Genomic DNA, 57,089 nt, shown 5'->3' with positions numbered 1-57,089 from the left:
CTTGAAAAAAAAGAATCATCCCGTCAAATTCGTTGATGCGACAGGAACAGCCATCTCGTTCAAACATCTTTCCGAGCCACTCGACATCGCACCGAACTGTTACATCAAACAAGGAAAACATACGTATTTCATCTTCATCGACCAAGAGGATGAGCTCAGTCTAATCTATAACAAAAAACCGTCCATCATGCATTTCTTCGATCACGATATCCGGTTTGAGGGCTTGACTCGACACAACGAGTCGCTTCTCTTAAAGTTCTCGTTTCACTCGAAGTACTTCGAAGTCAAGCAGCCGAGTTGCTTCATTAAAATCAGACATCAAGAAGAAAAAGTTGCACTTCCAATCGAACGCTTCAACGTCACGCCGGTCGATGCTCGTCGCTTCAAGACAGAGGTCGAGGCAGTGATCGAAAAAGAGCTCGTCGATCAGTTGCTCGGTACCCGGTACGATTACGATGCGTTCAATGCGAACATTTATGACCTCATGTTCGGGTTTACGATTCGTGAGATGCCGATATCTGGTTTCACACCACGGATACGCCACTTCAAGAATCATCCGGAACTCTTAAACGATGAACACTGGTTACCGTTTGATGATCGTTACGATGTATTGGTCCGTCCCTACTCGACCGTATCGGAACGGCTCGCAATGCGTTTGATTCCCGTGCCTGTCGAAACGGTCGATTATTACGCAAATCCCCGACCGTTACTCGGAATGGATCCGACGAAAAAGACGATCGTTTGTTATGAATATCCGGATAAAGCACAAGATAACGGAATGATTTTCTTTAAATATCTCGTCGATACCTACCGGAAACAGTTCAACATCTATTACATCATCAGTCGGACGAGTCCGGACCTGAAAAAACTTGCCGGATATGAGAATCACATCGTTTTCTACAAATCTCCGGAAAACATCGAAGTCGTCGAAGCAGCAGATATTTTGTGCCACACGCACGCCTCTAGTTATGCGTTACCATTTGCTACATATAAAACGGAAGCGTTGATCCGAACGAAACAAAAACTCTTCTTACAACATGGCGTCATCGGCTCAAAAGATGTCAGTCATATATACGGTAAGAAGATGCCGCACCCTTTTACCGATCTATTCGTCGTCTCCTCGGAACGAGAGAAGCAGCTCATTGCGCGTGATTACGGGTTTCATCCCGACGAAATCATCGTGACAGGACTTGCCCGATTTGATCAATTGATCAACGAGCGCTCGCGCTGGCTCAAGCGGTACAAGAATCGAAAGAACATTTTAATCATGCCGACTTGGCGACCTACACTCGATACGCATCCAGACGAACAATTCATGGAAAGTGAGTATTATCAGGAGTTTCAAGCCTTGATTACGGATGAACGGTTGAGAGAACTCGTTACGGAACAGCAATATGAAGTATCCTTCTATCTCCACCGTAACTTTCAAAAATTCAGTCATCTGTTCCACTCAGACTTCGTCAATGTCATCGCTCAGGATGCCTATACGGTCAAAGAATTACTCGAGAATCATCACGTTTTGATTACGGACTACTCGAGTGTCGGCCTTGATTTCTCCTTGATGCACAAAAAAGTCGTCTACTATCGCCCATCCACTTTGATTGGAGAAGATAATGCTGGTGAAGCAACCGATCTGTTACCCGGAGACATTATCGAATCACGGGAAGCCTTAATCGAATCGTTGCGCGAATCGAAGATGCCAAAACGCTTTAAACGTCAACTCAGTCATATTTATGCGTTTGATGATAAGAATGCGAGTAAGCGGATTTTCGAAGCGATGCAGCACCATTTTCAGTTGTAATGCACAAAGGAGCAACGAGACGGCAGACCGTTTCATTGCTCCTTTTTCATCGTCGAAATTCCAACGAAACCCCGTCCGCGATTTGTGAGGACTGCTTTAACAGTTCACGTTTCACTGGATCAATCCAGTAGTACTGAACTCGTTCACCAAACGTGACTTGAACATGAAGTGTCTGTACGTGTTCCCCTGATTCGGTCGTCAATAGATCGTGCTGCAAAGGCTGAACCTGAATCGACACTTCAAGTCCTGAAACGGCACTAAAGCCGTTGAACGAGTGCGTCGAACCGATCGTCCAAGGTAATGTCCGTAGCAACAATTCGATTGAAAACAGATCAACAGACTCGGTCGGAATCGGCAGGATAGACGGCTCACCGTCTCGTGTGATTACGACTTCATCTCTCCCATACGATGCATGTACGGTTTGAACACCCGCTTGGTACTCGACGAATTCGAGTGGCGCATAGTCTTCTGCATCGATCGTCAGGCGAATCGTTCGATTGCCGATTTTATCCGATATCAACTCTTGTTCCCGTACGAGGATTGTTCGATTTGTCGCTTCCTCCAATTGAATCGTTTCGTAAGTTCGTCCGATACGGACTGCTTCTCCGTTTTCAATCCAATAGACCTGTTTTTCGTCTTTCCCATCGATCCGTGGATGAGTTATACCCTTTAATGTCATGTCTTGCTCTCCTTTCATAACACTCCGGTAGAAGACAGCTGATGAAGCGCTGCTTCTCGGACTTGCTCAATCGTTTTTTCCCTCGTATCAATCATATGTACCGGAAACTGTTCATACCATTTTTCTTCGAGCACCCAAAGTGGTTGATGTTGTGCAAAGGAATGGCGAGACCTTGTCTGATCGGCGTCACGTCGTTCTTGTAAAAGATTAGTCGGCGCTTGTAAATAAAGAATCTGGTCGGACCGGCACGATCTTAATGCCTCGAGTTCCACCTGCAAGCGTGACGCGATGTCCCAGTCGTGACCGTATACTTGTGGATAATGCAACGTATAGAATTCAAGATCTTCCGGACCACGATCGAGTAAAATGACGCCTTCAGGAAAATGTCGAAAACGATCGAGTTCTGCTTGAATGAACAAGCGTTGATTTTCGACAAATCCATCCTCGGTTTGGATGTCTAACTCGAGTTCCCGTCGTTTTTGAACAATCGGATACGGATTTTCATAATAGACATGAAGGTCAGGATAAGTAGCCTCCAACGCTCGTACGAGCGTCGTTTTTCCGGATGCCATGGCACCTTGAATCGAGATGATCGTTCTCATGAAATGACGTTCCTCCTAGCTATTCTTACGTTACGTATAAAAAAAATAGGCACTGATATTTGGATGATGCACAAGTTCATGTAACTGATTCCGCTCTGCATCCGTCACTTGCTCAAGCGTCCGCAGGATAGCCATCAGTCGTAACCAGTCTGCAAGGTTCGATAGCTGAATTGACGAAACTGCTTGATAGCGGTCGAGGTATTCGCGACAGACATACCGCCGCACCTCATCCGGCACTACTGTTCCACCTGCCGTCCGCAATAAGAGCAATGTACGTGCAACATCGGCAACGGGCGGCCCCATCGTCGCATCATGCCAATCAATGACGACGAACGTTTCATCCGCTGTCACGAGGATGTTCTGAAAATGAAAGTCACCGTGGAGCAATCCTCTATTTTGTGAAACGTCAAGCGTCTCTAATAATTCTTCTGCTTTCGGTTGCAACAGAGGTGATAGGTACCGTATTTTTTGACGGATGACGTCATGCCAATCAGGCGCTAGACGCGACTGTTGCTGATGGATCCGTTGATGTAGCGTCGCAAAAGCATCTAAAAAATCTGTCATTCGTGACGGTTCAAACAGGTCTAATAATTCACTGCCATCGATCCGTTGCATCTCGATGAACGGGGAGTCTTCGAATTCAACGGCGAAGACGTTTGGCGTCGGGATGACCATCTGCTCTAGTTCTTCGAGCATGCGAAATTCCTGAACGATTTGTTGCTTTTTAATCGATGCTTGAAAGTACTTGCGGACTCGAGCGTCAGAGATTGTTATCACGGTAGCGGTAGCACCTGCTTTTGCGTTAGTCATCAATATATACCTCCCATCGCTTGTTTCGTTATGTCGTTTGTCGAATCATCAAAAATGGTTCCAGTAAAGAAAAAGTACCTTCACTATGCTTCAGCGCTTCATTCAATAACTGTTCTGCTGCCAGTCTGCCAAGCATGACAACCGGTTGTCGAATCGTCGTTATTTCAAGCGCTCTGGCAATCGGTACATCATCAAATCCCGTAATGGCGATGTCCTCAGGTATTCGAATCCCATGTTGCCGAAATTGATGGATGAGACCTGCTGCGACTTCATCATTCCCGACAATCATTGCGTCTGGTAAGTCTGCCGTTAGAAGTTGACCCGCTAATTCTTGTCCGTCCTCGAAAGAATAGCAGCGATCAGCGTACCACTCATTTTTATGACTAAGAGTAGACGTCTTGAGATATTGATCGAACGTTCCCTGTCTGATTCGTCCGACTCCGCTATCTGGATTTCCAATGCAAAGTCCAACTGTTCTAGCGCCTCGTTCTTCGACATGTTGTAACAACATCGTCATCGCTTTCTCGTGATCCAAATAGATCGACGGCACGATATCCTGATGATCTTCGCAGGCAACGACCGGCCCGAACGAACGCATCGTCTCAAGTAACTGCGGCTGACTGATTGCTCCGATGATCAGCCCGTCAATCCGCTTATCGCGCAGTTGTTGAATACTCGCTTCTTCTCTTACTGGATTGTTTTGCGTTTGGATGACAAGCAGTGTATGATTTTGTTCCGTACAAACCTGACCGATTCCATCAACTAATTGATGAAAAAACGGATGACCCACCCGCGGAACAAGAACTCCGATCGTATGTGTCTTACCTCGTGACAGGTTGATCGCATTTCCGTTCGGACTATAGTGGAGTCGTTCCATCACCTCTAAGATTGTACGCCGTTTCTCTTTTGATACGTGCGGATGACCGTTTAAGACACGAGATACCGTCGACTTCGAGACGCCCGCTTGTTTAGCGATATCCGAGATGTTCGCCATGCTGCTCCTCCTTGTTCCGTTCCCATTGTTCCAAGTTGTTCAATGCCTCAGCCACACCATCCTCATCATGGTAACACGTGACGTATGTCGCTCCTTTTTTGACAGACGCTTCAGCGTTCCCCATCGCGATCGATGTTCCCGCCACTTCGAACATCGGTAAATCATTTTGATTGTCACCGATTGCAACGACGTCCTCGAGTGCAATCCCACATGTTCTCGTGATGTCTTGAACAGCACTCCCTTTCGTTACTCCACTCGCCATGACTTCTAGATTGAATGCACCTGAACGTGTCACAGAACACGACTGCACCTGAAGGAGCTGCTGTTCGAGCTGCGCTAATTGCAATTGATCAGCTGAGACGAACATGAATTTGATGATATCAAGTTGATCGACGGTGATAACGTCGACTGTCTCAACTCCCTGTTGTGTCACTTGTGCTTGAATCGCTTCTTGAAATGCGCTTCCTCCCCCTTGAAGTCCAGCAAGCGAATATCGAGGTAACAAGATTCGATCCTGTAGATAAATATGTATGAATACGTTTGTAGATCGTACGATCTCCCAAATCGTTCGACTACTGGAACGATTCAAAAAGTGCCGCTTGGGATTTACAATCTTGATCTCTGCCCCATTCGCACCAATGACCGGACAATCGAGTCCATGTTGGTCGAGTATTCGTTGCGCATCAAAGGCGGCTCGTCCAGTGACGATGACGACGACATCTCCTTGGTCTTGACGTCTTTTGATCGCTGTCCGATTTGCCTCTGAAATCTGATGTTTCTTGTTCAATAACGTTCCATCTAAATCAATCGCAAACCATCGCATCGCGTTTCCTCCTTTTCGTGTCTCCTTGATGCTACCGTCTGGAACGCGTACCAGCGCAACAAAAAATCTTGAATGAAAGGCTCATTCAAGATTTTCGATTCGTACCAATTGCTTCAGATGGAAACGTGATGCGCTATTGCTTGCTGTTTTTCGACATACTCCATCAAAATTGGCTGTTCCGGTGGATTAAGGTTTTCTGGTAACTGATCCATGGCGAAGAAGCGTAACTCTGCGACTTCTAGTGGATCCCGAACGACTTCTCCTGTATAGGCGGTACAGAGGAAAGCTGAGATGACGTTATAGACCTCGTCTCCGTGCGGATACTTGTAGTAAAAAGCGTCACCGGAATAGACGTTCAACAATTCGAGGTGCTCCGCTTCAAGTCCCGTCTCTTCTTTTAACTCTCGTTTTGCTGTTTCAGCAAGCGTCTCCCCAATCTCAAGCGCGCCACCAGCGAGTCCCCAGCATCCGTTATCTTGCCTCAGTTGCAACAAGACCTCTTGTTTGTCGTTTACGACGATGACGCATGCTCCTGCCATGACGAGTGGTCGTGTCCCGACCAGTTTACGTAATTCTGTGATATATCCCAAAGTATTCAGTCCTTTTCCATTAAATTACCCTTGTTCTCATGCGCATCCGTTTGATCCCTGTCAATAGGAGACACAACAAGATGATGCCTGAAACAAAGAGGACATACGTATGAATCGTAAAGAGCGAACGGAGACCGATCACTGCCGGATTCTGCTGCATCTCAATCCAAGTACTTAACATAATCCCGCTAATCGCAAGTACGATCAGTACTACGACTTGTCGACGTGTCAGCGAGACATACATCAAGACACGCATGCCTTCCCGGACGACGAACGGTAGGAGAACGAGGAGTGCTGCGACTGGTAACACGACCGGGTCACCGCCTTGTTGAATCGGCATCGACCGGGTCAAATAACCAAATAGAAAAAAGAAGCCACACACGAACAACAATAATCCGAACGCGATACTCGCATTTGAGGCTTTGTTCATCCTACTTCCCTCACTTTTCAAAATAGTTGATTACGAAGATACTGCACTTTGGTGCCATACACCATTTGAGTCAAGCCGAACACGGTGTCGCCCATCGAGTTCCATCTCGATTGGACTGACTTTCGCTGTCTTCGGTGAGAACAACCACGTCCGTCCTTCTGGAACGAGCAAGATATGCGTGCCATCCGCGACCGGTCCGAGGAAGTTGAGTGATGCGCCGTTAAGTGGACGTTCGCGACGCTCGAGAACACCGATGTCAGCCAATTGTTCACCAACAGCAAGCACATCTTTCACCGTCAGACTCATCTCACCAATCCCGAGGATATCCGATACATCAAACGTTTGATCTTCTTTCGTCGGATTGATTTGATGCCGCGCAATCAGTTCGAGTACGTTCTCATCTGGATCATAAAAGTAGCAGGAATGCGAGTCCGTGAAGTCAAAATAAATCTCATCCTGTCCGTCTTCAATCAAGAGCGGTGCCCGCGCTTCAAGCCACGCTTTTCCTTCTTGGAAGACATTCTCCGGAATGTTGAACGCCATATGGTATTGCGTATCGACATCATCCGTCTGCCGATACGTCAGTTGATCCGTGCCGATTTGCATCGTAAAGGATTCGTTTGTTTTCGAGACGAGCGGGAACCCGATCTGATCTATGTAAAAGTTTTTCATCGCCTGTAGATGATGTGTTACAAGAGTGGTTTTTGAAATGTTCATGCTATTGACCTTCCTTCACTTACAGTAAAATTTATCAAAAAGCGATATGCTTTATTTTACCACTAATGGTAAAATCATGACGAATGGAAAGTCTGATTTTTCAGATATATTTATGCATGAGAGGATGTTTTGATGAAATTATTAATTGCTCAACCGAAACGCGAGACCGGGCTCGCACAATTTGAACGCGAAATTGCCGCTTATCCTGAAGTCGATCTGATTGTCTATCCGGAAGGATACTGCACGATCGCAGAACTCGATCGTGTGCAACACCTTGCCAAACTGTTCAAGACAGCCGTCGTCCTGGGTTATAAAGATGCGACGAATCTCGATCGAGCCGTCATCATCGATGCGACCGGGACGAGTCTCCTTGATCGCGCGAAGACACCGGAAGCCGGACCTCTTTATACACCATCAACAGTACACGATGGTGCGTTACGTTACGGGTACGTCCTCTGTCGCGAAATCTTCTTAGGAAACGACGGACTACGCGAAGAGTCCGGACTTGATCTCATCTTCAATCCGATCGGTGTCGGTATGTTTAGTGAAGAACAGTATGCCGAGTGGTCTGGTGAAGCGCGTATCATCAGTCAGGCCCAACAAGCACTCATGATCGGGACGAGTCATGCCGATGGTTCGTACCGTAACTGTGGTTTTTCGATTCCGATTGCCTTCATCTATGACGAGACCGGTGAGCCGGTACTGCTGTCTCATAACGATACGCGGACACGCTTGTTTGATACGCTCACGCGACACGTCGAAATCGTCGGAACACCGTCGTTATCGTAAACAAACACACGCTTCTTCCGGTCAGAAGAAGCGTGTCATTCCATTCAGGAGGTGCTCAAATGTCCCAAACAGGTCGTGCGTCATTCTTTTGGAAACGATACTTCTATGTCTTCTTTCCTTTGTTCATCTTCGGAGTCAGTCACGAATCGTACCTGGTCGATAATCCGTTAGCTAACCTTGAGGACATCGGTGAGTTCGTCTTCTTCTTTTGCCTTTATCTGTTTAACTTTGCCGTCCTTGCCGCTCTTTTAACGAATCTATGGTGGTTCTTCCTTCCGACAAAACGAGCTCACTGAGACACAGTTTTTTGATAAGAAACAAGTGTCGCTCGTTCATTGAGCGGTTGACTGACACCGGTCAATCGGTAACCCATCTTCTCATAGAAATAACAATTGCGCGTCTCTTCGCGAATCGTCCGCAGCTCCCATGTCGTTGCAGTCGGATACGCTGCTTCAACGAGCTGTAATGCGCGTTGTGCGATCCCTTCACCTTGACGGGCTGGATCTAAGAACATCGGACTGATCGCGTAGCGACTCGGGGCTTTCGTAACGACACAAATCCCGCCGACGACGACATCGTCGACAATGATTTGATGGAACGTACTGCTTGGATGCGTGATCCGGTGAATGACACGATCAATCGATTCGTTCGCCGGATTCGTCGCATGATCTTGGTATCGTTCGAGCGTCTCTGAAAATGCCTTGAGTTGAATCGTATGAAGGTTTGTAGCGTCTTCACGTGACGCTGTCTTTAATTGAATGTCCAATAACGCTCTCCCTCTCTTAACGGAACCAATCCCAAAATTGTGTACCTTGCGCGACGATTAAGTAATCAAGCCATCGCTCAAATCCGAACGGCATCGCGTCTTCTTCCCACTCCTCGAAAATAAGAAATTCCCCACTCCAGATTCGATTTCCTGCCGGACGATTCATCTCGTAGACGATCCACTCCCCGTCCGGTCCTACGCCGATCGCTAAGAAGTTTTCGGGACATTCCCAAATTTCGCTATACGTCAGGCAATCTTCGATCGAAAAGAGTTCGAATCCATCGTTATACGATAACGTTTCGTGCTGAAAGAGCTTCGCGCCGTTGTGTTGACGTAAGAACGTCTTGTAATCGTCTGTCGTCCAGTCAGGTAACAGCGCGAGCTGTTCGTCCGTTGCTCCGGAATGGAAGATAAAGCGCTCCCGGGCAACATATCCTTCTTCTTTTTGAACCTCTAATAATCCGTCGACGAGTCGACCTTTTAATGCTTCTAATGCAATCATGATCTTCTCCTTAACAATATTCTTTCATCGGTGAGAACGAGACACCGACATCGTGTCCACCTAACTGGATATCCCCTGCTCCCTGTAGCGGTTCTGTTCGCACGGAGGATAAGGCGAGATGTTTGAATAACAAAGGCTCAAACGTCTCGACGATCGGTTGGAACGTCGCATCGACCGACAAGACGAGATCGATTCGTGCGTCACGCGATAAATCATGTGCCTTCCGTTCAGACTTGATATAGCGGACGAGCTCCCGCATCCAGCGTTCCTGCTCCAGAGCTTCCGTGATTCGGGTATCGAGCGTCACGGTAAGTCCACTTTCCGTTGCGGCAGCAAATCCTGTCTTAACGATCGGTTCGACGATGACATCGGTCAGACTTACTTCTACTTCATGTCCAAGTGCTGTCTGATACGATACGCTGCCCGTTTCTAGCAAGTGCATCGTCTCCTGCTCTGGCAGTTGTTGTAACCATTGATGGATCGCATTCGCCTGTTGCGCAAATTTTGCTCCGGCTTCGCGGAAATTCAGTTTAAGGCGGAACTGCGTCGTCTCACCAGTCGTTGATAAGAACTGTACGTCTTTTACATTCAGCTCTTCTTTGATGAGTGCCACATAGTCCGACCACGATAAGGTATCGCTCGATTGGACACTTAGGCTAGCAAGCGGTTGTTTGACCTTTAAGGCATGTGTATTTCGCACTTGTCGTCCTAGCTCAACAACAGTGACGACCTGTGTCATCTCGTATTCCAGAGTAGGTTGGATCAACGTCGAGTCTGCCACCGGATAATCCGCTAAGTGCACGCTCATTCCCGTCAATCGCTTGTAGACATCATCTGCAAGATATGGCGTGAATGGGGCGAGCAATCGTGCTGTCGTCGAAAGTGCGAAATGAAGCGTCGTGTACGCAGCTTGTTTCTCTTCCGACCAGTCAGCTTGCCAGAACCGCTCCCGGGAACGACGGATGTACCAATTGCTGATCTCATCGACGAGTTGCGCGAGACTGCGGGTTGCTTGAGTCAATTGATAATCGTCCATCGCAACCGTCACGTCGTGTGTCGTCTGATGAACACGTGAGAGGAGCCATTCGTCGAGTCGCGTCCGTTTTTGCGGACGTGAGCCATCAAATCCATCTAGCTCAGCATACGTCAGATAAAACTGGACGGCGTGATCCAGTGTATCGACTAGTTTTGATTTCGCTTCCTGGACGATCCGTTCGGTAAACCGTTTCGCACTCCATGGACTACTATCGACGAGTAGTGCCCAGCGCAGACTGTCGGCACCATAAGCATCGATCAAGGCCACCGGATCAAGCGCATTGCCTCGACTCTTCGACATCTTCTGTCCGTTTTCATCGAGGACATGACCGAGTGCGAGGACCCGTTTATAAGCGGATTGTCCGGTAAAGAGCGTTGAGATTGCCTGCAAACTATAGAACCAGCCGCGTGTCTGATCAATCCCTTCGATGACGACATCCGCCGGATACCGGTTAAGCGTCTGCGTCCGCGACGGATAGTGCTGCTGTGCAAACGGCATCGCTCCGCTATCAAACCAGACATCGATCACTTCTGGTGTCCGGTGCATCACTCCTTGACACGTTGGACACGAAACCGCTAATGCGTCAACGTACGGTTTATGCAACTCGACCGATTCTGTCGTTGCTGTCGTCCGGCGTAATAAATCCGCTTTACTTTTCGGAACGAACGTCGTATCACACGTGTCACATTCCCAGACGTTCAGTGGTGTCCCCCAATAGCGATTGCGACTGATATTCCAGTCGACGAGTTGCTCGAGGAACTTCCCGAATCGCCCTTCCTTGACGTGATCGGGATACCACGTCACAGACGCGTTGTTCGCAAGGAGCTGTTCCTTAACAGCCGTCGTCTCGATGAACCAGTTATCTTGTGCGTAATAAAGTAATGGTGCATCGCATCGCCAACAATGCGGATAGCTGTGCGTATAGCGTTCCTTCGCAAATAAACGCCCCCGCTCAGCGAGCAGTTGGATGATGGCGACGTCTGATTCTTTGACCAATCGTCCAGCAAGTGGTGGGACATCCGCCGTGTAACAACCAGCAGCATCGACGACGTTGACGAACGACAGTCCGTTTTCACGGACGACTCGGTAATCCTCTTCCCCGTATGCCGGAGCAAGATGGACAAGTCCGGTTCCGCTTGTCGCTTGGACGAAGGATGCACTGACGACCGTGTGACCGTTCTCGGGTGTCACGAAATCAAACGGTGGTTCATACCGCAAGCCGACGAGTTCCGCACCGAGCTGTTCGGATACGACCTCGACGGATTCTGAGAACAGTTCAGCGACCAACGCTTTTGCGACGACGAAACGTTTTCCTTCAAACGCTACGGTGACGTAGGTCAATTCCGGATGGACGGCAACCGCGACGTTAGCTGGTAGTGTCCATGGTGTCGTCGTCCAAGCGAGTAAATACGTCTCCTCTGTGCCGACGACGGGTAGTTGAACCGTCGCTGACAAGTCCGTCACGTCCTGGTAGCCTTGTGCGACTTCATGCGAACTGAGCGACGTCTGACAGCTCGGACAATAAGGTGACACGCGGTGTCCTTTCGTCAACCAGCCTTTATCATGGATCGTTCCGAGGATATGCCAGACACTCTCGATATAATCATCCTCCATCGTCACGTAAGGATCATCCATGTCGACCCAGTAGCCGAGTTTTTCTGTAAAGGAGCGCCACTGTGTTTCGTAGGAAAAGACGCTTTCCTTACAGCGTGCGATGAATGCTTCGACACCGTATTCTTCGATCGCTTGTTTTCCGGAGATCCCGAGTTGCTTTTCGACACCGAGTTCGACCGGTAGTCCATGTGTATCCCAGCCAGCTTTTCGTTCAACCCTGAACCCTTGCATCGTCTTGTAGCGGGCGACCGCATCTTTGACGGTTCGTCCGAGTGCATGCCCGACGTGCGGTAAGCCGTTCGCGGTCGGCGGTCCTTCGTAAAATACGAATTCCGCTTCCGTGCGTTGTTCAATCGATCGTGCGAAGACCTGGTCTTGCTTCCAGTTGTTTCGAACACGCTCCTCGCGTTGTTGTACGGTTTCTGCTTGGCTTTGTGACGTCATCTCTTGTTCGCTCCTTTGTCGATAACTAAGAGAATACAAAAAAGTCCGCCCCCTTTGACAGGGACGGACTTCACCGCGATACCACCCATATTCCGCCGAGAATACGTGTTCTCGACAGCACTTAGTTGCACACTATCATGTGCATTCCATGTAACGGTGGACACCCGGTCACACTTACTGAATGGTTCAGTGTGACTTCTCAGAGAGGATTTTCATGACTGATCTGGCTCCCGGTTCTCAGCAATCCCGGTTTTCTGTAAGACAGAGGGACAATCACTACTTTTTCTCGTCAACGAAATGATATGCTCTTGTTGTGGAGAATCTTACCATATGCCTTAATTACAACACAACAAATTTTTACATTTTATTGAAAAGGAGTTTTTTTGAATGTTACATACCTTCCCAACGCTTAAAACGAATCGTCTCGTCTTACGTGAAGTGTTAGCAAAAGACGCGGCGAGCGTCTTAGCTTACTTATCGGACGAACAGGTCGTCAAACAGATGGGGCTTGCTCCGTTCCAGTCGGAAGCAGACGCCCTCGAAGAGATTGACTGGTACGCCTCGATTCGTCGTGACGGTACGGGAATCCGTTTTGGGATTTCGTTACCGGAAACGGACGTGATCATCGGGAGCTGCGGTTTCTTGAATCAATCCGAACGCCATCAACGGGCAGAACTCGGATTCGAGTTGAACCCTGCCTATCAGGGACAAGGCATCGCGAAGGAAGCAGCACTTGCGGTCATCGAATACGGCTTTAAGGAACTTTCGCTTAACCGAATCGAAGCACTTGTCTTACCGGCAAACATCGCTTCGCAACGATTACTTGAACGGATTGGTTTTAAGCGTGAAGGATTGCTCCGACAATATGAGAAAACGCGTGATCAGTTTGATGATTTGTATATGTATTCGATACTACGGAGTGACTGGTCTGTCTAAGGTCTTACTTTAGATTCCTGGACTCTAAGTCTTTTATCCGTCGGTAGACTTCTTCTACTTCTGATTGCGCAAACCAGACATCGGGATGCTTTTCAAACATCAACAAACTGATATACCAATCGATGTTATCAGGATCTAGTTCGACTGCTTTTTTTGCATGGAATAAAGCGATTGCGCAAGCTCCCTCGAGATGACAAAGTGGATGTAGCATCAATGAAGACGTCAGATCATGTATCTCACTTGATTCATGGTGTTGTATTAAATAATTCATAAAGGCATATATAGTGAGATTAAATGTCTCAAATCCTACACTAAGAATCATGTCGAATCGCTCTTTTTCCGTTAACTCCAAAAATAGTTTTGCTGCTTTCTCAAAGTCCATCTCAGCAATATATTTTCGCAATCGGTACTCTAACTCTTCCACGACGGTTATCCTCCTCGATTGAAAATCCGCTGTTAAACAGCAACATCTTCCACTAACAAAGACATGTTCTTAATACTTAGAATGTGTCTTTTTATAATGTATTACACTATTCTCCTTGCAGACAATCAACTGTCATTCCTGTTCACCGATAGGATCGTGCTTTCATAAATTCAATGATTGGTAAGATGACTAAAGCAATCGCGAACAAGACGATCAATAAGAGATTTGCTGACCCATGTATCCATTGATCAAGACAGATGAATCCAAAAATCAGGACTATCAGGATTTTGTAACTAACGAGGCCGCTCTCCGTCGTAATCTTTTGACCGAGTTCATCATCTGGTACCGGACGCTCGTCCTCCGTTGTCCGTGCCCACGTGAAATACGAGAAGAACATGATCAACAGGATCGCCAACTGAACGATTGAAAAGAACGTCACGTTATTTTCGATGACCATACTGATGACCGTCAGAATTGCTAATGTCACTAACGTCACTAAAAAAAGAAGCGTTTTTTTCTGTTTAGACATCTGATTCCTCCTGTTCTGCGATAAATAGATGATCGACTTGTGTCCGTAAGACTTTGGCGATATTAAATGCTAATTGCAAAGTCGGATCATACTTGTTGTTTTCAATCGCATTGATCGTTTGTCGACTGACCTGACAGCGGTCAGCCAGTTCTTGTTGCGATAGTTTTGCCGCTAGACGTCGTTCCTTGATGTGGTTTCTCACGTTCATTCCTCCACGACGTGTCAAATTCTTTTTACACCTCTACTGTAATAAACTTCGACCATCATGTCAAAAACTTTTGACATGATGGTCATTAAAAAGACACGCTCTGATGATCAGAACGTGTCATATATGATGGCTCAACCTCGTGGTGGAAATGGATCATGTCCGTAGGAATCTTTTTCTCGAATCTGCCCTTCTTTGTTATGAATGACGAGCTCCGTCTTCTGACTTTTCGCAATCCGACGCCCTTCTGCAATCGCTTCTTTCTGTGTAGCGAATCGCTTGGTCGCTCGAGTCGCACCGGCAGCTTTTACTTGATAGCCACCTTTAGGATGTGGCGTAACATGTTGCTCTCGTTTCATTACGTGACCTCCATTTCCTTCATCTATTTCATCTTCATGACACTATTTTGAAGTGCGGTTGTCTCTTCACTTGAATTTTCTATTAGCTTATCGGGGGATGCAGTATACTAAAAGAAACGTTTGCCGCCTTGAAAGGAGTTGATATCGTGAATCATTTCGTCTGGCAAATCCGGTATTTACGGTTTATCGTCTTCGGTATCATCTTCAGTTTATTCGGTTTAGCTGGTCTTGGTATCCCACTTGTCTGGCATGGTATCATGAATAACTTGTTACTTGAACGACCTGGCTACAGTGTTCTATTGACCGCATACCTCATCTTCATCCCGACTCTATTGATTTTGTTCCATGCGCTCCGCATTCTCCGATATATATCGATGGTTCCTCCGGCTTTTCCGCTCATCACCGCTTCCATTCAATCGATGAAACTGTCGTTTTATATCGTTACAATTCTTACGACATGTCTGTTCCCTGTCTTTTTTTATATTGGTCAAGTGGACGACGCACCCGGTCTAATCATCATTGGTATGGGTTTGATTCTTGCTCCGCTGACAATTGGAACACTACTTGCTTGTATCCAGCAGTTGTTATTACGCTATGTGTTGCCGATGAAATCCTAACGTGAATGATCGAAAAACAAATGTTCATGATTCTATTTTTCATTTTAGCCGTTTCTTTTCCTACCTAACACTTTGTTTAATCTCGTTTCTAAGAGCGAGATTTTTTAGTTTGTGTCACATTGATGGCTATCTTGATGTCCCTGTTTCAACAGGATTTTCGATTGACAACGTAGACACGTCATCACTCGGAAGGTTGTTTTTTTTGTGCTGACCGCGTGTCTTCGTAATTCATTCTCGTGTACATGTCTTGCCTTGATTCGATGATCCACTTCACTTTCCATCTCAATCCCTCTTCCCTCAACTTGTATTTTTTTCTATCTAATATGTGCCCTGAATCATTCTTAATAAATCCTTTTTTTAGAAAAAACAGTTTGTTTTCCAGCAGTGACATAAAAAATATCGTCAAAAGGTCCTGTTTAATATGTATTTTAGCGACCGATAAATGAAATATAGATAGAAAATATGAGTTGAGAGGACTAGTTGATTGTGAAGAATACAACCAAGAACCATTCCATCCGGACGCGCCTTTTAGTAATGATTAGTTTGATTTTGATTGCCTTTTTTATTTTTAGTAGTCTGGCCTTATATTTCAATACGAAGCAAACGGCAGTCTCGACGTTAAAAGCAACCGCAGAAAAGGATGCACTGCGCATCAGCAAGACGTTCGATACAGCGGCTTATAGCGAATTTCTCCAATCGCCTGTCATTTCCGAACAATATGAAACGTTACGAACACAACTCGATACGTTACGTAAGCAAAATGGACTCCTGTATACATACACAGCACGTATCGACCAAAACAAGGTTCGCTTGTTGATCGATGGTTTGCCGAAAGAAGATGCTGCGAAGATTAATGCTCCAGCAAGCGGTGCGACCGTCGCCGATATGAAAGACGTATTAAAGGGTGACACACATACGACGAACGTCATCAATGATCCGATTTATGGACAGTATATTAGCGTTTATGTTCCTTTAAAAGATACGACAGGGAACGTCATCGGGATCCTTGGAACTGATATTGCCGCAAAGGAAGTCGATGCCCTCACAACAGCGTTATTAAAACAAAATGCACCAATCTTCATCGGACTGTTATTACTGCTGTTAACGATCACGCTCGTCTTACTTTACGTCGTGCTCGGTCGGAAATTACGTCCACTTGAGACGTTACAGTCGGTTGCCGCCGCGATTGCCGACGGACGACTCGATCACGCGAAACAGACATTGACCGCTTTACAGATTTCATCGAAAGATGAGATCTATGCGCTTGCGATCTCGATTCGCGATATGAATGAGATGTTACGGACGATGATCGTCGACATCAAACAAACTGCAACTCTCGTCTCAGCGACGAGTCAATCGATTGACCAAAGTACGACGGAAGTCCTCGATGGTTCTCAGCAAATCGCCCATACGATGTCGGAAATCGCGACCGGAACCGAAAGTCAAACACAAGTCACCCTCTCCTTGAATGACGAGATGAATCGATTCGCCCAGTTAATCGAGACGACGAATCGCTCCGGTCACGCGATTCACGGAACGACCGATCAGATGGCTAGCTTAACGCGCATCGGACGGGAGCAGATGTCTGCGTCCGTTGAACAGATGGGTCACATTCACCAACATGTCACACAGTCGGCGGAACAAATCGATTTACTGAAACAACAATCATCAGATATCCAGACGCTCGTCGGGATCATCCGCGGTATTTCCGAGCAGACGAATCTACTTGCACTCAATGCTGCAATCGAAGCCGCTCGGGCTGGCGAACAAGGCAAAGGGTTCGCCGTCGTCGCGACCGAGGTCAAGAACCTTTCGAGCCATGTCGCAAGTAGCGTCAGTGAGATTGCTTCAATCGTCTCGTCAATCGAAGCCAGTGCGCAACAGATGCAGCAGAGCTTCAAGACGACGGTCGAAGCAACGGTAGCTGGCAAACAGATCGTCCTTGATACGGACACGACGTTTGAACAGTTGACGGATCAAGTCACGCATGTCGCAACAGCAACAAAGCAAATGACGCAACAGATGGAAGACGTCTTGCAAGCAGAACGGTTCATTCGTAATGCCTTGACGGAAATCGCCGCTGTTGCTGAAGAACATACCGCAAGTAACGAGGAAGTCGCCGCCGCGTCAGAGCAGATGATCGCAACAATCACGACGTTGCATACGCTCGTCGGTGATTTAAACGAGCGGACCGAACACTTAGAACAAGAAGCTCGTCGCTTCGAGATTTAATCCTTCATTTGTTCTTTTCTAGTTCTCACTCTATACTGGTATGAACTTACATATGAAGGAGTCGAACTGGATGTCCCATTATGATGTCATTATCGTCGGTGCCGGTTCCATGGGGATGGCAGCCGGCTACTATCTCTCACGAACCAATCAAAGCATTTTACTGCTAGACGCTCACAATCCGCCGCATGATCAAGCGAGTCATCACGGGGAGACCCGGATTATTCGCCATGCGTACGGTGAAGGAGAAGCTTACGTCCCACTGGCGTTAACCGCACAACGCCTCTGGTATGAGTTAGAACAAATCAGCGGTCGAAGTCTGTTCTTGAACACAGGAGTCTTAAACGCTGGTCAAAGATCGTCTCATTCGATGCAGACAATCATTAAGAGTGCTCAGCAATACGATTTACCGCTCGAGATTCTGACAGCAGAGGAAGTTAAAACTCGCTGGTCCGGCTTAACAATGCCTGACGATTATATCGGTTGTTTCGAACCGACGTCTGGTGTATTGAAGTGCGAAGAGTGCATCGAAGCATACCGAGACCTTGCTGTCGCGAACGGCGTCGATATCCGGACGAATGCAAAAGTAACGATGCTGACAGCCCGTGCTAATGGCGTTGACGTAACCGTTGGACCGGACACCTATTCGGCAAACGCGTTGATCGTCGCTGCCGGTTCCTGGTCCGGACCGTTACTCGAGCAAATCGGACTCTCCTTACCGCTTAGTCCCGTCCGAAAGACATTCGCTTGGTTTAAGGCAGAGGAAGAGGTGTTCAACGACACGGTGTTCCCCGCCTTCGCCTTTGATACACCCGCTGGATACTACTACGGTTTCCCAAGTATCGGACGAGCTGGTCTGAAAATCGGACGCCATGACGGCGGTATCCCGGTTGATCCGAATCAGCCGCGCCGTCTATTCGGTCAGGAGACGGGTGACCTTACTGATCTACAACAGTTCACGAATACGTTCATGCCAGCAATCGATACCTTGTCTCATGGAAAAACCTGTCTCTACACGATGACACCGGACGAAGATTTCATCATCGATTTGCACCCAGACTATCCGCATATCGCGATTGCCGCTGGCTTTTCCGGTCATGGATTCAAGTTCAGCAGCTTAGTCGGAAAAGTCCTTAGTGAATTGATTGTCGAAAAATCAACGACTGAACCGATTGCACCGTTTTCGATCAAGCGATTTAAACAATTGAACACATGAAACGACAAAGACCGACAACGAAAATTCGTTGTCGGTCTTTTCTATCAACAGTATGATTCACACCGATTCGTTCGACTCTTGCTGATTATTGACAGCTAGCTTTTCACGCTGCTTTTTCTCATCTTCAACCCACCAGCCATGACTAAAAAAGACTAAACCAACTATAAGTGCACTAATCGGGAAATACGTTAAGCCATATTCTCCAAGGTTTTCCCCTAGAAATTCTGGTGATAACTCAATATACGCTCGGAACATCTGAACGATGAAGAATAAGAAAAAACTCGTGATCAGGGCATATGTACCGTAGCGATAACTCGGATTTTTCATATGATAACTCCTTTCTTTACTATACTCTAGTACAAACCATTCAAGAGGTACATCACATTTCCTCTTTTTACATTATCATTTTTAAGAATGTTTCCAAAAACATGCTAAGATAGTTTTAGAATCTTACCGATAAAGGAGTTAGACACCCATGAACTTTAATCTATTCAAAAACCATGTCCGTTTTAAGATTGCGCTCGAATTGATTGACCTCGAAGACGGCTTATCGATCATGCAACTGAATCAACGCTTAACGGATGTACCGCAGTCGACCTTATACCGACAAGTCAATGCGATGATGGACGACCAGTTGTTGAAAGTCGTTGCCGTTCAGCGCGTCGGAAAAGTCGAAGAGAAGATCTATGCCTTGAACACAAGCGGTTATCAGATTAGTGAAGCGGACTGGAACAGTGCAACGTACGATGAAAAAGTAAATTTCGTATCGTTCTACTTCATGTACGTCTTACAGCAGTACCAGACCTACTTCGAACAGACCGTTCAAACGAAAGGTCAGGACCACTCGACGTTCTCGATTGCGAAATTGCAACTGACGGATGAAACCTTCAATGATTTTCAACAGGACATGCGGACACTGCTCGAAAAATATCATCACCTAGAGACGGAAGACCAAGCAAGCGAACGGACCGTCTCACTCGTCATCCTACCGTAGACACTATTCGTATTCAGGAGGGTGTTTTTACGACACAACTTTATTAGGGAGCGAACTGGAGAACATGAAACGGATCAAAGAAGATCTTGATGAAACTGTAATCGAAACGTTGAACAGAACATTCACCAAATGGAATCTTGAGAACATAAAGGAAGAGCAGCTACTAAAGATTGGTGAAGGAGCTTGGCACTCTGTTTATAGAGTAACTAGGTTAGAGGATCAAGACCTGGTGATTCGAATTAAAAAGAACGAAGCGTATGGGGAACTACAACCGATTGATGAACAAGAGTTAATAACAGAGTATGAGTCAACGAAAGCCTATTATTTACACGCCAATAATAGTTACCAAGATAGTTGCCCTACCTTTTATCAGTATTTTATCGAGGAAGACCTGGTCTTTACAGTAGAGACGTTCATGGGTCATGGAACGGATTTATTATCACTTCATAAGGATGTGGCCGATTCTTACGGTAAGCAATTAGGGCAAATTTATCATCATATACATAACCGTAAAATATCTATCGAAGGTTTCGGAGAATTATACTGGGACGGGAAGACGCTTCGAGGTAGTGATTTAAAAACTATCGATGCATTATGGCAGGAAGAAAATGAACAACTCTTAACCGCCTTAGATACTCTCATTCATTCTGATCTTCACTTTGATAAAGAAAAAGTCGGTAAACATATTCATGCTTTAATTGAAAATAGACGAACTCAGGTTCAAAACATCGCTCTCGTAAATCAAGACGTAACACCAGAAAATTTAATTTTAACTACTGACCATATCGCAATCATTGATCCGTTTCCGAAGATAGATTTTGATTTGAAATATGCGGCTTACTTTGTTTTTTGTTACAAATTCCTGTTACCCGCCTTTTCGAATGCCCCACGATACATACATCATGCCTATGAAGAAAAAAGTAGTATTTTGAATGAAATCGCTGATGGGTTTATAAATGGACACTTCTTTGACCTGGATGAAGACGAATTCATCACTCAATCTCGACGGTTACTGGATGAGTATACATTATGGCTATTACAAGAAGCGTATGAGCACTACGAAATCTTGCAGCAACCTCACCTCAATCCTAAAACAACGCAACAGATGGGGGATCGAGAAATGATAACTACTCGGTTACATCTATGCCTCGAAGAATTAGAAAAATGGTGTACTGAATAATAGTAGACACTCTCCCTTTTCAGAGAGAGTGTCTTTATGTACCTTTATAGGGCAACGAGTGCTGACGTATCGAGTTCCTCACTTTCGATTACAATCGCCGTTAACCCCGTATCTGTCTTCGTTTCATGCCATTCTTCTTGATTCCAAAATACGGCTTCACCACTCTGGATGCTGATGAATTCATCCGTATCCCCTCTTACAAAGCCTTCCCCCTCTACAATTAACAGAAGTTGTGGCACGACCGCTTGGTGATAACCGACCACTCCATCCTTCTCTAAATGGATACATCCGATGTGCGTCACTTTCTCGGTCTGCATGATCTGTGACATCACAAAATTAGAATCGAACTTCGTAATTTTCTTACCAACTTCTTTTTTGAACTGATAGATCTGCATGTAGCGCTCCCCCGAATCATGATTTGTCTTTCAATCAAATTAGTCAATCTACACATCATTTGGAAAATTTTGATAAGAGAAGTTTAACATAGCTTTCATTTCTTGCGAACTAGGATTGATTCATTTCAAACATTGACTTTTCTATTTCCATTATTGATAATGGTAATAGAAAAGGAGGGTTTTTCATGAATACAGATTTCTCTGCCTTATCACAACTCGACTGGGAACGATTTTTGCCGTTGTTACTGATTTATATCTCCATCAACTTGGTTCTGCTCAGTTGCGCCTGCATCGATTGGTTCAGACGAAAAGACCGAATTGCCACCCCGACTACATGGTTATTGATCATTCTCCTCGTCCAGCCGATCGGCTCGATTCTTTACTTCGTCCTCGGAAGGAGGATGACCGCATGATCCAGATTTCGCATCTCAAGCTTTCACTTCAACGCCGTCTTATCCTAGACGATATTTCCTTTACGATTCACGAATATGAATGCCTCGGTCTGATTGGACCAAATGGTGCCGGAAAAACGACACTCCTGAAATGCCTCAGTGGAATCATCAACAGTGATCCTGGTTCGATCACGATGTATAATCGCCCGATCCGACAACAAAAACAGGTCATCGGCTACTTATCGCAACAGACTGATTTCAAGCCTTGGATGACGTGCGAACAGTCACTGCGCTTTTTTGGAAGTTTGTCTGGTCTTAATCGCGCAACGCTAACCGAGCGGATTCCAATTGTCTTACAAGAAGTCGGATTAGGCGACCAACAAACAGAAGTGATTGAACGCTTATCCGGCGGTATGCGCCAACGCCTCGGAATCGCCCAAGCAATCTTACATGAACCAACGTTATTGATTTTAGACGAACCCGCGTCCGCACTCGATCCAAGCGGTCGACATGATATCAACCAGTTGATCCTTCGTTTAAAAAAACGGATGACGATTATCGTCTCGACCCATCTCTTAGAAGACGCGAAGACGTGTTGCGACCGTTTTTTAGTCATTAAGCACGGTCGATTGCTGGGTCCGCTCGCGCATCAACGCGACGTTAATCCCTACCAGATTCAAATCGAGACGCTCACACCTGCCCCACCCCTTTCGACTACTATTTTTCCAAAGATACAGATGGATCGAATCAACCCGTGCAACTATCAGTTCTCAGCACAGCACCCGCTGGATCTTTCCCAAGTGGCCACGACCTTGATTAACGAAGGATGGTCGATTGCTTCGATTGCCTATCAACCGATTGGACTTGAGAAGCGTTTTCTCGACATGGTGGCGGATGTATGAGGACCTTTTATACGTTGACGATGACCGAGTGGCTGGAAGCGTGGAAAGAATGGAAAATCGTCTGGTTGCCGCTTTTCTTCATCGCTCTCGGCGTGACGCAACCGTTGCTGTTGATGTATATGGATGTTTTGCTCGAACATGTCGGAAACGCGGAAGGGATCATCATTGATCCGAATCGTTCTGCCCCGCAACCGCTTGACGTCTTTAGCGCAACGATCCATGGGCAATTCAATCAACTCGGATTGATCGTCCTCATCATGAGCTTCATGGGATTGCTCGCGTCAGACCGACAAACCGGCATGCAAGATTTCATTTTGACACGACCTGTCTCGCGAAATGTCTATCTCGTGTCGAAATGGTTCAGCCACAGCATGATCAGTTTATTCGGTATTTCGATTGGGGCAGTCACGTCTTATGGTCTGACCGTCTATTGGTTCGGATCCCTCTCACCGATACTTGCGCTACGCATCATCAGCGATTTTAGTCTTTGGACATTATTCGTCGTCAGTCTGACGCTACTAATCAGCACCTATTTACAACGTGCCGTTCCGATTGGCATCTTATCGCTCGTCGTCTCCTTGTTACTCGTCGCACTTCCTTCGTTATTGCCAGACGTTCTATTTTTCACGCCTGGTGCACTTCTATCGGAACCGCCAACTGCGCCGTTTTTTTCTTCGTCCCATCTGATCAGTGTCACTTTTTGTCTTGTTTGGATTCTTCTCACACTTGGTTGTTCGGCACTTCGATTCCGAAAAACAGCGGACTAATCCACCTCTACAGCACAAAAAAGGATAACGGAGCAGTTCACAGTCCGTTATCCTTTGTTTGGTTGTGCTTGACGAATCGTTCGTTGCCTTGGATGTACGGCAAGCTTTGCTTGACGCATCCGTTCGACGGCAGGATCCGTCGCAGCATCAAATGCAACTAGACTCGGATAATGCCCGACGAGGCGTCCTTGCTCTAAGATCGCGAAGCTGTCGCAAAGTTGTTCAGCTGCTTTGATATCATGCGTGATGAAGACATATGTTAAGCCATGTTTTCGCTTTAAATCAGCTAGTAACTCGAGAATCAACCGTTTATTGACCATATCGAGGCTGCTGACCGCTTCGTCTAGGACGATCAGTCGTGGTTCAGCAGCAATCGCCCGTGCGATCGCAATCCGCTGAAGTTGTCCGCCACTGAACTGTGACGGATACTTCGTTAAATCTGCTGCTTTGAGACCGACCTGTTCAATGAGCGTGACGAGACGCTGTTGTCGTGCTTCTCCCTTTAAACGAATAAAGTTATCAAGCGGTTCCGCGATGATGGCAGCAGCTGTCAGCTTCGGATTAACGGCAGCAAACGAGTCCTGGAAGACGACTTGGACATCACCTTGAAAGGGACGTTTTGTCGCTTGGCAATCGACACCATTGAACCAAATCGTTCCGCTTGAAGGACGTTCGAGTCCGAGCAACAATCGTCCGAGCGTACTTTTTCCGGCACCACTCGACCCGAGTAGTCCGAGACATTGACCGGCTTCAAGCGTCAACGAGACATCCTGCAAGACGGTCTGTGCTGGTCGAAACCGGCGTTTGTAGACGTGTGAGACGTGATCAATCTGCAAGAGACTCACCCAAGCGCCTCCCTTCCGATATGCTGTGCGAGAAGTGACTGCGTATACGGATGTTGCGGACGATCAAACAACTCAAAGACATCTGCTTGTTCAACGATCCGACCTTGTTGCATGACGAGGACATCGTCTGCGAGTTCAGCGACCACACCGAGGTCGTGCGAAATCAATAAGATTGCCGTTTCATAAGTCGCCCGCATCCGTTCGAGTAATTCAAGAACTGTCTTTTGATTGAAGACGTCGAGCGCCGTCGTCGGTTCGTCGGCAATCAGGACGCTCGGACGGAGCGCAACAGCTAAGGCAATCATGACCCGTTGCAACATCCCACCACTCAGTTCGAACGGATAGGCTTTGAGCACTCGGGCGGGATCGATCAAGTTGACTTCTTCGAGTGCCGTCATTGCCTGATGTTTCGCTTCACGCTTTGAACAACGCGCGTGCGTCTGAATCGTTTCAATCATCTGGTGCCCGATCGTATAGACCGGCGTAAACGCGCTCATCGGATTTTGCATGATGAAGGCAATCTCACCACCACGAATCGTCCGAACAGCGCGTTCCGATAAAGATTGAATGGATTTTCCATTCAGTGTGATATCACCGGTCATCTGCGTTGTCTGCGGATTAAGCAGACGCATCAAAGCAAGGCTCGTCACCGTCTTCCCACAACCACTTTCACCGACGAGACCAAGAATCTGTCCCGCGTGGATCGAGAAGGATACCTCTTCAATCAACGTCACCTGTTGTTTCGTACGGACAGTCAGACCATCAACTGCTAATATCGGTTCGATACGGGCACCTCCTCTCATTTCATCGTTTTTGAAACACCGAACCGTTCGGCTAACTGTTCTCCTAAAATGTTAAAGCTGATGATGACGAGCATGATCGCAAGTCCCGGATAAATCATCAGTTCCGGGTTCGTCCGGATATAGGATTTTCCTTCGTGAATCATCGCTCCCCACTCGGCTGTCGGTGACTGAACACCAAGACCAAGGAACGACATCGCTGAGATATCCATGATCGCCCAGCCCATTTCAAGCGTCCCGATGACAAGTAGCGGCGGTAAGATATTCGGCAAGATGTGTGTCCGGATGATCTTCCATGAAGACGATCCATTGACGCGAGCAGCCGCGATGAATGCTTCCGTCTTCAGCGTCATGACCATTCCGCGGAACATCCGCGCGTAATAGACCCACTGGACGAGCATCAAGGCGATGATGACCTGCTTGAGTCCTGGACCAAAGATACCGACAAGACCGAGAACGAGAATCAGACTCGGGAATGCCATCACGCCATCACAGAGGCGCATCAAGAGTTGGTCGACCCAGCCACCACGATAACCGGCAAGTGTCCCAACGAACAATCCAATCGCAAGTGAGGCGATGAAAATCAAGACGGCACAGCCGAGTGAGATTCGCGCGCCGTAAATCAACCGGGACAAGAGACACCGACCGAGCTGATCAGTGCCAAGCGGATAAGCAGACGACGGTCCGTGTAGTTTTTGCGTCAAGTCGACGAGATTCGGATCATGCGGCGCAATCCACGGGGCAAACAAGGCAATGCCTGCCATCCCGATCAAGACGACTGCACAGAGATAGAGAAGCGGTGTATACCGCGACCGAATCATCGTTGCTGGAAGTGGTGTATTCATACCGTCCCTCCTTTTTTCGCTAGTCGCGGATCGATTACGGCTTGAATGATGTCGACGAGCAAACTACTACCAATGAAGACGAGGGCAGCGAGAAAGACATACCCTTGAATGACCGGCATATCTCGATCAAAGATCGCTTCAATGAAGTAACGACCGAAGCCCGGCCAAGAGAAGACGGTCTCGACGATGATTGTTCCCGTCAGTAACTTCCCGAGGTTCATCCCGAGACCTGTAATCATCGGTGGGATTGCCATCCGAAGGACGTGTTTACCAAGAATCCGTCCTTCCTTCAGTCCACGTGTCCGGGCGAATAAGACATACGGTTCGTTCAATGCTTCAATCACACTGCCTCGAAGTAATCGTGTATACAGCGCAATCAATGGAAACGCGAGTGTCAATGCCGGTAAGATCAAGTGCATGACGCTTCCTGTCCCACCGACCGGAAACCAATCCAGCTTTACGGCAAAGAAGAAGATGAACAGATAACCGAGCCAAAACGACGGGATGGAAGCACCAATGAAGGCGATTCCCCGACTTAGATGGTCAAAAAAGCCATTCTTCTTAATACCAGCAAGGAATCCGAGCGGGATGCTGATGACAAGCGCCAGTAACAGACTTGTCAACGCCAGTTCGACCGTTGGTGGTAAGCGGAGCAAGACATCTTCAAGGACCGGTTTACCCGATAGATAGGATGTTCCGAAATCAAGCTGTGCCAAGCGGATGACAGCATCGAAATATTGTTTGTAGAATGGTTGATCGAGTCCGAACTCTGCTCGTTTGGCAGCGAGTAATTCATCTGTCGGCTGGATATGAGCAGCAGATAGATAGGCCTCTGCTGGATCAACCGGCGACAGATGAATCAGCCCCGTCAGAATCAAGACAGCAAGTAACAAAATCGGGATAACGGATAATATACGTTTGACGAGGAAGACCCCCATGTCATCCCTCCTTTAGTTGATGCCGATCCGAGCAAATGGACTTTCGTCCCGGTTCGCCGGGAACTGGAAGTTTGTCACGTCCGATTGATAGATCGCCATCTTCTTCAAGTACGAGATGGGAATCAAGGCACCTTGATCTTGGAGCGATGGCAGAATGTCAGCGTACATCTTCTGACGCTTCGTTTCGTCTGTCGTCTTCAAGACATCTTTGATCTCTTGCAAGAGTTGTTCTTTATTCGGATAAGCCGAAATCGCTTCTTTGAAGCCGAAGCCATCCGTATCAATCAGGTTCACGAACGTATGTGGATCATACGGTGCACCGAAGTTACTGTAGAAGTTGATATCAAATCGGTTGTCTTTGAAACGCTGGACTTGATCCGGCAATTCGACAGCTTCTGTTTTCAGCTCGACACCGATTTTTGACCATTCGGACTGCAGTGTCTCCGCCATTGCCTTTTGGACCTGTTCGGCTGCGTCATACATCATTCCGATTTGCAACGGTTGACCGTCTTTAACGCGAACTTTTTCACCTTTCGGCAGTTTCCAGCCTGCTTCATCAAGGAGACGGTTTGCTTCCTTCACGTCATAATCTCGCTGCTGCACTTTCAGATTCGAGGTGTACGGCATGTTCGGTGGTAGAAGGTAATCAGCCGGGGATTCTAGTCCTGACGTGATACCTTCGACGAGTGCGGCTTTATCAAAACCGTGCTGAAGCGCCTGGCGGACGCGTTCGTCAGACAGACGTTTATTTTTCGTGTTCAAGACGAGGAGACGCGTCGCGACTGGTTCAGACATCTGCGTTTTATACGACTTATCCGTCTTCAACTGGTTGAAGGCATCGATGCTGATCGCCCCTTCCCCGTAAATCAGATCAACCTGTCCTTTTTCGAGTGCTAAGACACGTGTCTCCGCATCCGGGATGATGTCGACTTTAATGTGATCGACGTTCGGCTTCGGTCCCCAGTAGTTCTTGTTGACCTTAAACGTTGCGTACTGATCCGGTTTGTACTCGTCAAGCATCCAAGGCCCTGTTCCGACTTCTTTTTTGACACCCTTCGACGTATCACCGTTTTCCGGGAATCCAGCTTCTCCGAGGAAACGCACTGGACGGACGACCGCGAGTTCTTGAATCGTCGGATAGTAGGCTTCTGATAATGTCAGGCGGAATGTCTTCGCATCGACCGCTTCCGTCTTCTCGATTTTTGTGATGAAACCAAGCCAGCTATGTAAGGCTTTTTGTTTAAGGATCGCGTCAAAATTCTTTTTGACGATGGCTGCGTCGAACGTCGAACCGTCCGAGAACTTGACGCCGTCACGGAGCGTGAATGTATACGTTTTTCCGTCCTCAGAAATCTTCCAAGACGATGCCAAGTAAGGCTCGAGCTTTCCACCTTCGCCGTAGTGGACGAGTGGTTCATAAATCATCGATTGCGCGAACAGTTGTGATGGGTTATAGACATGCGGGTTCATCGTTCCGACATCGCGTGGCCACGCGAGCGTCACTGTATCTTTATCTTTTCGCTCTCCTGTCGACTCGCCCGGATTCGAGCAGCCAATCAATATGGATGTCAAAGACAGGATCGAGACGGTAGAAAGTAGTAGTTTTTTACGGTTAACATTCATAGTAGACAGAACTCCCAACTTGTATTGATAATCATTTTCAATTGTAAGAGGGAAAGGTAAGGATTGTCAATGGATAATCCAGATGTTAACTGGACATCAAGCCGCTTTTTGACAGGATTTCCACTCTCAACTGAGAAACATTCTGAACACACTTCTTTTTTGTCAATAATTGTAATCCACTGTATTAAGCGGTATCCTAGTTTGTATGCTGCGTCTCTTGCCTGAACAGGCAAGTCGCACGGAAAGGATGATCTGATGTCACGACTGTTTTCTGCCTTCTCGCTTGTATTTCTCTGTCTCATCTTAGTGCTTCCTTTACTCCTAATCGATGGACTAATCTTATACGTCGGAGACGTCGCTTTCGCCTCGCTTGTCGGTTGCCTCGCATTTCTCCTATGTTTCTATCTCGCGAGTCTACTTATTAGCGTCATCTTCGACGGAGTGATGCGTGCGCTCGGTGGATTGTTTAAGCGCCCTATCTCAAACGTCCTCTTTGCTGTAGCGAACTTTTTAGTAAGCTTAAGCGTCTTGCTTTGGATGGATCTTTATGCGGAGACGATCATGATCTCATTCGCGACGAAAGTCGTCCTCGTTTCTGTACATACCTTGTTGTTTTATTTGATCCATCACTCGAACGACTCGACAGCTAAAACTTTCGAAGTGAACGAACCACATGATCCAGTCGTCAAGGAAGCCCTTCGCTTGTTAGAGAATGAGGATCCTGTAACGTGCGTCGAAAAGTTGTGTCTCAGGTTTCCTGACCGTCCGAAAAAAGACATCATTCAGATCGTCCATCGCCTACATAGCAACTAAAAAGACCTGACTGTTTCTGAATGAGTTCAGAAGCATCAGGTCTTTTTCGATGATTAGAAATGAATCGCTCAGTTTCTTATAACGAGCTAAGTAATCAATACGCCTATTTAACTGAATAGAGAAACAATCCAACTGATCAAAATTCCGACGAATGCAAAGTCAGAATCTCCGAATGTCGTTCCTTCGAAACCGAGATTTCCGAGTAATGGTAGAAGGAAGGCTGGTAAAAAGCTGATTAGAATACCGTTTGCAAACGAACCAAGTATTGCACCTCGTCTTCCGCCAGTTGCATTACCGAATACTCCGGCAGCAGCACCTGTAAAGAAGTGCGGAACTAATCCAGGAACGATGATTGATAATCCGAGTAAAGGTAAGAAGAACATTGAAATCAATCCAGCGACAAAACTGGATAGGAAACCGATGATGACCGCGTTTGGTGCGAATGGGAAGACTGTCGGACAATCTAGTGCTGGTTTTGCATTCGGTACGAGTTTATCTGCAATTCCTTTGAACGCGGGTACGATTTCCGAAATTAGCATCCGAACACCGGCAAGTACGATGTATACTCCTGCCGCGAACGTAATAGCTTGAATGATAGAGAAAACGATATAGTTTGATCCACTTGATAATTCTTTTTCAATGAATCCTGGTCCGGCAAACAATGCAACGACAACAAACAATAGCGTCATCGTCAAAGAAACAGCAACGGATGTATCCCTTAAGAACCCTAGTTGTTTTGGAACCTTAATTTGCTCCGTTGAGTGTTCTTTATTTCCCGCATATTTTCCAATCGTTCCAGAAATAAAGTATCCAAGAGAACCAAAGTGCCCAACTGCAAAGTCGTCAGAACCAGTGATTTGTCGCACGAACGGTTGCAAGAGTGCCGGGAAAAGAACCATACATAATCCAAGTAGAATCGAACCTACAACAACCAATAGAACACCGCTCAATCCTGAAACTGAAAGAATCGCAGCAAGTAAACTTGCCATAAAGAGCGTATGATGACCAGTCAAGAAAATATACTTGAATGGTGTGAAACGTGCCAAGATGATATTCATGACCATCCCGAACACCATGATCATTGCAGTCTCTACACCAAATGCATCTTGTGCAACTGCTACGATTGCCTCGTTATTCGGAATGATTCCCCGAATACTGAATGCTTGGTCGAACATCTTACTAAAGATTTCGAGTGCTGCGATGATGACACCGGCTCCTGCTCCGATAATGATAAAGCCCATGATTGTCTTCAGTGTCCCAGAAACGATTGTCGCAAGATCTTTCTTTTGCAACATTAATCCGACAAGAGCAAATATACCGAGTAGGATAGCTGGTGTCCCTAAAATGTCACGCATAAGTAAATCAAGCAAGGTCAGTCCCCCCTTCTGTTATGTGGTGATATTTTATAGACGTGTACTGAGTTGTGCCTTAATGTCTTCGATATTCATGACATTTTCAAGAGCAACGATATCGCGCGTACCGTTGTCGAGCGAAACAATGATATCTTTTGCTCCTAAATAAATATCGGCAGGTTCTGTTTGAGCCGTCGATAAATCCGTATGAGAAACATCTGCCTCTTTCCCCATTTGTTCAAGTGCCTTTTTAACGTTGAGTTCCATGATAAAACTTGATCCAAGTCCGTTTCCACATACTACTAAAATTTTCTTCATGATTTAGTCCTCCTCTGAATATGGTTCGATGATTGTTTCAATTTCTGCCACAGAGTTTGCTTCTAGCAAACGTGTGACATCTGCTTGATTTCCTAAAAGATTCGTCAGTTGACTTAATGCTTTTAGATGTGTTGTTTGATCAATTGCTGCAAGGACAAAGAACAGACGAACCTCTTTATCTTGCGGAAACAATACAGGCTCTTCTAACTTCAAAATACTCATTCCTAGTTGGAGTACGCCGTCTTCCGGTCGTGCGTGTGGAATCGCCACATCTGGCATCAAAACGATATATGGTCCATGAGCTTCAACGTTTTGAATCATCGTTTCAATGTATGTCGGTTGGATTTTCTTCTCGAGCAGTAAAGGACTGGCTGCTACTCGAATGGCATCCATCCATGAATCCACACGTTGGTGCATCTGTATTTGGTTTGTTGTAATTAAATCATTTAGCACCGGTTGCCCTCCTTGTAGCGGTTTTTGTTGTCTTGGATATAACAATTGATTCAGTTCCTGTCGTAATGCCGATTCACTATGGATCGTTGCATGTTGTTTGATGACAGCAATCAAATCCTCCAGCTGAACTCCATCAGGTTGGTTTCGCTTTAAAAAACGTTGTTCGACCGAACGTCTCAATGTAATTTGCTCAAAACGGGTTGGTAATGTAGGCACTAGCATGACATCTGCCTGCAAATGAATGCCCTCTTCTAACGGAACTGTCGTAAAAATGACATCGACGATTTCTACGAATTGGCCGACTTCTCGTTGTGACACGGGCGGTAAGAATACAATCTCCGGAAATTGATTCTTGAGAATGTAATCGAGCATATGCGATACGCTAATCCCACTTGGACAGACAACGATTGCTTTCAACTTTTTATCCAGTTGCTCCCCTTGCTGATTCAGATGTGTAGCAAAGTGGAGCGTATAATACATGACTTCAACATCTGGTATATCTTGATTCATCAACTTGCGGAATGGCTCTAATGCTTTCGACACTAGAACATGTAATACTTGATGTTCTTCCATGACATAACGCTTTAATTCTGATGACGATTCCAAACCTGAATAGAGACGTTGCATTGTAGCTTTCGAGTGGAGTACTAGTTTTTCACAAAGAGCTTCTTTTTCGATAATGAAAGTACAAGAAATCGTTTCAAAATGAGTAATCACTTCATGCATGATCGTAGAGAGACGAACATGCAAATCCTTCTGAATTTCCTCTTCTACCTTCGGACCACTTTGTATAAGGAGATCTAACGTATCAACGAATAATGTCCGTTCTTCGAAATACGAAATTAGTTTCGAATCAATATCCTTAACGAATAATGGTTCTTCACTCGGAACGATTTCTTTTATTGCTAGCGAACGACCCATCATCAAAAAGTAAGAAAGTTTTTCTCGATGCTCTTCTACGAATTGAAAGGATTGCTCCAGTTCATATGATTCAATTTGTCGCTTTGCTTTAACGAGACGATCAGACCAATCGTTGATGATCATAGACATCAAATCGTTTTTCGTAGAAAGTCGAATCAATCTTTCGATTGCTCGATACATATACAAATAAATAGTTTGAAGATGTCCATAGAAGTGATATCCATCTTTTCGAGAATAATTAAGTGTAATTCCAAATTGAACCGCATCTTTTTTCACAGCGTTTAAGCTTTCTTGCACTGTAAATTTCGATACATTTAACAACTGTTGATAATGTACGGAAGAAACAAAATCTTCCTCCATCATCGTATAGAAAATGATTAGCAGCTCACGCTCTTCTTCTGAAAAGATTATTTCAGCCTTCTCTAATTTTTCTCCGATCCCCTTATCGGATAGAATCGTCAAAATCGATCCATTCACATCAATCAATGGCAATTGATGATAACCTAGCCATTCCTGAATACGTTCGATTTCATATTCCAAAGTTCGTTTAGAATACGGTAAAATCGTTAATAAAAATGGAATTTGTACGACCTCTTCATGAAGAATCACATGAAGGATTCGTTTGCTTTTTTCGTTCAATAACATAAGTGGAGGCCTCCTACGCATTCAGTATAAAACGAAAACGATCTAGTTTTGTAAGCGTTTACGATTGAAGTTTGTTCTAGCTCCTGACAAAAAACTGTCTCTACTTTTACAAAACAAAAAAACACTCATACATTACATGAGTGTTTTACAAGTACTATATTTTTATTTGTATTTTACCATAATAAAAATATACATACTGGAATAAATATTCATATGATTGATAGACACTACTCTCTCACCAACTCGTAAAACTGATACGTATTCTTTCCTGATGACTTGGCAGCATAAAGCGCAACATCTGCCTGTTGCAACAAAGCTTGCAGCTCTGGACGGTACTCATCATACATTACGATTCCGATGCTTGTCGAAACGCGATAGTCCGCTTCCCACTCACTTAACGAAGTGACGATCTGATCCGCGAGTTGCTCCCACCCTTCCCTTGAATCCGAATGACCAACATGCAAGATGAACTCATCGCCACCTAATCGTACCGCCATCGCATCGTCTTGTTCGCGCACGAATCGTTGCAAGCGTTGCGCGACTTCTTGCAGGACGATATCCCCTGTCTCATGACCATACAGATCATTGACTTGCTTAAAACCGTCGAGATCGAGAAAGAAGATTGCCCCTCCTTGTCCTGGATGATCCTCGAACTGTTTCGTTAAGTAGCGTCGATTATACAAACCTGTCAACGCGTCTTTCCACGCATACCGCTCGAGCTCTAAATAATACAAAAATAACCGCACGATGCGTTGCAACAGCTGAACATTCTTTTGATCATACAAGCTGACTTGATTATTGATTGCACATAATGTCCCGAACGTCTCACCGCTCGTCAGGACGATTGGAATTCCTAGATAGGAGCGGACATGTGCCTCCTCCAGATCCTTTCGCCAATCGCCGAGTTGCTCTGCGTTTGGAATATTCTCTAAGACGACCGGTTGTTTCGTCTCAAAATCAATCAACTTACATAACGACTGATTCAATTCAAGTTGCATCCCTTCGACCATCGGGATGTCCGCTTTATCGTTTGCAATCTTCAGCATCCGTTGTTGCCCTGCTTCGATTGCCGACAAGTACAACATCTGATCCGGTAAAATCTCTTTTGCGAAATCGAGTACATCATCTGCGAGCTCATCAAAATTTTGATACATCTTTAATTCTTCAAATGGCTGATTCATAGAGCACCTCATTTCGAAGTCATCTTCTGCAGCGTCTCTGATTTGAAAATTTGATACATATATTACCACTTTCTCTTTTTGAAGTCGTCTAAACCTCTGTTGCTTAAAAGCGTCCGATGGTCCTATTTCTATATCCAAATGAGAAAGATTATCATTTTTTTATTTTCGTATAGTTTATAGAAGCAAAAAAATGATCCAGGTAATTCCTTGGAAATTAGCGTTGCGTCTTCCAAATTCGTTTGCTATGATTCTCGGTGAACATGACAATGATAATCATTATCACTAATTGAGAACAGATTAATCACGTAGACATACATAATCCATCTGCTGCTCAATCCGTGATTTATGTATTATCAAATTAAACAAGAGGAGCTGAATCATCATGGGGAAATGGAAAACACCACTCGTCGTGAGTTCGCTTGCTGTTTTACTCGCAGCATGCGGGAACGCAGGAGAAGCAGACACGAAGAAGAACGCGGAGGCACCAAAGACGGTCAAAATCAAGGACGCACACGGAACGGTCAACGTCCCAGTTGACCCGAAGAAAGTCGTCGCACTCGATAACCGGACGTTTGAGACACTTGCCGCATGGGACGTCGAACTCGTTGCAGCACCAGTCGGACTACTCCCGGCCGAATCACCATACGCAAAAGACAAAGATATCGTCGACGTCGGCATGCATTTCGAACCGAACCTCGAAGCAATTGCTGGAGTCAATCCAGATGTCGTCATCGTCGGACAACGCTTCGCTGATCATTACGAAGATATCAAAAAGCTCGTTCCGAACGCCGCTGTCATCGATCTCGATATCACTTTACCGGAAGACTCAGGTACACCAGGTGAATTACTCGTTAAAGGACTCGAAGATACGACAGAAACACTCGGACAGATTTTTGATAAGAAACAAGAAGCCGATCAACTCGTGACAACACTCGAGCAATCGATCAAAGATGTCAAAAAATCGTATAACGGACAGGATAGCGTCATGTCGGTCATCGTCTCGGGCGGTGATATCGGATTCTCCGCTCCGATGAGTGGACGTGTCTTCGGACCGATGTATGATCTGTTCGACTGGAAACCGGCACTCGAAGTCAAACAAAAATCAGGCAATGACCAAGGCGATGAAGTCTCGATCGAAGCGATTGCTCAAAGTAATCCGGACTGGTTACTCGTCCTTGACCGTGACGCACCACTTGGAAACGCAGAAGGTGCCGTACCGGCGCAAGACGTCATCGACCGTGCACCAGCTCTCCAGAAAACAAAAGCAATCAAAGATGACAATATCGTCTACGCACCAAAAGATACGTACTTGAACGAATCGATCCAGACATACTCGGAATTCTTCACTGATATCGCGAAAGCGCTGGAGAAGTAATGGCACACGCACAGCAACAAATGAATGGAAGAGTTGAGCCCCCGGCTCGACCTTCCTTTTCTGTCGTCTGGACGAAGTCGTTCATCTTTACTTTATGTCTCGTCTTAGCACTTGCGACGGCTTCCCTTTTCACAGGCGTCTATGAACTGCGTGGTGCCACGAACGATTTCGATATGTTCTGGATTACGCGCGTCCCGCGAACACTTGCCTTGATGCTGACCGGTGCTGCAATGGCGATGGCAGGACTCGTCATGCAACTGATCACACAAAACCGCCTTGTCGAACCGACGACGACGGGAACAATCGAATGGGCTGGTCTCGGACTATTGGCCGTTTACTTACTCGTTCCGGCACCGTCGCTGATGATGCGGATGACCGGTGCTATCGTGTTCGCGTTTATCGGGACGATGGTTTTCTTCTGGTTTCTCCGGTCGGTCCGTTTGCGTTCATCGCTGATTGTCCCGATCATCGGTCTAATGCTCGGCGCCGTCATCTCTGCGATTTCGACGTTTCTCGGATTATTTTTCCGCGCTAGCCAAGCAATCGAAGGCTGGTTCGTTGGTTCATTCGCGTCTGTCCAAATCGGTCGCTATGAATATCTCTGGATCATCATCGGTGTCACGGTCTGTATCTTCTTTCTTGCGAGTCGCTTGACGCTCGTCGGGCTCGGCGAAGACGTCGCTACGAGTCTTGGTGTCAACTACAACCGGCTGATGCTGATTGCGACCGGACTAATCGCACTATCCGTTGGTGTCGTCGCAACTGTCATCGGCAATCTGCCGTTCCTCGGCTTGATTGTCCCGAATATTGTCTCGATGTTTCGCGGTGACGATCTCCGCAGTAATCTGCCTTGGGTCTGCCTGATCGGGATGGCAACGATTCTAATCAGCGATTTAATTTCGCGCACGATCATCCGACCGTTCGAACTCCCGGTTTCACTGATTCTTGGAACCGTCGGGGCAGCCGTCTTCATCATCATTCTGTTACGTCGACGTAAGACTGGAGGTGTCAGATGAGTACCGCAATCAAACAACAGGAACATATGCGCCCTCAACCGAGCGTTACACGTGAAACCAATCGCCGGGCATCTGCCTTTCAATCGAAACGACTCGAGCGACGCTACTGGATCCTCCTCGTCCTGTTCATCAGCGGCGGAGTGCTCAGTACGATCGGACTCTTGCTCTACAATAATCCGGTTCCGTTTGATTCGCCGTCCTTTTGGCCGGTCGTCGAGCGTCGGATTACGGCTGTCATCACGATGGCGATCGCAGCAATCTGCCAAAGTCTAGCGACCGTCGCCTTTCACTCCGTTACGCATAACCGGATCATCACACCGTCCTTACTTGGTTTCGACGCCCTCTACTCGACGATCCAGACATCGATGATTTTCTTCTTCGGTGCGGGAGCACTCGTCGGCTTTACGGGCACGAATGCCTTTTTGACACAAGTCGCGGTCATGCTTGCGATGAGTCTCTTGTTATACGGATGGTTGTTGTCTGGTAAGTACGCGAACTTGCAACTGATGTTGCTCGTCGGAATCATTCTCGGTACTGGTCTGAACTCCCTGTCGTCGTTCATGCGGAAAATGCTCGACCCGTCCGAGTTCGATATCTTACAAGCGCGACTGTTCGGTTCGGTCACGAATGCCGACGCAGCTTACTTCCCGATTGTCATTCCGATTGTCCTCGTCGTCGGTCTGTTACTCTACTTTTCGTCCGGACGACTCAATGTCGTCGCACTCGGAAAAGAGGTTTCGACATCGTTCGGTGTCAATCATCGCGGCAGTGTCATCTACTTCTTGATTCTGATTTCACTCTTGATGTCGATGTCGACGGCGCTGATCGGACCCTTGACGTTCTTTGGTTTCTTAGTGGCGACACTCAGTTATCAGGTCGCTGCGACGTACGATCACAAATACGTTTTCCCGATGGCATTCGCAATTGGATTCTTTGTTTTAACAAGTGCTTATTTCTTCATGTATCACATTTTCAACACGCCAAGCGTCGTCTCCGTCATTATCGAACTGTTCGGCGGTCTGATTTTCCTTATCGTGTTGCTTAGAAAGAGGTCCCTATGATATCACTCGAACAAGTAAAAAAATCGTATACGGACGACGTCCGGATCGGTCCGATTGATCTATCGATTCCAAAAGGCGGATTCACGGCATTGATTGGTCCAAACGGTGCCGGCAAGTCGACAACGTTGATGATGATCGGACGGTTGCTTGATCTCGATGCCGGGCAGATCGAAGTCGCCGGGATGGACGTGACAAGTAGTAAATCGAAAGACTTAGCAAAGATCATCACGATCTTGCGACAAGAAAATCATTTCGTGACGCGGCTGACGGTCCGGCAGCTTGTCGGTTTTGGACGGTTCCCCTACTCACAAGGTCGCCTGACAGCGGATGATGAAACAATCATCTCGAAATACATCGATTTTCTTGAACTGACGTCACTTGAGAACCGCTACCTTGATGAATTATCGGGTGGTCAGCGGCAACGAGCTTATGTTGCGATGGTGCTTTGTCAAGAAACGGAATACGTCCTACTCGACGAGCCACTCAATAACCTCGATATCGCCCGCTCAGTCCAGATGATGGGCTACCTGCGACACGTCGCTGATACGTTCGGACGAACGATCATCACTGTTTTGCATGACATCAATTTTGCTGCCAAATACGCGGATCACATCTGTGCGATGAAGGACGGGCAAATCGCTGCCTTCGGAACGGTCAAGGAAATCATGGTCGAAGAGACGTTATCCGATATTTTCGAGACACGACTTGAGATCATCGAAGGGCCCTATGGTCCGATTGCTGTCTATTGATACTTTATATAGAAATGAGGAATGAATGATGCAGATCGATTGGCTACCCCTAGAACAGGTAACGCAAGAAGGCGAACACACTTACACGTTTCATTTGAAACTTCCAGATGATTTCGTTTGGGAGGAAGGCGCACACACGCATATGGCGCTCGAAGGTTTTAATGCAGGAGAAAAGCCGAACCGTAGTCTGATCCGGCATATGTCGATTTCGACGTTACCTAGCGAAGGGACGATCGGGATCACGACACGGATCAAACCGGAATGTTCCGTCTTCAAGCAGACACTCCAGCAATTAAAAATGGGTGAAAAGATTGCCCTATTTAAGACGCATTCGAATATTCCGCTGCGTCGGGAAAGTCGTACGGTGTACTTACTCTCAGCAGGCGTTGGTCTGGCAACGTTTCGTCCAATTATTTTGCAACATCAGACTGACAGAAGTGGTATTCCGCACATGCACTCGTTGAACGTCGACTCTGCCCAGACTGAACTATTCAAGACTCAGCTTCCTTTGCATGAGCAGTTTAGCTCCACTTATGTTGAGAGTCGCTCCGCCTACTACGATGCTTTAAAGGATATGACAGCAGACAAGGAAGGTTTGTATTACGTTGTCGGCAGTGATGAATTCCTCCATGACACAATTAACGTGTTGCAAGACGCTAACATTCCAAAGGCTCAGATTATGATTGATAAACGCCAAGATCAATTGGATACGTTTTTGGCATGAAGAAGACCGGGACACTTACACTGTCCCGGTCTCTTTTTGTTATGACGGATAAAGGATCACCTATCCGAAGATAAATACAATGGGTAAAAACAATCCGCCCATCAGGAGCATGCCTAACACGACAGTGATAGTTGATTTGAATACTGACAGCGTTTGATCCTCTAAAGGCTCAAGCCGTTTGATGGGAACGAACAATACTAATGAAGCAACGACTAATCCAAGTGGCTCCAGAAACGTTCGGTTCACCGAAAAGAATAAATCAATCATTAAAAAGACATTTAATATAAAGAAAAAACCGAACAAACGAATGATCATGGCTTTATTCATATGTGTTCCTTCTTCCACTACATCAGCTATAGTAGACATGGTTTTCTGTAATCTATTAAAATTTCTTCTTTAATTATAGTACATCACAGAATAATTTTGGAAACGCATTCAAATTACTGGTGATTTAGTGGTAACGTACGTCATACTGACTATAGGTATTAGAAAAGGAGTGTTGAAGATGGAGTACAAAAAAGGACTAGAAGGCGTCATTGCCGCAGAAACACAAATCGGTTTAGTGGATGGGACGTTAGGTCATCTCGTCTATCGCGGACACTGGGCAAAAGAACTCGCATTATCTTATTCATTTGAAGAAGTCGCGTATTTCGTCTGGAACGGTGCGTTCCCGACTGAATCGGAACTTTTGTCATTCAAAGAACAGATGACAAGCTACCGTGAACTTCCTTCTTACGTAAAAACGATTCTCGATACATTGCCGAACGAGATGGATGTCATGAGCACGATGCGCACGGCAATCTCGGCGCTTGGTACACCTGCTTTCGCTTGGCCACCGACCATTGATCAAGCGATGCAGTTAACAGCACTCTTACCAACGATCATTGCTTATAAATATCAAAAAAATCAAGGTGCTGACTTCATCGAACCGAATCCGGAACTTGATCATGTCGCGAATTACATCTATATGATCAAAGGACAATTGCCGAGTGATGTTGAGATTAAAGCACTGACGGCGTATCTGATCCTAACGATTGAACATGGTATGAATGCTTCGACGTTCGCTTCCCGTGTCGTCGTCTCGACGGAATCGGAAATGATTTCTGGTGTCTGTGCTGCGATTGGTTCAATGAAAGGCCCACTTCACGGTGGTGCTCCGTCAGAAGTCATTGAGATGATTGATGAAATCGGAACGATTGATAACATCGAGCCGTGGATTCGAAACAAGTTAGAGAAAGGCGAAAAACTGATGGGCTTTGGTCACCGCGTCTATAAGACACGTGATCCCCGTTCAGAAGCCTTGAAAGTCGTCTCGAAAGATCTTGCGCAAGAGAGCGATTGGTTCAACCTGATTACACAAATGGAGCAAACGGCGATTGATTTACTCGAAGAATACAAACCAGGTAGAAAGTTGTATACGAACGTTGAGTTCTTCGCGGCAGCCGTCCTAAAAGGACTCGATATTCCAAAAGAACTGTTCACACCGACCTTTACTTCTAGCCGTATCATCGGTTGGACGGCACACATTCTCGAACAAGCGCAAGACAACCGGATTTTCAGACCACAATCGTCTTATACGGGTCAGATGCCGGAAAAAGCGGCTAAGTTTTAATGATTAGTGATCGGAGTAACTCTTTTGGCGAAAAGTGATCATTTACTTGCAATACTTTGGATACTTCAGTCTGGTAAAAAAGTAACAGCCCAGTATATCTCAGAACAACTTGAGATGAATATCCGGACTGTCTATCGCTATATTGATACTCTCTCGGCAAGTGGTGTCCCTATCGTTGCCGAAGCAGGTCACCATGGCGGATACACCTTGTTACCTCAATTCATAGAAGCTCCCTTATTCTTCGATGCGGAAGAGCAGCAGTCTTTATATCATGCTGCTCTTTTTGCAGAGGAAGCCGGCTATTATGGCAATGCAGCATTGAATCGCGCAATATCAAAAATAAAACAGCATGCTTTAGATACTTCGATAAGTGTTTCGACATTGGATGTGATTCCCTATCAATCTGAAATATCATTGGATGCCGAAACTTTATTACGGGAAATCGATCAAGCAATCCGTAGCCGAATAACCCTACATATTCAATATTGCCGTGCGAATACGGAAGATGTTCAATCGCGTGACATCAATCCATTTAAATTAACTTACTGGAAACACGCTTGGTACGTCACTGCCTTCTGTCAGTTAAGAGGAGCAATCCGTCATTTTAAAATCGACCGCATTCACAAATTCAATATGACGACAGATCAATTCGACATTCCAGATGATTTTGATGATTCAACTTCTTTTATGACCGAGTTACTACCAAATCAAAACGAAACGCAAGGTGAATTGATCCTTACTGGTGATACTTCCACCATCGATTCAATTTGCCAACACTGGTACTTCAAGCACTGTCTGGTTGAACAAGATCGTAATCGAGCCGTCTTTAAAATTGAGGCGAGCGTTTTAAACGAACAAGTCCCGAGTCTCCTCATTGCTTACGGAACATCGATACAAGTCGTTTCTCCGATTGAAATCAAAAGCAAAATCATTGATCGATTATACGAATTAATCGCTTCACATCAGTGATTTGTTTTCACTGACAGTAGTTGTCAGGGTAGCCTCTCTATACTGAATGTATCTCATATAGTAAAGGAAGCGGTTATCTTGATTAAAACTGTCTATTTATATGTATTCGATTCAATTTCAGATTGGGAATATGGGTACATAATGCCCGAGTTACATTCACGGAGATATTTCAAAGCAGATGCTCCACAATTAAATGTCGTTACGGTAGGACCAACGCTACAACCCATTGCGACAATGGGAGGACTGCGAATTTTACCGGATATCGTGGTTTCTCAATTAGAGCTTACTTCAACGGATGCTTTGATTCTTCCAGGTGGACAGTCGTGGCAAGAACCTCTTCATACCGCCTTACTGAATAAAGTAGGAGTCGCCCTAAGTAACGGAACACTCATTGCTGCGATTTGTGGAGCGACAGAAGGATTAGCAAAGAGTGGCTTCTTAGATCAGCGTCCACATACAAGTAACGATTTATCTTACTTACAATCCGTTTGCTCGAATTATGCGGGTACACCTTTTTATCAGCATACTCCAGTCGTCCGTGACGATTCATTAATCACAGCATCAGGAATGGCAGCATTAGAGTTTGCTTATGAAACGATTCGAGCACTCGATGTGTTTACACCTGAAACGTTAGACGCATGGTATGGTCTTCATAAGACGAACGAACCGAAATATTTCTTCCAACTCATGGCTGCAACGTCTATTAATCAGTGAAGATGTTATCTAAAATAAGTAGAATCGATAACATATGATTTTCATCAACGAACAGCGTTATAAAATAACGATTAAACGGCTTGATCCCTTTAGCACTAAGGGTTCAAGCCGTTTAATTTTTTGTTATAACTTCCGTCTACTTAACGGTTCGTCATATTAAAACAAGACACTTAATGAACAAGGAGGTTGTTAGCTATTGACGTCAATCGTATCTTGAATAATGTAATAGAAAAAATCTGAGAACGATTTGAAAGCATCATGATCATCGTAGTCTTCTTCCGGTACGTTCACTTCTCTATACACTACTTTAGGCTCACCGTTCCTGACATTTTTGAAATCGAGACACGCATAAAATTCCTCAAGGTCGTCAAAATAAAAAGCTACAAGATGTTCTGAAAGAGCATGCTCATACTCTGTTGGAAGATATAATTCGAGATTCGTTTTTACTAATTCATCATTGAACATCGTAAAAAACTGGTTGTCTCCAAATACACCGCCTCCAAATTCTTTCAAGAAAGTCACGTAACTTTTAGGTAAGGTTACCTTCAATTCTTTTTCAATTACCTCGATTTCAGCATCAGATAAACCTTCTCCAAACTCAGACAACTCCGGATGTGCATGGATCAACGCTTTTGCTTCTGAATAAAGATCCTTCCGCCCCGTTTTGCTTTCACTCACTTTTTCAATAGTAGGGGGTGCATCGTTCGCACTATCATCCAAATACGTTGAAACAGCGCTATCACATACTTCAAATAATAATTCTGTGAAAGAATCCGTATAATGCGCTTCCTCATCACTCGGATAAAAACACACTTTTGCCTCTTGATCATTGAAGGTCAAAGCATGTAAGTCTAAACAAACGAGCGACGAACTAAAGTCCTCCATCTGTATTCCGATTAGATATGAAGGAACTTCACTTTGAGATTTGCTACGTAGCTCCTCGTTATATTTTTCAAGTCTAAACACAATATCTAACTGGTGATTAGATGGATTGATTCCCCAGATCTCATTATCATACGTCGCCAGGTAACTGAATTTTTTTAGAAATTCTCTGTACATCGGAGGAAGTGTGACCTGAAGACGATTTTCGACTTCAAGCATCTCATTTTCAGTTGCCCCTTTCCCTACTACGAAAGCTTGCGGATATTTCTCGATCAGTTTTAAGCACCGATTGAACTTGGCGTTAATATTCACCATGCTTTGTCTCCTTCGCTTCTTACGCGATGCTAGTCAGGTAATGTTTTTAATTCTAGTGGGTAGGAGAAACAGACTGATTTCCCTATACGAATTTTGCGCGTTCCCATTCACTAACATCGTGTAAAAATCTTTTCATACCTTATTCTGTAATCTGTTCTAACGAGAAGTTCAATACTTCTACTTCACAGCCTGCTGCTTCTACATCCGGACTACAGGCGTACGGTCCAATCTTCAAATCCGTCACATCATGCAAGTGTGCGATGCGAAGCTGCTCTTTTTGCTCTCCAGTCACGTGATACAACGTGACATCTTGATTGAGATAATGGAGTTCAAAGACAAGCGGCGCATCAAACAGCGTATTCTCGACGTCCCGACACGACCAGTCCGAATAACCGAAGCTCGTTACGACGGCACCGAGATGTGATGGACCATCCGGAATGAATTCAGCCGACACTTTCACCCAGTGGTCGTCGTTTACATAGAGTAAAATTCCCGCTTGATCATATGTAGCGTTCGGTTTTAATTTCACTTCAATCCGGCATTTGAATTCTCCACTTGGAGCGTCCTGCAGCAACGCATGTCCCGTCAGTCGGTTGAACTGATAATGCGTATTGCGCCAAAAATCTGTGTCTGGATCCGTCATGAAGCGTAATGGCGATTCCTCTTTAATTCGTGTTGGCGGATTTAGCCAGCTCATGTTTTTCATCGAACATCCCCCTATTTAAATGATAGATTGCACCTTTATTTTAATGATGCATCAATTCCTTTTACCATTCCGTTCACTAGCTTTTTTTGATAACTAGCAGATGCTAATTTTTGATCTTCAGTTGGATTTGACATGAAACCCATCTCAATCAACACAACAGGAGTCTTCGACCAATTGAAACCTGTTAAATCTGTTCTTGGAACAAGACCTGTCCCGTAACTCTTTTTCGCTTTCGTCGATTCGATCAAGTGCTTTAACATGATGGTTGCTTGTTTTTTACTCGTCTTATTGATGGCCTTCGTCACTTGATCATCGGGATATAAGACAGAGATTCCTTCAACCTTTCGATCCGTGCTTCCATCTGCATGAATTCGAACGGTTAAGGCAGCTTTCTTCGCATTACAATATTTTGCACGCTCTGCATTGCTAATGTTGACGTCATGTGTCGTGCGCGTCATATGTACCTGGTATCCCTTTTTCACTAATGCAGCTTTTAGTTTTAATCCGACTTGTAAATTCAGTTTATATTCCGGAATTTTCGTCTTTACGCCACTTGTTCCAGCACTTACTTTTACTTTCATGACTTTCGACTTTGGCGCAACTGGCTCTTTCCCTAAGTTTTGCTTTTTTTGATGCCCAGGATCAATACAAATCGTTTCTTTCTTTGACGTCGATTTGGCCTGACCCTCAATCGGTGACGCGCTTCCGATCAGTAGACTTAACATGATGAGTAACCCTATACGCTTCACTCTTCATCACACTCCGTATTATGATTTCTACTTTTTCAACGTCCTCTTAACTTCCGCAATTTACGATAGCCACGAATGAGCATATCGAACATATAATCCCTCCTATATTCTATGAAACCGTACCTCGACTATCTAACGCAGTCGTTGCATATCTTTACTTAATGCCGATCGTTTCAACCGTCTATTCTGTATTAAGTATTGCACATCCGACCGGTTATCGTACATAAGTTGGATATGGAAATAATTGATATATTCAAGAATCGCACATACATATAATAACAAGGCAATCAGTAAACCGGACACAGGAATCTCTGATTGGAAACGTATAAGATCGATTCCGAACGTACATGCCGTCAATATAATCAAACCGAGATTGATGACGCGACAGCTCTTTAACCGTTGAACGACGGATATCGGGGTGATTGACGTTCCTTCTTTTTTTAGACGTCTCCACTTGCTATACCAATACGATGCTCCTTGAATCAGCAACAGTTCGAATAGGAACAACGACATCCAAAATGCGCTTAATTCAAATAGCTGAAGCTGTGGAAAAAGACGATTTCCGAACCAACTAAGCGGTAAAATCGTGATGACTGTGAACAGCTCTCCTCGGTATAGATAGGCGAAGCGTTCAGCAACAATCTGCCTCATGGCGTCACCCAGTCAATCCGGAACTTCTGTCCTGGACCAATCTGTGTAATCAATGGACGATCTTCTGCAATCACTCGTCCAAGGACATTAATCCGTTCATCTGCCGAAAGATCACACTTCGTGATTTGCACCTCACCGGCGTATCGCCCGTAGCGTTCATTATCAATTGTGATCGTTCCAAGCGGACGAGCAGACGTATTGTGTAGTGTCAGGTCCATTTTCGACGGACTAATCCGCGATTCGACGGACCGAATGACATCCCGCGCTGGATCAAACCGATTCGTTTCCGTGTCTCGTCGCGCCTGTTGTCCGTTCGCGAGTGCTCGCAGTACGATGATACCGTCTTGCTCTGCTTCGAATTGCCGAATCGTTGCTTCCGTCAACCGTGGATCCCCAACAAGAATTCGGTCGACGGTCGGCTGTAAGTCCATATAACTTGCGAACGGTGCCGCTTTTCTGTGGTCTTCAAGTGTCGGTAACGTCTCGAATAACGGTCCGCGAAGTGTTCCGTCGCCCGGTATGAATGCTTGGACGCGTAATCCTTGTGCGTGCAACCAGGCATTTTTTTCGTCAAACCATGTCCGATCGAGCCCGGTTTCTGGTCGTGGATAAAAATTATGCCACGCTTCCGTGCGTTCAATTTGAAGCCCGTGTACCTTCATCTCAGTTAATTCGTTTTCTGTTAACGTGCTGGCATTCAGTGCGACCATCATCTGGTTCGATAACGTCGCGATTTGCTGCGGGCTGATGCCGTAATCAAGGCGCAGTCCGGTGACACCCCACTCCGTTAACGTCGCTGCCGTCTCCCATGTCTTTCCGAGTGTCGCAAGTGAAGCCGGTGCGATGTCCGCGACAAGCTCATACCCGAGTGTCTTTGCTACGCGACCGAGCGCTTGCAACCGTTCGACGTATAGCGAGGAATCATCCTCCGGAATATGTAGTGATGTAAAGAGCGACGAAAAGCCGACAGCACGCATCCGCTGCAACCACTCCTTCGTCTCATCCGTCATCGGTTCACTTAAATAGATTGATAATCCTTTCATCGACTCACTCCTTCTCTTCTCTACTTAGAGAAAAAGCAGCTGATTCCTTCTTTTGGGAAGGATTCAACTGCTGGTCAACACCTTAAATACCGTCTGCCATCTCTTCTTTGAAACCGAACCAGTACGTGAACAGGAATCCTGCCGCGTACGAGATGACGAGACCGCCGATGTACGTCAAGTACATTCCGTTATCGATCAACGGTGTCAATGATAACCCGGATACGCCGACTCCAAGCGCCGTCGTCTTCATTGTTGCTTGGAAGGCACCACCGACTGCTGCGCCGAGACATGCCGTTACGAACGGACGACCGAGCGGCAATGTGACCCCGTATAACAACGGTTCACCGATTCCGAGGAATCCGACCGGAATCGCACCTTTGATGATGTTACGCAGGCGCGGATTGCGCGTCTTGACGAAAATCGCCATTGCCGCCCCGACTTGACCCGCTCCTGCCATCGCAAGAATCGGTAAGAGTGGTGTGTTGCCAATCGTGTTCAAGAACTCGAGATGGATTGGTGTCAATCCATGGTGGAGACCGACCATGACGAGGGGTAGGAAGAAGCCAGCCAGAACGGCTCCAGCGAGTGGTCCACCGACCTCAAGCACGGCATTGATTGCTTTCATGATGCCGTCTGACAACAGTCCAGCAACCGGCATGATCGCATAGAGCGAGGCGAATCCGACAATCAGCACCGTCAACAGTGGCGTAAAGATGATATCGATCGATGCGAACATGAAGCGACGGATGTGTTTCTCAAGATACGTCATCAACCACGCAGCGAAGATGACACCAAACAAGCCGCCCCTGCCTGGAACGAGCGGTTCCCCGTAAATCGTGATGTCCGCAAGCACGGGGTTGAATAGAATCCCACCGGCAATCGCCCCGAGCACCGGTGTTCCGCCGAACTCCTTCGCCGTATTCCAACCGACAAGGATGGCGAGATATGCAAAGACCGTCCCACCGATCAAGAGTAAAATCTGCATCCATGTCTGTGTTGCATCGACACCCGCATTTTTTGCGAAGTTCGCACCACCGTTGATGATACCGGAAGCAACAAGACCCGGAATGAGCGGAATGAAGATGTTCCCGATTCGGCGCAAGAAGCGTTTGAACGGAGACTGTTGTTTTGCTTTTACTTTTTGCCGTTCGACGGCAGCTCGTTCTTCTGGCGTCAAATTCGGATCAACGGACTCTTCCCCGATTGCGAGTCCCGTCTCGCGACTTAAGTGGTCGGCTACCCGATTGACCGTTCCCGGACCGACGACGATTTGTAATGTCTCGTCATCGATGACCCCCATGACCCCATCAATCCGCTTTAACGCATCGAAATCTGCTTGCATCGGATCCTTTAACGATAAACGAACCCGCGTCATACAGTGCGCAAGCTGCCGGAGATTATCTTTTCCACCGACGTGCTCAAGAATCGCGTGTGCCAGCACTTCTTCCTTCTTCATCGTATTTCCCCCTTAGAGTGCGTCTCGGACGAATCCGTTCGCTTGCTGTAATCGTTCGACGGCTTCCGTATACGAAACATTCGCGAGAATCATGACGATCGCCGTCTTGACGTGCCCGTGCGCTTCATGGAAGACACGCTCCGCCGTTACGGCATCGACTCCCGTCGCCTCACAAATCATCCGCTTCGCCCGGATCTCAAGCTTTTCGTTCGTTGACTGGACGTCAACCATCAAATTTTGATAGACCTTACCGACACCGATCATCGCCGCTGTCGAAACCATGTTCAAGACGAGCTTTTGTGCCGTTCCAGCCTTTAGTCTTGTTGACCCCGTCAAGACTTCCGGACCTGTTTCGACTTCGATTGCATAACGCGCGTGCCCACTGATAACCGCATTCGTATTACAAGAAATCGCTACCGTCACCGCTCCGACTTCCTTCGCGTAATCAAGACCACCGATGACATACGGTGTCCGACCGCTTGCTGCGATCCCGATGACCGTATCACGTGCTTCTAGCTGGAGCGCTTTCAAATCGTCGACGGCAAGCGTCCGACTATCCTCTGCTCCCTCGACCGCCTTGATTAACGCGCGTTCGCCGCCAGCAATCAAACCGACGACCATGTCTGGTGAGACCCCGAACGTCGGCACACATTCTGCCGCATCAAGAATCCCGAGCCGCCCGCTCGTACCAGCACCGATGTAAATCAAGCGTCCTCCGTTTTTGAATGACGAAATGACGTGTTTGACGACTTCCGCGATGACCGGAATCTGCGTCTGAATGACCGTCGCGACCGTTTGATCCTCAGCGTTCATCACCCGTAAGACATCCTCGACTGTCATCTCATCGAGTTGCATCGTCTGTTCATTTCGACGTTCCGTTGCTAATTGATCTAACATGTGCTTCACCCTTTCTCTTCCCTCCCTTTATTATACAATTAAGAAATTTTAATTCAATGTTATTTATTTATTTTTGAAATTAAATTTCGATATATAAAAATAAGGTTTTGTCCTTCTTTTTCAGGCTTGGTCTCTTGATTTCCTGCTTGTCGTAATTTCCTCATTCGCAAAGTCCAGTAACGCAGACATTCGCTCCCGTCCTATCGTCGCGACGAGTAACGGGATGCGTGGTCCGTAGGATTGATTGATCGTCAGTTGATAGAGCAGCGTCGCATAGTATCATTAATAAACAAAAAGCTGATTTTCACCCGTTAGTTGCCTAAAGGACAAAAATCAGCTTCTCATGGGACCACTCTTTTACGTCTCGTGTTACTAGTAGCATCATTCGTACCGAAACCTGTATGAGACTCTGAAGATATTTTTAAAGAAGTCGTGCACCAGAGCATAAATCATTTTAATTTCTCTTCCATGTCCTCCACTGAACTAGAACCTTCGCTATACTTTTCTTTCTCCTCAACGAGATATTCGATATCATATGTACCTGACTCGATCGTACCGCCTTGTATCGTTTGTTTGAGAATGACGGTTTCTGATGCTTTGACACGTTTCTTTTGTTGGCTTGTTTTACTCTTCTGTTTTCTTGAATCGAAAACGACAGTCCTCGACTTGCTATCACGAACGACGACATTCAACAAATGACCAGAATGTGCAATGACATCGAATGCATGGTCACCTGTATTCGTCAATTTGTATTCAAAGACGAGTCCCTCTTTCGTATTCCCTTTGAAAGACGTCTCATTCGTCTCACTCCCACTTTGCGGTTGGATCATACAACCGCTTAAACAAAGAATCATGGGAATCAACAACCATTTTTTCATCTGTCAAACTCCGTTCCGTATGAAGAAATTTCTGACTCATTCCCACCCTGGAAGTGGACGAGGTGGCCCCTCGACGAAGGCACGATATCCATCGAAGCGCATTCCTTGCCGTTGTGGATTGTGGTTGCGAATCAAGGAATCACCTGTCTCGTCATCGTTCTGCCAAAATCGGTGTTCTGTTTGAAAGACCATGATCGAAGAATACTGGAAACGCTCCGCCATTAGATATTCCCGTACCGATTGGACCACTTTCTCAAAGCGCGAATCCGAGTCGTAGCTAGCGCCGAGACTTTCTTTATCTTGTTTCCCTTCGAAAATCTTAACTGAGAAATATGCATCCCGCTTCGCAGTCGGATACTCGATTTCAACGCGAACCGAGTCGACGAAGCGAATCGATTGTGGTTTGCTCACTTCTTCTTCGGAATTGTAGTCCTCTACATAATAATCATTCGTTGCAATCGAGAAGTCCTTGAATTCCCAGAACATATCCCCTTGTGCAATGATCGCATATTCAAGGAACGTGCCAAAGTTCTGTCCGATTGGGTCAGTCTCCTCTGTCGACAACTCATGAAACATCCAGTGCATATAAGGTGTCTCATCCGTCTTCGCATCTTCCGTCTGAATCAAGACATATCCTTCGTTCATTTCGCCAATCATCAAGAAGTGATCATAGTCTTCATGAATCAGGTCGTCCTCTTTAGCCTGGATTGTCATTTCAATGACTTTTTCAAGTGGATAGAGTTCGATACCAAGACCTTGAATCATGAACAACTCCGCTCCGTCATGTAAACGAAGGAATGACTTATATTCACTTGGTAACGTTAGCTTGAACTGTTTTTCAAATGACTGAATCGCCTGTTCCGTCACCGGATCATTTAAATTGAATTGAGCGACTCCTGTATCGTATCGCCGCTGAATGAAGGTCGACCCGTGATTGATTTTTTGTGATAAGACGTCAAGTACCGCTTCGATTTGGTTCATTTCTTTCATGGGTCCCATCCTTTTCATTTTCGTATTCGTGAATGATACGACTTCACCCTATATACCATACCATTTTTTCAATTATTTGGTGTATTCCATCCTACTCGTTCTGTGGTATTCTCGTTCTAATATCATTTTAAAAAATTGCATTCGAAGAGGTGACCCATGTCTAAATCATCATCGATGTTGCTCATATTACTCGCTGCAATCTTTTGGGGCACGACGGGTACCTCGCAAGCCTTTGCTCCGGACGATGCACATCCGATTGCGATTGGTGCCGTTCGTCTTGCTGTCGGCGGACTGTTCTTGCTCTGTCTCGTCTTCTTAAAGGGAAAACTGACATTGCGCGACTGGCCGCTGCGGACGATTTTACTCGCTGCCGTCAGCATGGCAGCTTACCAGCCCCTGTTCTTCTCCGCTGTTTTGATGACGGGTGTCGCTGTCGGTACTGTCGTTGCGATTGGGAGCGCACCAATCTTCTCTGGATGCATCGAGTGGCTGTTCTTAAAGAAACGTCCCGCGTTGCTGTGGTGGGCTTCAACCGGATTATCGATCACCGGTTGTCTGTTGCTCCTGAACAATCAAGGGACGGTCGCGATCGATCCAATCGGCATCGTTCTCGCACTTGGTGCCGGACTATCGTTTGCCGGGTACACGTTCGTCAGTCGTGACCTCGTCAAGACCCACGCGCCGCTATCGGTCGTTGCCGTCATCTTTACGACAAGCTCCCTGCTACTATCTCCCCCACTATTCTTATTCGATCTCTCGTGGTTGGCCACGTCACGAGGGGCTGGGATCAGCCTCCATCTCGGCGTCGTTGCGACCGGGCTTGCTTACTGGTTATTCGCAAAAGGACTATCGAACGTACCGTCGTCGACTGCCGTCACACTCTCGCTCGGTGAACCATTGACGGCCGCCTTGCTTGGTGTGTTCGTCCTCGGCGAGCAGTTAAGTGGAACGGCTTGGTTCGGAATTTCGTTATTGTTACTCGGAATCGCTCTATTGATTGGCTCGTCCCGCCTAGCAGCACGCCAAACCGTTTTGACAGAAGAACGACAAACTCGAACAGGAGGTTAAGTCATGCGAGAAATCACGCTTGAAAAACTACAATTTCGCGAGGATTATAACATCGGACTTGATCAGTTCTCGATGGATGTCGCAAATGGTAACCGATTGATCTTTCATTTTCGCGGGCATACGGAGGAGACGATGGTCATCGTCGGCGACTACAGCTGTAATTACTTTCAATTGACTTTCGAAGCGGATGCGATTCTGCTTCGTTCACTGGATCTGTATGAACTAAAAGAAGATGTCGAGATCAATCCGATTCCACTTCTGACGCTGACCGATTCAAAGCTGCTGACATTCGCACGTGAAATGATGAATCTCGATCCTACAAAAGACTGGGTCCATTACTGGCTCCGAGCGTTCGAGCAGGATTTTCATGTCTTGTCTCCCCGTCCACCGGTTCTGACCGATCTCGGACATAAGCGCAGCGATGCGATTGTCACCTATTCATTTGATTCGTTTCGCGTTGAATGACATAAAAAAAGCCCTACCTTGCCAAAGGTAGGGTATTCGTTCGTCCCGCCCAACGACTCGCGCCGGACGGTTACTTGGATTATAGATACAAAGATAAGGTTTTTTCAACCGACTGGACGGAATCGACCGGACTGAACCGCTGTACGACACGTCCTTGGCGATCGATTAAAAACTTCGTATAGTTCCATTTAATCTTCGACGACAGCAGACCGGAGCGTTCGCGTTTTAGGAATGTATAAAGCGGATGTTCATTTGGTCCATTGACATCGATTTTCTGAAACATCGGAAACGTCACGCCATAGTTCAGCTGACAGAACTGCATCGTCTCTTCCTGACTCGCGAACTCCTGCTGATTGAATTGATCGCACGGAAAGCCAAGCACCGTGACTCCTTGCTCGTCATATTTATCGTACAATGCCTGCAGTTCGCCAAGTTGTTTGACGAGCCCACATTTGCTTGCCTTGTTGACGATCACGAGGACACGCCCCGCATAGTCACCTAATGAAACAGTCTCTCCTGCTGCGTTTTGTACGGTTGCATCATATACGGTTTGCATGTTTCACAGCTCCTTTGCCCCGAGTATAAGACAAAACGCGCACCCTGTCGTTTTCAGGCATGCGCGTAATGCTTTTACCAGATCGTCTCTTCTTTGTCGCTCAGTTTGATGACGAACGGTAGGATCAAGACGAACAAGAGACTGACATATCCGAGCGATAAGTAATGTTGCGAGTCTTTTGAAATGTATTGCTTCACGCCGCAGTTCGGACACGCTTTCCCATGTTTCGCAAATCCGACAGCAAGCACTTCTTTCGTTTTGAACTTATACTGGCAATTCGTACAACGTACCATCTGATCATCTCCTTCTTCCTTATTTACTGGTGGATTCAGGAAAAAGTTTTGTCGAGTGAATTTTGTTGATGATAAATAAGAAATTATTAGAAGTTAGTGCATTTAATTAATCAACTATTTATATCAATTTATAACCATTATCTGCAAGTAAGTTTTGATGTAATTTTTGCTCTTTATGTGATAATGCAATACTTCCATTAAACTGTTTTTCAAATTTCTCAATATCACCATTTAAATTGAGTTTATGATATAACTTTGGAGACATAACTATATTTTCTGATCCATTTACTATTAAATTTTGAACAAATAGCTCAAAATTATTAATTTGTGATTCATTATATTTTTGATATTCTAAATTTAAGTATTCTATTATTTTTTTGTAAATTTTTTCATCTTTTTTTAATAATCCTAAAATGAAATATGATTCATTTAAACTTATAGGAAACAAATTTAAAAATAAAAATCCTGATGTTGGCGTAATAATTTTTTTCCCATCAATATCAATTAAAGGATCACCTATTCCTGAACAAGCAACTTCAATTTTTTTATTTATTTTAAAAAATTTGAAAACAAAATTTTCATTAATACTATTATTAAAACATTTTTCGTCATGAATATTTTTAAAACTTGCATTAAATTTTTCTTTTGTAGAAGTAAATATAGCGTCACCTCGTTCCCTTTTTTTATTATGTAATTTTATAAGCTCATCTATATTTTTTAGAGTATTTTCATTCAAGCCATCAATTTTGTGAATAACCATTTTTCTTATTTCTTGATACATATCTTCATATGCTAATTTCGATAATTTATTTTGGACATGTTGATATGAGAACGCCCTATAGCTATATAAAAAATTTTGTATTAATGTACCTTCGTAACTACTGTCTTTCTCAATTTGTTCAAATAATTTATTATCATGTTCTCCACAAAAGCCTCTATAAACAGTAGCATTTTTTGTAATTACTTCATGAAATAAAGACTCTTCTTCACCATATAATTTAAATCTCATTTTAGGATCAATCCAAAATATTTTATTATTTTCAGCTAAAAGCTTAAGTATTCCATTATTCCAAATAGAATGTGATTTTATTGATTTTTCTTCATGTATTTTATCTACATCATAGTAACAGTTATTTTCTCCATCAGTAATATTTTTAATAGACAGTTTTAATTTTGCATTAATAATTTGTTTATGGTTACTTTTCAATTTTATTACCCCCTTTAGAAAATCTAAGTTCTTTGACTCCACAACATTATGAAAAAATAACTTTCTTATTTAATCGCTTCCTAAAGAAAATCACTCGGGTTATCATTAGTACCTTTCGAACCAAAGCTGATTATTATGAATCTTACAAAACTAACATGTAAATATATGTAACAATTATATAGATTTAAAAACTAAATTTAATTACGTCTTCTGAGAGACATCATATTACACATACTTCAGTTCTGTAACACTCAATATCCTTCTTTAATAAGGTCCTTTTCATGTAAATCGTGATTCAAAATGTACTCTGGAACTTATTGAGGTTGGTGTGAATCAACAAAGTTTTTTTCGTAGACCAAATTATTACTTGCTGTTATAGAATTTCAATTCTTAAAATTAGTCGCTCGATAAACCTTTCTCATTTAGTTCTTTAACGCCACACTTTTTATAACTATTTCTATTCGAAATGAGAACATTTATTTCAATGCGATTCACTTTGATTCTTCATTAAATTCGACAATTCCATTTATTTTAATGCATACTATTCAATTATAAAAATAGCCATAAGAGACTTCAAATAGCTTTTGAAACGCAAAAAATCGCTGAAATATAACGACTTTTTCACAATTATTCTTCAAATCTCAAATCAAATATAAATATGCACTAGAATTTTGGTTATTTTTATTACTTAAATCGCTTAAGCTTGCGGACGTTTCCGACGCAAACCGTAATATTCATAAAACTATACGCTGATTTCGTGTGGTTCCTCTCGTCTGAACATCGGACTTGAAAATGATTGGCGCACCTACTATTTCATTTCTCGTCATCCATCAAGTGGGAATTCAGGTGGGAACTGACCATTTGTAAGAGGTAGTGGAACTGAAATGAAGCGATGCCTTCAGAATAAGCGGAAAACCTTCTGGAATCAAGTGACAATCCGTTTGCTTTACATTCACGTGGCGTATATTGATCGTCGCCGTTTCACACAAGGAGGAGCACATAAAATTTTTGTTCGTGAACAAGACGCAAATCGTACTATCGGGAGAGGCACCTGAGATCCTCGCCGCTTTCTACCGTCTGACGAAAGGCCTGCAGGTCGATGTCCTGAAGCAGACGGAGAATCTGATGCAGCTAGACATCACGTCAAGCCGCAAGAAGCTGGAGCGCTTCGAGGAACAACTGAAGATGCAACTGGGAGGTCCTGACGGGCACTCTTTTTTGTTTACGTAAAATAACCTCCCGCAAATGCAGAAGGCCCGCCAATTCCAATGATACCCCGTTAGCATCGAGTAGTTCCCCAACCACAACTTGATTATAGTAAAAAATATCCTTATTTACCCATTTAAAAAATGTTGTAATCCCCCTAGTTTATTATTTAATCTCGAGTATAAGACAAAACGCGCACCCTGTCGTTTTCAGGCATGCGCGTAATGCTTTACCAGATCGTCTCTTCTTTGTCGCTCAGTTTGATGACGAACGGTAGGATCAAGACGAACAAGAGACTGACGTATCCGAGCGATAAGTAATGTTGCGAGTCTTTTGAAATGTATTGCTTCACGCCGCAGTTCGGACACGCTTTCCCGTGTTTCGCAAATCCGACAGCGAGCACTTCTTTCGTTTTGAACGTATATTGGCAATTCGTACAACGTACCATCTGATCATCTCCTTCTTCCTTATCTACTGGTGGATTCAGGAAAAAGTTTCATGAAAATAAAAGTAACCGACATCTTACCTCATCGATTCTTCCCGGTCGCTCAACCGGATTAGAAATGGCAAGAACAGAACGAACAAGAGACTGATATTCCCGAGTGAAAGATAAAATTGCGACTTTCGGGACATGTATTGTTTCACGCCACAGTTCGGACACGTCTTGCCTTTCCCGTGTATCGCAACACTGACAGCGAGCACTTCTTTTGTGTTGAACTTATACTGACAATTCGTACAGCGTGCCATAACATCATCTCCTTTTCTGTTATCTACTTATAGAGTTTGGAAAAGGTTCCGTCGAGTGGACGGGTTGTAAACGCATCTTCAAAAATTCATAACTTCCACCATTCGTCGCCTGTTGGAAGCGTTCGACTGGAAGGAAGCCACTTTTCGTATACAAGCGAATCGCCCGCTCGTTGAATGTCGCGACGGCTAATTCGATTTGTTTTGGTGCATACCGATCCATGATGAACGCAAGACCGGCTTCTAAAAATGCCGCTCCATTTCCTTGCCCCGTTAAGTCCGGTCGC

65 protein-coding genes, 1 pseudogene and 1 other annotated feature (2 of these 67 only partly in view) are annotated in these 57,089 nt (G+C 45.5%); of the genes and pseudogenes, 24 read left to right on the top strand and 42 right to left on the bottom strand.

Annotation, left to right across the window (positions count from 1 at the left end):
* Positions 1-1,801, top strand: partial view of a CDP-glycerol glycerophosphotransferase family protein gene (locus K6T22_RS06990; RefSeq protein WP_238239648.1) — the 3' portion only. The gene continues 143 nt to the left of window position 1, outside the view; the window shows 1,801 of its 1,944 coding nt (coding positions 144-1,944); the start codon falls outside the window, past its left edge; its stop codon occupies positions 1,799-1,801.
* Between the two features lie 46 nt (positions 1,802-1,847).
* Here the strand turns inward: K6T22_RS06990 and K6T22_RS06985 are convergent, their stop codons facing one another.
* The 8 genes and pseudogenes from K6T22_RS06985 to K6T22_RS06950 form a co-directional block, all read right to left on the bottom strand.
* Positions 1,848-2,480, bottom strand: coding sequence for a DUF3108 domain-containing protein (locus K6T22_RS06985; protein ID WP_238239647.1), 633 nt, complete (start codon positions 2,478-2,480; stop codon positions 1,848-1,850).
* Between the two features lie 14 nt (positions 2,481-2,494).
* Entirely contained in the window at positions 2,495-3,082 is a 588-nt protein-coding gene (locus K6T22_RS06980; protein WP_238239645.1) for an AAA family ATPase, read from the bottom strand.
* A 30-nt stretch (positions 3,083-3,112) separates the two neighbouring features.
* Positions 3,113-3,904: pseudogene (locus K6T22_RS06975) on the bottom strand (aminoglycoside phosphotransferase family protein); the annotation flags it as partial.
* A 16-nt stretch (positions 3,905-3,920) separates the two neighbouring features.
* Positions 3,921-4,886 carry a LacI family DNA-binding transcriptional regulator gene (locus tag K6T22_RS06970; RefSeq protein ID WP_238239642.1) on the bottom strand — a complete coding sequence of 322 codons (966 nt, stop codon included), beginning with the start codon at positions 4,884-4,886 and terminating at the stop codon, positions 3,921-3,923.
* The gene (locus K6T22_RS06965) at positions 4,861-5,709 is read right to left on the bottom strand and encodes a Cof-type HAD-IIB family hydrolase (RefSeq protein ID WP_238239641.1); all 849 of its coding nucleotides are present in this window, start codon (positions 5,707-5,709) and stop codon (positions 4,861-4,863) included. Before K6T22_RS06965 ends, K6T22_RS06970 begins: the two co-directional genes overlap by 26 nt.
* A 113-nt stretch (positions 5,710-5,822) precedes the next feature.
* Complete coding sequence (locus K6T22_RS06960) at positions 5,823-6,299, bottom strand: NUDIX hydrolase (protein WP_238239640.1); 477 nt, start codon at positions 6,297-6,299, stop codon at positions 5,823-5,825.
* 19 nt (positions 6,300-6,318) lie between these two features.
* Positions 6,319-6,729: a hypothetical protein gene (locus tag K6T22_RS06955; RefSeq protein ID WP_238239639.1), complete on the bottom strand. Its 411-nt coding sequence runs from the start codon at positions 6,727-6,729 to the stop codon at positions 6,319-6,321.
* A gap of 30 nt (positions 6,730-6,759) precedes the next feature.
* Positions 6,760-7,446, bottom strand: a complete 687-nt coding sequence (locus K6T22_RS06950) for a glyoxalase (protein ID WP_238239638.1) — start codon at positions 7,444-7,446, stop codon at positions 6,760-6,762.
* A 132-nt stretch (positions 7,447-7,578) separates the two neighbouring features.
* Here K6T22_RS06950 and K6T22_RS06945 point away from each other — a divergent pair, with 132 nt between their 5' ends.
* Positions 7,579-8,235, top strand: a complete 657-nt coding sequence (locus K6T22_RS06945; protein WP_238239637.1) for a hypothetical protein — start codon at positions 7,579-7,581, stop codon at positions 8,233-8,235.
* Positions 8,236-8,294: 59 nt separating this feature from the next.
* Positions 8,295-8,531, top strand: a complete 237-nt coding sequence (locus K6T22_RS06940) for a hypothetical protein (RefSeq protein ID WP_238239636.1) — start codon at positions 8,295-8,297, stop codon at positions 8,529-8,531.
* On the opposite strand, the gene K6T22_RS06935 is transcribed toward K6T22_RS06940, so the two are convergent.
* The 3 genes from K6T22_RS06935 to ileS are packed head-to-tail and all read right to left on the bottom strand — an operon-like array spanning position 8,525 to position 12,597.
* A complete protein-coding gene (locus K6T22_RS06935) occupies positions 8,525-9,001 on the bottom strand; it encodes a GNAT family N-acetyltransferase (RefSeq protein WP_238239635.1) in 477 nt (158 codons plus the stop codon). The two genes, K6T22_RS06940 and K6T22_RS06935, sit on opposite strands and share 7 nt — an antisense overlap.
* A gap of 16 nt (positions 9,002-9,017) precedes the next feature.
* Positions 9,018-9,503 carry an SMI1/KNR4 family protein gene (locus tag K6T22_RS06930; RefSeq protein ID WP_238239634.1) on the bottom strand — a complete coding sequence of 162 codons (486 nt, stop codon included), beginning with the start codon at positions 9,501-9,503 and terminating at the stop codon, positions 9,018-9,020.
* A gap of 10 nt (positions 9,504-9,513) precedes the next feature.
* Positions 9,514-12,597 carry an isoleucine--tRNA ligase gene (ileS, locus tag K6T22_RS06925; RefSeq protein ID WP_238239632.1) on the bottom strand — a complete coding sequence of 1,028 codons (3,084 nt, stop codon included), beginning with the start codon at positions 12,595-12,597 and terminating at the stop codon, positions 9,514-9,516.
* Positions 12,598-12,653: 56 nt separating this feature from the next.
* Positions 12,654-12,899: a binding site (T-box leader), on the bottom strand.
* An 85-nt stretch (positions 12,900-12,984) separates the two neighbouring features.
* On the opposite strand from ileS, the gene K6T22_RS06920 reads away from it, so the two are divergent.
* Positions 12,985-13,533 carry a GNAT family N-acetyltransferase gene (locus K6T22_RS06920; protein WP_238239631.1) on the top strand — a complete coding sequence of 183 codons (549 nt, stop codon included), beginning with the start codon at positions 12,985-12,987 and terminating at the stop codon, positions 13,531-13,533.
* A gap of 4 nt (positions 13,534-13,537) precedes the next feature.
* Here the strand turns inward: K6T22_RS06920 and K6T22_RS06915 are convergent, their stop codons facing one another.
* From K6T22_RS06915 to K6T22_RS06900, 4 genes are all read right to left on the bottom strand, one after another.
* On the bottom strand, positions 13,538-13,957 hold the full coding sequence (locus K6T22_RS06915; protein WP_238239629.1) for a hypothetical protein: 420 nt from the start codon (positions 13,955-13,957) through the stop codon (positions 13,538-13,540).
* A 142-nt stretch (positions 13,958-14,099) separates the two neighbouring features.
* Entirely contained in the window at positions 14,100-14,486 is a 387-nt protein-coding gene (locus K6T22_RS06910) for a hypothetical protein (RefSeq protein WP_238239628.1), read from the bottom strand.
* Positions 14,479-14,694: a helix-turn-helix transcriptional regulator gene (locus tag K6T22_RS06905; RefSeq protein WP_337927122.1), complete on the bottom strand. Its 216-nt coding sequence runs from the start codon at positions 14,692-14,694 to the stop codon at positions 14,479-14,481. The genes K6T22_RS06910 and K6T22_RS06905 overlap by 8 nt, the downstream gene beginning before the upstream one ends.
* A gap of 131 nt (positions 14,695-14,825) precedes the next feature.
* Positions 14,826-15,050, bottom strand: a complete 225-nt coding sequence (locus tag K6T22_RS06900; protein ID WP_029341445.1) for a DUF2188 domain-containing protein — start codon at positions 15,048-15,050, stop codon at positions 14,826-14,828.
* Positions 15,051-15,196: 146 nt separating this feature from the next.
* Between K6T22_RS06900 and K6T22_RS06895 the strand changes: the two genes are divergently transcribed.
* The 3 genes from K6T22_RS06895 (at position 15,197) to solA (ending at position 19,112) form a co-directional block, all read left to right on the top strand.
* Positions 15,197-15,667: a DUF2975 domain-containing protein gene (locus K6T22_RS06895; protein WP_238239626.1), complete on the top strand. Its 471-nt coding sequence runs from the start codon at positions 15,197-15,199 to the stop codon at positions 15,665-15,667.
* A gap of 486 nt (positions 15,668-16,153) precedes the next feature.
* Positions 16,154-17,899, top strand: a complete 1,746-nt coding sequence (locus K6T22_RS06890) for a methyl-accepting chemotaxis protein (RefSeq protein WP_238239625.1) — start codon at positions 16,154-16,156, stop codon at positions 17,897-17,899.
* Positions 17,900-17,969: 70 nt separating this feature from the next.
* Positions 17,970-19,112, top strand: coding sequence for an N-methyl-L-tryptophan oxidase (gene solA / locus K6T22_RS06885; protein ID WP_238239624.1), 1,143 nt, complete (start codon positions 17,970-17,972; stop codon positions 19,110-19,112).
* 57 nt (positions 19,113-19,169) lie between these two features.
* Here the strand turns inward: solA and K6T22_RS06880 are convergent, their stop codons facing one another.
* On the bottom strand, positions 19,170-19,439 hold the full coding sequence (locus tag K6T22_RS06880) for a hypothetical protein (RefSeq protein ID WP_238239623.1): 270 nt from the start codon (positions 19,437-19,439) through the stop codon (positions 19,170-19,172).
* Positions 19,440-19,587: 148 nt separating this feature from the next.
* Here K6T22_RS06880 and K6T22_RS06875 point away from each other — a divergent pair, with 148 nt between their 5' ends.
* Positions 19,588-20,106, top strand: a complete 519-nt coding sequence (locus K6T22_RS06875; protein WP_238239622.1) for a helix-turn-helix domain-containing protein — start codon at positions 19,588-19,590, stop codon at positions 20,104-20,106.
* A 64-nt stretch (positions 20,107-20,170) separates the two neighbouring features.
* Entirely contained in the window at positions 20,171-21,286 is a 1,116-nt protein-coding gene (locus K6T22_RS06870; RefSeq protein ID WP_238239621.1) for a hypothetical protein, read from the top strand.
* Between the two features lie 44 nt (positions 21,287-21,330).
* Here the strand turns inward: K6T22_RS06870 and K6T22_RS06865 are convergent, their stop codons facing one another.
* Entirely contained in the window at positions 21,331-21,681 is a 351-nt protein-coding gene (locus K6T22_RS06865; protein WP_238239620.1) for a cupin, read from the bottom strand.
* A 185-nt stretch (positions 21,682-21,866) separates the two neighbouring features.
* On the opposite strand from K6T22_RS06865, the gene K6T22_RS06860 reads away from it, so the two are divergent.
* Genes K6T22_RS06860 through K6T22_RS06850 form a run of 3 tightly spaced genes read left to right on the top strand, consistent with a single transcriptional unit; the run spans position 21,867 to position 23,742 of the window.
* Positions 21,867-22,094 carry a PLDc N-terminal domain-containing protein gene (locus tag K6T22_RS06860; RefSeq protein ID WP_238239619.1) on the top strand — a complete coding sequence of 76 codons (228 nt, stop codon included), beginning with the start codon at positions 21,867-21,869 and terminating at the stop codon, positions 22,092-22,094.
* A complete protein-coding gene (locus tag K6T22_RS06855; RefSeq protein ID WP_238239618.1) occupies positions 22,091-22,975 on the top strand; it encodes an ABC transporter ATP-binding protein in 885 nt (294 codons plus the stop codon). Before K6T22_RS06860 ends, K6T22_RS06855 begins: the two co-directional genes overlap by 4 nt.
* On the top strand, positions 22,972-23,742 hold the full coding sequence (locus tag K6T22_RS06850) for an ABC transporter permease (RefSeq protein WP_238239616.1): 771 nt from the start codon (positions 22,972-22,974) through the stop codon (positions 23,740-23,742). The genes K6T22_RS06855 and K6T22_RS06850 overlap by 4 nt, the downstream gene beginning before the upstream one ends.
* 47 nt (positions 23,743-23,789) lie before the next feature.
* On the opposite strand, the gene K6T22_RS06845 is transcribed toward K6T22_RS06850, so the two are convergent.
* Genes K6T22_RS06845 through nikA form a run of 5 tightly spaced genes read right to left on the bottom strand, consistent with a single transcriptional unit; the run spans position 23,790 to position 28,793 of the window.
* On the bottom strand, positions 23,790-24,587 hold the full coding sequence (locus tag K6T22_RS06845; RefSeq protein ID WP_238239615.1) for an ATP-binding cassette domain-containing protein: 798 nt from the start codon (positions 24,585-24,587) through the stop codon (positions 23,790-23,792).
* Entirely contained in the window at positions 24,584-25,390 is an 807-nt protein-coding gene (locus K6T22_RS06840) for an ABC transporter ATP-binding protein (RefSeq protein WP_238239614.1), read from the bottom strand. Before K6T22_RS06840 ends, K6T22_RS06845 begins: the two co-directional genes overlap by 4 nt.
* Complete coding sequence (nikC, locus tag K6T22_RS06835; RefSeq protein WP_425293147.1) at positions 25,387-26,232, bottom strand: nickel ABC transporter permease subunit NikC; 846 nt, start codon at positions 26,230-26,232, stop codon at positions 25,387-25,389. The genes K6T22_RS06840 and nikC overlap by 4 nt, the downstream gene beginning before the upstream one ends.
* On the bottom strand, positions 26,229-27,170 hold the full coding sequence (gene nikB / locus K6T22_RS06830) for a nickel ABC transporter permease (RefSeq protein ID WP_238239613.1): 942 nt from the start codon (positions 27,168-27,170) through the stop codon (positions 26,229-26,231). Before nikB ends, nikC begins: the two co-directional genes overlap by 4 nt.
* Before the next feature lie 12 nt (positions 27,171-27,182).
* Complete coding sequence (nikA, locus tag K6T22_RS06825; protein WP_238239612.1) at positions 27,183-28,793, bottom strand: nickel ABC transporter substrate-binding protein; 1,611 nt, start codon at positions 28,791-28,793, stop codon at positions 27,183-27,185.
* Between the two features lie 255 nt (positions 28,794-29,048).
* On the opposite strand from nikA, the gene K6T22_RS06820 reads away from it, so the two are divergent.
* A complete protein-coding gene (locus K6T22_RS06820) occupies positions 29,049-29,606 on the top strand; it encodes a hypothetical protein (RefSeq protein WP_238239611.1) in 558 nt (185 codons plus the stop codon).
* 107 nt (positions 29,607-29,713) lie between these two features.
* Here the strand turns inward: K6T22_RS06820 and K6T22_RS06815 are convergent, their stop codons facing one another.
* The 4 genes from K6T22_RS06815 to K6T22_RS06800 form a co-directional block, all read right to left on the bottom strand.
* Complete coding sequence (locus tag K6T22_RS06815; protein WP_238239610.1) at positions 29,714-30,976, bottom strand: PTS ascorbate transporter subunit IIC; 1,263 nt, start codon at positions 30,974-30,976, stop codon at positions 29,714-29,716.
* A gap of 33 nt (positions 30,977-31,009) precedes the next feature.
* A complete protein-coding gene (locus K6T22_RS06810; RefSeq protein ID WP_238239609.1) occupies positions 31,010-31,276 on the bottom strand; it encodes a PTS sugar transporter subunit IIB in 267 nt (88 codons plus the stop codon).
* Between the two features lie 3 nt (positions 31,277-31,279).
* Positions 31,280-33,295, bottom strand: coding sequence for a BglG family transcription antiterminator (locus K6T22_RS06805; RefSeq protein WP_238239608.1), 2,016 nt, complete (start codon positions 33,293-33,295; stop codon positions 31,280-31,282).
* Between the two features lie 227 nt (positions 33,296-33,522).
* Positions 33,523-34,476: a sensor domain-containing diguanylate cyclase gene (locus K6T22_RS06800; protein ID WP_238239607.1), complete on the bottom strand. Its 954-nt coding sequence runs from the start codon at positions 34,474-34,476 to the stop codon at positions 33,523-33,525.
* Between the two features lie 382 nt (positions 34,477-34,858).
* Here K6T22_RS06800 and K6T22_RS06795 point away from each other — a divergent pair, with 382 nt between their 5' ends.
* From K6T22_RS06795 to K6T22_RS06775, 5 genes are read left to right on the top strand one after another with little or no spacing between them, the layout of a single operon-like run.
* Positions 34,859-35,851 carry a siderophore ABC transporter substrate-binding protein gene (locus K6T22_RS06795; protein ID WP_238239606.1) on the top strand — a complete coding sequence of 331 codons (993 nt, stop codon included), beginning with the start codon at positions 34,859-34,861 and terminating at the stop codon, positions 35,849-35,851.
* 20 nt (positions 35,852-35,871) lie between these two features.
* The gene (locus K6T22_RS06790) at positions 35,872-36,867 is read left to right on the top strand and encodes an ABC transporter permease (RefSeq protein ID WP_238240055.1); all 996 of its coding nucleotides are present in this window, start codon (positions 35,872-35,874) and stop codon (positions 36,865-36,867) included.
* Between the two features lie 26 nt (positions 36,868-36,893).
* A complete protein-coding gene (locus K6T22_RS06785) occupies positions 36,894-37,928 on the top strand; it encodes an iron chelate uptake ABC transporter family permease subunit (RefSeq protein ID WP_425293155.1) in 1,035 nt (344 codons plus the stop codon).
* Entirely contained in the window at positions 37,925-38,677 is a 753-nt protein-coding gene (locus K6T22_RS06780) for an iron ABC transporter ATP-binding protein (protein WP_053453119.1), read from the top strand. Before K6T22_RS06785 ends, K6T22_RS06780 begins: the two co-directional genes overlap by 4 nt.
* Positions 38,678-38,702: 25 nt before the next feature.
* Positions 38,703-39,401: a ferredoxin reductase domain-containing protein gene (locus tag K6T22_RS06775; protein WP_337927121.1), complete on the top strand. Its 699-nt coding sequence runs from the start codon at positions 38,703-38,705 to the stop codon at positions 39,399-39,401.
* Positions 39,402-39,461: 60 nt separating this feature from the next.
* Here K6T22_RS06775 and K6T22_RS06770 read toward each other — a convergent pair whose 3' ends face one another.
* Complete coding sequence (locus K6T22_RS06770) at positions 39,462-39,728, bottom strand: hypothetical protein (protein WP_238239604.1); 267 nt, start codon at positions 39,726-39,728, stop codon at positions 39,462-39,464.
* 178 nt (positions 39,729-39,906) lie between these two features.
* Between K6T22_RS06770 and K6T22_RS06765 the strand changes: the two genes are divergently transcribed.
* The 3 genes from K6T22_RS06765 to K6T22_RS06755 all read left to right on the top strand — a co-directional run bounded on the left by K6T22_RS06765 (position 39,907) and on the right by K6T22_RS06755 (position 42,696).
* The gene (locus tag K6T22_RS06765; RefSeq protein ID WP_238239603.1) at positions 39,907-41,013 is read left to right on the top strand and encodes a citrate synthase/methylcitrate synthase; all 1,107 of its coding nucleotides are present in this window, start codon (positions 39,907-39,909) and stop codon (positions 41,011-41,013) included.
* 24 nt (positions 41,014-41,037) lie between these two features.
* Complete coding sequence (locus tag K6T22_RS06760; RefSeq protein ID WP_238239601.1) at positions 41,038-41,982, top strand: helix-turn-helix transcriptional regulator; 945 nt, start codon at positions 41,038-41,040, stop codon at positions 41,980-41,982.
* A gap of 75 nt (positions 41,983-42,057) precedes the next feature.
* The gene (locus K6T22_RS06755) at positions 42,058-42,696 is read left to right on the top strand and encodes a type 1 glutamine amidotransferase family protein (protein WP_238240048.1); all 639 of its coding nucleotides are present in this window, start codon (positions 42,058-42,060) and stop codon (positions 42,694-42,696) included.
* 189 nt (positions 42,697-42,885) lie between these two features.
* Here K6T22_RS06755 and K6T22_RS06750 read toward each other — a convergent pair whose 3' ends face one another.
* From K6T22_RS06750 to K6T22_RS06710, 9 genes are all read right to left on the bottom strand, one after another.
* Positions 42,886-43,893: an SMI1/KNR4 family protein gene (locus tag K6T22_RS06750; RefSeq protein ID WP_238239600.1), complete on the bottom strand. Its 1,008-nt coding sequence runs from the start codon at positions 43,891-43,893 to the stop codon at positions 42,886-42,888.
* 139 nt (positions 43,894-44,032) lie between these two features.
* The gene (locus K6T22_RS06745; RefSeq protein WP_238239599.1) at positions 44,033-44,599 is read right to left on the bottom strand and encodes a DUF1349 domain-containing protein; all 567 of its coding nucleotides are present in this window, start codon (positions 44,597-44,599) and stop codon (positions 44,033-44,035) included.
* Between the two features lie 35 nt (positions 44,600-44,634).
* The gene (locus tag K6T22_RS06740; RefSeq protein WP_238239597.1) at positions 44,635-45,324 is read right to left on the bottom strand and encodes an N-acetylmuramoyl-L-alanine amidase; all 690 of its coding nucleotides are present in this window, start codon (positions 45,322-45,324) and stop codon (positions 44,635-44,637) included.
* Between the two features lie 156 nt (positions 45,325-45,480).
* Positions 45,481-45,999, bottom strand: a complete 519-nt coding sequence (locus tag K6T22_RS06735) for a general stress protein (protein ID WP_238239596.1) — start codon at positions 45,997-45,999, stop codon at positions 45,481-45,483.
* Positions 45,996-47,042, bottom strand: coding sequence for a DUF871 domain-containing protein (locus K6T22_RS06730; protein ID WP_238239594.1), 1,047 nt, complete (start codon positions 47,040-47,042; stop codon positions 45,996-45,998). The genes K6T22_RS06735 and K6T22_RS06730 overlap by 4 nt, the downstream gene beginning before the upstream one ends.
* An 82-nt stretch (positions 47,043-47,124) precedes the next feature.
* Positions 47,125-48,498, bottom strand: coding sequence for a PTS transporter subunit EIIC (locus K6T22_RS06725; RefSeq protein WP_238239592.1), 1,374 nt, complete (start codon positions 48,496-48,498; stop codon positions 47,125-47,127).
* 12 nt (positions 48,499-48,510) lie between these two features.
* Positions 48,511-49,395: an N-acetylmuramic acid 6-phosphate etherase gene (gene murQ, locus K6T22_RS06720; RefSeq protein WP_238239590.1), complete on the bottom strand. Its 885-nt coding sequence runs from the start codon at positions 49,393-49,395 to the stop codon at positions 48,511-48,513.
* A gap of 449 nt (positions 49,396-49,844) precedes the next feature.
* Positions 49,845-50,273: a BsuPI-related putative proteinase inhibitor gene (locus K6T22_RS06715; RefSeq protein WP_238239588.1), complete on the bottom strand. Its 429-nt coding sequence runs from the start codon at positions 50,271-50,273 to the stop codon at positions 49,845-49,847.
* Between the two features lie 36 nt (positions 50,274-50,309).
* Positions 50,310-51,263, bottom strand: a complete 954-nt coding sequence (locus K6T22_RS06710) for an SMI1/KNR4 family protein (protein WP_238239587.1) — start codon at positions 51,261-51,263, stop codon at positions 50,310-50,312.
* Positions 51,264-51,419: 156 nt separating this feature from the next.
* Between K6T22_RS06710 and K6T22_RS06705 the strand changes: the two genes are divergently transcribed.
* Positions 51,420-52,331 (top strand): EamA family transporter, encoded by a 912-nt coding sequence (locus tag K6T22_RS06705; protein ID WP_238239585.1) that lies wholly within the window; start codon positions 51,420-51,422, stop codon positions 52,329-52,331.
* A gap of 3 nt (positions 52,332-52,334) precedes the next feature.
* The gene (locus K6T22_RS06700) at positions 52,335-52,796 is read left to right on the top strand and encodes a hypothetical protein (RefSeq protein WP_238239583.1); all 462 of its coding nucleotides are present in this window, start codon (positions 52,335-52,337) and stop codon (positions 52,794-52,796) included.
* Positions 52,797-52,875: 79 nt separating this feature from the next.
* On the opposite strand, the gene K6T22_RS06695 is transcribed toward K6T22_RS06700, so the two are convergent.
* From K6T22_RS06695 to K6T22_RS06685, 3 genes are all read right to left on the bottom strand, one after another.
* On the bottom strand, positions 52,876-53,352 hold the full coding sequence (locus K6T22_RS06695) for a glutathione peroxidase (protein WP_238239582.1): 477 nt from the start codon (positions 53,350-53,352) through the stop codon (positions 52,876-52,878).
* 74 nt (positions 53,353-53,426) lie between these two features.
* Positions 53,427-53,645, bottom strand: coding sequence for a hypothetical protein (locus K6T22_RS06690; RefSeq protein WP_029341406.1), 219 nt, complete (start codon positions 53,643-53,645; stop codon positions 53,427-53,429).
* Between the two features lie 118 nt (positions 53,646-53,763).
* Complete coding sequence (locus tag K6T22_RS06685; protein ID WP_238239580.1) at positions 53,764-54,852, bottom strand: hypothetical protein; 1,089 nt, start codon at positions 54,850-54,852, stop codon at positions 53,764-53,766.
* 1,008 nt (positions 54,853-55,860) lie between these two features.
* On the opposite strand from K6T22_RS06685, the gene K6T22_RS06680 reads away from it, so the two are divergent.
* On the top strand, positions 55,861-56,082 hold the full coding sequence (locus tag K6T22_RS06680) for a hypothetical protein (protein WP_238239578.1): 222 nt from the start codon (positions 55,861-55,863) through the stop codon (positions 56,080-56,082).
* A 205-nt stretch (positions 56,083-56,287) separates the two neighbouring features.
* On the opposite strand, the gene K6T22_RS06675 is transcribed toward K6T22_RS06680, so the two are convergent.
* From K6T22_RS06675 to K6T22_RS06665, 3 genes are all read right to left on the bottom strand, one after another.
* Positions 56,288-56,506, bottom strand: a complete 219-nt coding sequence (locus tag K6T22_RS06675; RefSeq protein WP_174316165.1) for a hypothetical protein — start codon at positions 56,504-56,506, stop codon at positions 56,288-56,290.
* 74 nt (positions 56,507-56,580) lie between these two features.
* Complete coding sequence (locus tag K6T22_RS06670) at positions 56,581-56,805, bottom strand: hypothetical protein (protein ID WP_081834695.1); 225 nt, start codon at positions 56,803-56,805, stop codon at positions 56,581-56,583.
* 19 nt (positions 56,806-56,824) lie between these two features.
* Positions 56,825-57,089 carry the 3' portion of a GNAT family N-acetyltransferase gene (locus tag K6T22_RS06665; protein WP_238239576.1) on the bottom strand. It continues 236 nt past the right edge of the window, so only the last 265 of its 501 coding nucleotides appear in the window; the start codon falls outside the window, past its right edge; the stop codon is at positions 56,825-56,827.

This window comes from Exiguobacterium acetylicum (assembly GCF_022170825.1).
GTDB classification, from domain to species: domain Bacteria; phylum Bacillota; class Bacilli; order Exiguobacteriales; family Exiguobacteriaceae; genus Exiguobacterium_A; species Exiguobacterium_A acetylicum_B.
This window is presented reverse-complemented; position numbering and strand designations above follow the sequence as displayed.

Coding starts and splice junctions, on each gene's coding strand:
- nikB (WP_238239613.1), bottom strand. CDS start 27,170: ATGGGGGTCTTCCTCGTCAAACGTATATTATCCGTTATCCCGATTTTG.
- K6T22_RS06750 (WP_238239600.1), bottom strand. CDS start 43,893: ATGGTGAATATTAACGCCAAGTTCAATCGGTGCTTAAAACTGATCGAG.
- K6T22_RS06955 (WP_238239639.1), bottom strand. CDS start 6,729: ATGAACAAAGCCTCAAATGCGAGTATCGCGTTCGGATTATTGTTGTTC.
- K6T22_RS06790 (WP_238240055.1), top strand. CDS start 35,872: ATGAATGGAAGAGTTGAGCCCCCGGCTCGACCTTCCTTTTCTGTCGTC.
- K6T22_RS06820 (WP_238239611.1), top strand. CDS start 29,049: ATGTCACGACTGTTTTCTGCCTTCTCGCTTGTATTTCTCTGTCTCATC.
- murQ (WP_238239590.1), bottom strand. CDS start 49,395: ATGTTAGATCAATTAGCAACGGAACGTCGAAATGAACAGACGATGCAA.
- K6T22_RS06800 (WP_238239607.1), bottom strand. CDS start 34,476: ATGAATCAGCCATTTGAAGAATTAAAGATGTATCAAAATTTTGATGAG.
- K6T22_RS06670 (WP_081834695.1), bottom strand. CDS start 56,805: ATGGCACGCTGTACGAATTGTCAGTATAAGTTCAACACAAAAGAAGTG.
- K6T22_RS06695 (WP_238239582.1), bottom strand. CDS start 53,352: ATGCAAACCGTATATGATGCAACCGTACAAAACGCAGCAGGAGAGACT.
- K6T22_RS06980 (WP_238239645.1), bottom strand. CDS start 3,082: ATGAGAACGATCATCTCGATTCAAGGTGCCATGGCATCCGGAAAAACG.
- K6T22_RS06900 (WP_029341445.1), bottom strand. CDS start 15,050: ATGAAACGAGAGCAACATGTTACGCCACATCCTAAAGGTGGCTATCAA.
- K6T22_RS06920 (WP_238239631.1), top strand. CDS start 12,985: ATGTTACATACCTTCCCAACGCTTAAAACGAATCGTCTCGTCTTACGT.
- K6T22_RS06795 (WP_238239606.1), top strand. CDS start 34,859: ATGGGGAAATGGAAAACACCACTCGTCGTGAGTTCGCTTGCTGTTTTA.
- K6T22_RS06970 (WP_238239642.1), bottom strand. CDS start 4,886: ATGGCGAACATCTCGGATATCGCTAAACAAGCGGGCGTCTCGAAGTCG.
- K6T22_RS06725 (WP_238239592.1), bottom strand. CDS start 48,498: ATGAAGAAGGAAGAAGTGCTGGCACACGCGATTCTTGAGCACGTCGGT.
- K6T22_RS06950 (WP_238239638.1), bottom strand. CDS start 7,446: ATGAACATTTCAAAAACCACTCTTGTAACACATCATCTACAGGCGATG.
- K6T22_RS06780 (WP_053453119.1), top strand. CDS start 37,925: ATGATATCACTCGAACAAGTAAAAAAATCGTATACGGACGACGTCCGG.
- K6T22_RS06700 (WP_238239583.1), top strand. CDS start 52,335: ATGCGAGAAATCACGCTTGAAAAACTACAATTTCGCGAGGATTATAAC.
- K6T22_RS06905 (WP_337927122.1), bottom strand. CDS start 14,694: ATGAACGTGAGAAACCACATCAAGGAACGACGTCTAGCGGCAAAACTA.
- K6T22_RS06710 (WP_238239587.1), bottom strand. CDS start 51,263: ATGAAAGAAATGAACCAAATCGAAGCGGTACTTGACGTCTTATCACAA.
- K6T22_RS06930 (WP_238239634.1), bottom strand. CDS start 9,503: ATGATTGCATTAGAAGCATTAAAAGGTCGACTCGTCGACGGATTATTA.
- K6T22_RS06880 (WP_238239623.1), bottom strand. CDS start 19,439: ATGAAAAATCCGAGTTATCGCTACGGTACATATGCCCTGATCACGAGT.
- K6T22_RS06675 (WP_174316165.1), bottom strand. CDS start 56,506: ATGGTACGTTGTACGAATTGCCAATATACGTTCAAAACGAAAGAAGTG.
- K6T22_RS06860 (WP_238239619.1), top strand. CDS start 21,867: ATGAATACAGATTTCTCTGCCTTATCACAACTCGACTGGGAACGATTT.
- nikA (WP_238239612.1), bottom strand. CDS start 28,793: ATGAATGTTAACCGTAAAAAACTACTACTTTCTACCGTCTCGATCCTG.
- K6T22_RS06705 (WP_238239585.1), top strand. CDS start 51,420: ATGTCTAAATCATCATCGATGTTGCTCATATTACTCGCTGCAATCTTT.
- K6T22_RS06805 (WP_238239608.1), bottom strand. CDS start 33,295: ATGTTATTGAACGAAAAAAGCAAACGAATCCTTCATGTGATTCTTCAT.
- K6T22_RS06855 (WP_238239618.1), top strand. CDS start 22,091: ATGATCCAGATTTCGCATCTCAAGCTTTCACTTCAACGCCGTCTTATC.
- K6T22_RS06875 (WP_238239622.1), top strand. CDS start 19,588: ATGAACTTTAATCTATTCAAAAACCATGTCCGTTTTAAGATTGCGCTC.
- nikC (WP_425293147.1), bottom strand. CDS start 26,232: ATGAATACACCACTTCCAGCAACGATGATTCGGTCGCGGTATACACCG.
- K6T22_RS06775 (WP_337927121.1), top strand. CDS start 38,703: ATGATGCAGATCGATTGGCTACCCCTAGAACAGGTAACGCAAGAAGGC.
- ileS (WP_238239632.1), bottom strand. CDS start 12,597: ATGACGTCACAAAGCCAAGCAGAAACCGTACAACAACGCGAGGAGCGT.
- K6T22_RS06965 (WP_238239641.1), bottom strand. CDS start 5,709: ATGCGATGGTTTGCGATTGATTTAGATGGAACGTTATTGAACAAGAAA.
- K6T22_RS06690 (WP_029341406.1), bottom strand. CDS start 53,645: ATGGTACGTTGTACGAATTGCCAGTATAAGTTCAAAACGAAAGAAGTG.
- K6T22_RS06810 (WP_238239609.1), bottom strand. CDS start 31,276: ATGAAGAAAATTTTAGTAGTATGTGGAAACGGACTTGGATCAAGTTTT.
- K6T22_RS06985 (WP_238239647.1), bottom strand. CDS start 2,480: ATGACATTAAAGGGTATAACTCATCCACGGATCGATGGGAAAGACGAA.
- K6T22_RS06745 (WP_238239599.1), bottom strand. CDS start 44,599: ATGAAAAACATGAGCTGGCTAAATCCGCCAACACGAATTAAAGAGGAA.
- K6T22_RS06785 (WP_425293155.1), top strand. CDS start 36,894: ATGCGCCCTCAACCGAGCGTTACACGTGAAACCAATCGCCGGGCATCT.
- K6T22_RS06850 (WP_238239616.1), top strand. CDS start 22,972: ATGAGGACCTTTTATACGTTGACGATGACCGAGTGGCTGGAAGCGTGG.
- K6T22_RS06840 (WP_238239614.1), bottom strand. CDS start 25,390: ATGAGAGGAGGTGCCCGTATCGAACCGATATTAGCAGTTGATGGTCTG.
- K6T22_RS06735 (WP_238239596.1), bottom strand. CDS start 45,999: ATGAGGCAGATTGTTGCTGAACGCTTCGCCTATCTATACCGAGGAGAG.
- solA (WP_238239624.1), top strand. CDS start 17,970: ATGTCCCATTATGATGTCATTATCGTCGGTGCCGGTTCCATGGGGATG.
- K6T22_RS06770 (WP_238239604.1), bottom strand. CDS start 39,728: ATGAATAAAGCCATGATCATTCGTTTGTTCGGTTTTTTCTTTATATTA.
- K6T22_RS06940 (WP_238239636.1), top strand. CDS start 8,295: ATGTCCCAAACAGGTCGTGCGTCATTCTTTTGGAAACGATACTTCTAT.
- K6T22_RS06870 (WP_238239621.1), top strand. CDS start 20,171: ATGAAACGGATCAAAGAAGATCTTGATGAAACTGTAATCGAAACGTTG.
- K6T22_RS06730 (WP_238239594.1), bottom strand. CDS start 47,042: ATGAAAGGATTATCAATCTATTTAAGTGAACCGATGACGGATGAGACG.
- K6T22_RS06910 (WP_238239628.1), bottom strand. CDS start 14,486: ATGTCTAAACAGAAAAAAACGCTTCTTTTTTTAGTGACGTTAGTGACA.
- K6T22_RS06765 (WP_238239603.1), top strand. CDS start 39,907: ATGGAGTACAAAAAAGGACTAGAAGGCGTCATTGCCGCAGAAACACAA.
- K6T22_RS06715 (WP_238239588.1), bottom strand. CDS start 50,273: ATGAAAAAATGGTTGTTGATTCCCATGATTCTTTGTTTAAGCGGTTGT.
- K6T22_RS06945 (WP_238239637.1), top strand. CDS start 7,579: ATGAAATTATTAATTGCTCAACCGAAACGCGAGACCGGGCTCGCACAA.
- K6T22_RS06740 (WP_238239597.1), bottom strand. CDS start 45,324: ATGTTAAGTCTACTGATCGGAAGCGCGTCACCGATTGAGGGTCAGGCC.
- K6T22_RS06865 (WP_238239620.1), bottom strand. CDS start 21,681: ATGCAGATCTATCAGTTCAAAAAAGAAGTTGGTAAGAAAATTACGAAG.